The following is a 57,671-nucleotide window of genomic DNA, read 5'->3' as shown; positions in this document are numbered from 1 at the left end:
TGTGGTCTGAACGATTCACGCTTCGGGTGTTTGGCTACCTTCATGACAAGCTGACTGAGCCGGTCATCGGGATCTACTTCTTCGGCCAAGCTTTCGATTAACAGCGAAGACTGCTTCTCCAATTCTTTCATGCAGGAGATCAACTCTGCATACGCGGCAATCTCGTAGTGCTCGACGCGATGACAACCGACATTGCGATTGGCATCCAAGAGTTCGTTGTCGTTCATAGGTCCATAATTCCTTCCGTGGTCGTCATGCAGAAATCCCCTGACATCTTCGGTGTCGGCATCGCACAGTGGTGTGCCATCAAGCAAGAAGGCGGTCTCCTTGAGCCGCGCTAACTGGCTTTCGCTGATTTTGATCTGTTCGAGTAATGCTTGGTGTAGTTCGGTAGATGATGCGGCTTCGATGATGCCCGGCAATGCCTTTAGAATTTGTTGCTCAGCACTTACGAGATCTGCCAGTGCATCCTGGCACATTTTGTCGAGCGAATCAAACAGTCTCATAACATGGCCCCGATTGGCCCAGCGCCAATAGCTTCTCGGTTCATCCCACCCAAATTCTCGACAATGATCTGATAGTACATCCAATTCTCCTTTGTTTGCTCCCCGTGCGTATATAGGCAATCAGGATAGAATTTGCCATCAATCGAAAGAGCGAAAAAGGATTGATAACCCCACGTTTATTGTTAGCACTAACAATAGCCAATAGATATACGGCACTGACGAGATTTGACATAAGTCAACTGGCTGCAAAGTCGCATGCGATTAGGCGAATACACATAGTGTTTAACGGGATAACTGGAGAGTAACTTCTCCGTTTTTGCAAGGCAATGATGGATACAACTTTGCAAGAGCCAATCCCGGGTGATCTTAGTACAAGCTCGGACGTTAGCAGCCCTTTGCCTGACCATATCACTGTCGGACCGAGCCGAAAACTCCCAATCCCCTATTGGAATTTAGTTGATTGGTCCGGCGACGCGGAGAATGCGCCGGTTGCCGCCGACTGCGGCATCGGCCGTGACATAAGCGATCCAATAGGTACCGCCAATCCGGGTCCACGTATGACGGTCATCGAGGTCGGGCAACACCAGATGCTTCGTGCCGGCCATGTACCCGTTCGGACCAGCCGAGTTAGGGTTCCGATTGTAAAGAGCGACGTAATCGTAGTGCCCTTCATCAGCAACCTTCCAGCTTACCACTATTGCGCCGAGCGGTTGGCGTTGGATGGTCAAGGATGTCGGTGTCTTGGCGACATACGGGCTGGTCATCTTGAGCACGCGATTGTAGCCATCGATATAGGCTACCCGCATGCCTTCGCGCTTCGGAATCAGCGTTTGTTGTGAGTTGCCGTCGGCGACCCACTCCCAATTATGTAATAGCAGTTGAGCGTTGGTGAACTCGTCGGGGCAGTCTTCGCATAGGACGACTCTGTCGCATGGACCCTGGACATCGCCGCTCCATTGGTACCTAAGATAGCCGTTATTGACTGCCAAAGAGATATTGGGAAGACCGGGGCTGACGGCAGCCTCAAGTCGTTTTGGATATTCTTTGTGGTCGTGGCCGCTGAAGTCAAAACTTGGTGGAACCGGGTTTGTGGCTGGGCCACAACTTGAAAGCAACTCGCCATTGATGGGTTCCAGCCGCGACTTGGCGACGTTGCCACTTTCATCCAGCTTGGAGTTGATTTCGATTAAGTTCGAAATCTGCGTATAGCTTGCCAGCAAGTATGGAACGGGATCAGTCTTTTCGATAACAGCATAGGCATTGGGAACGCGATCACGGAAATCGGCAAGTATCTTCGGCTTGAGCGAACGTGGCGCGCCGTAAGTGTAGAGGACAACATTGTCGCGATCATAGTCGCGGATGTTCACCAGCCACGAAGACAAGTCGAGTGCGGCGAGCGTTGCAAGAGCGCCGCCAAGACTGTGCCCAGTGAAATAGACGCGCGCTGTGGATGTGGAGTCGAGATCGTTGATTGCGGTAGCCAACTTCGATCTCAACTCGGCACGGATGCTTTGGTAAGCGCAGAGAAAGCCCTTGTGAACGGAGTTCGTGACAACCGTGCCGTCTTCATACACCCAGTCGGCAGGGTTAGCGGCTTGGGCATCGGTAATCCAGTCTGCAAGCGGCCCGGAACCGCGAAACGAGACAACGATGTCACTTGTCCAAGGATCGCGAGCGAGGAAGAGCTGGGTATCCTCTTGTCCTGTAATCACAACATCGCACTCGAAATCGGGATCTGACTCAATGAAGGTAACTGCTTCCCAGCATTCTGCGGTGATATTGCCGCTGCTGAAGTCAGCAGCTGGGAAATACGCCCAATGCGCCAAATCAGCCATCTGCGTCGCCGTTTCCAGATCAAAGGAAGTTGTATAGAGACGTGGACAATATTCGGCATCGCTGTAACAGCAAGGCTCCGCGCCGCCGAGATCGAATATGTATGCGATTAGATAAGTGCAGTCCGAGATGTTGATGATGCCGTCGCAGTTCTGGTCCCCTGCCTGACGCGGGTCTGGTGACGGACCGCCGCTATACAAGAAGTTGATCAAAAATGTCACGTCGGCCAATTCGATTACTCCTGAGCCGTCGGCATCACCGCACTTTAATGTCGGCGACAGTGGTTTTGCCATCCGGTGATCAGCGGTTGTTTCCTGGGCGAATGTCGGACGATGCGCGGCGTTCAAGGAAAGCAAGATGGTTATTGCTGCCAGTGTCGTTAGAATTTTCTGCATGCGTCCTCCACCTCGAATCGGAGCTTCGAGTCGCTAAGAGATCGGGGATTTTTTGCCATTCGGACGCAGACGAAAACGAGGACTCGAAAAAGGAGGATTCGGAACGGTAGAACTGGCGATGGCACTATTTATGGAGGAAATATATAACGTAGACTAAATTTGTCAATTCTAAAACGCAGAAATCCCGACAGCAGACAGGCGGCATGTCAGGTGCAGTTTGAAGGAAACAGCCGCCAAATTCAGTATGGCGCATACGATTACCTTCGCTGGCGATGTGTGCGAACTGAGAAAAGAATGGGATAGAAGTCAACCCCAATGCTCAAAAGGACACGCTTGCGCGTGTCCTTTCAGGCACTAGATCTTCTTTTTATGACGATCGCGTCTTCTTCTCTTCTTACGCTTATGAGTCTTAATCTTTTGGCGTTTGCGCTTTTTGCCGCTCGGCATTCAACCTCCGTAAACCAATCAACGAAACTAACAGACGGGCAATATAGCAATCCCGTCTGTCAGCGCAAGTAAATTTATTGGCCTTCCAGAGGTAGTTTTGTAATAAGATCCTTGAACTCATTCGACGGTTTGAATACCGGAACTTTGCGATCAGGAACCGGAACCTCGTCTCCGGTGCGCGGGTTTCTGGCCTTGCGCGCCTTGCGGAGCTTAATTTTGAAGGTTCCGAAGCCGCGAATCTCAATGTTCTGCATCTCTTCCATCGACTTCTTTATCGTATCGAGAAACGAATCTACGACCACCGCGACATCAGTGCGGGTCAGGCCGGTCCGTTCGGCGACACGTTCCACCAGATCAGCTTTGGTCATGTCGGGTCACTCTCCTCCAGAGGTTTCTACACCTTTTTTCATTATCCATTAACATTTACTTCCACTCCCTGATTTTCCGACTCTCAACCCGATCAGTTGAAAATGTACCTAAGCTGCGGGTAGATCAGTCCTTGATTCTTATCTATCAATCCGCTGATATCTAAATGCAACAGCCCCTCGATCAAATCAAAAATACTGCCGCCGCGACGCGGAACCTCGCGAACCCGATCGGGATCTGCACCCAAACCAGAGAGTTCACCGGCAAGGTCGACAGCGTCCTCGAACGTCCCTAGCGAGTCTACGAGACCGATCTGCTGTGCCTGGCGTCCGGAGAAGATCGAACCGTCGGCGATGCGAAGGACTTCGTCCCGAGGCAAATTTCTATTGGCAACGATGACATCAACAAACTGGTGATAGGTGTCATCCACGACCGCTTGAAACACAACCGAATCTGACTCGGTCGGTTTGCGGAACGGCGAACCAATATCTTTGCGTCCGCCCGACTTGATGGTCTGATATTGAATACCGACCTTATTGAACATCTCTTCGACAATCGGATACTGGAAAATCACACCAATAGAACCGGTAATGGTGCCCGGGTCGGCGACAATCTGGTCGCAGGCTGCTGCGACATAGTATCCACCGGAGGCACAAACTGACTCCATCGAAGCTATGATCGGCTTGTCCGTTTCACGCTTGACCTTGAGAACCTTTTCATAAATCTCCTGAGATGCAGCAACACCGCCGCCGGGCGAATTGATATGAATGACGATAGCTTTCACACTCTCGTCTTCACCCCAACGATCGAGCTGGCGCACAACTTCAGTCGGCGAATCGATGACGCCGTAGAGATTGACAATGGCTACACTGCTTCCCAGTCCACCAAAAGAAAATTCGCTGTTATCGGAAGATCCGCTTCCGAGGAAGAACATCAGTAGTATCATTGCCAGAAACAGCAAAAAGCTTCCTGCAATAATCACTCCGATAACGATGTCCCGCGCCTTTGCCATATCGCTCGTTTCTTTATCCGCGCTTCACTTTGATTTTGTCGCCAATCTTCACTTTGCGCGAGGGAAGTTTATTTAGTGTCACAATGTCTTCGACAGTCGTGCCAAAGTTCTTGGCGATTTCCCAGAGTGTGTCGCCGGCTTTGACTACATAAACAAGAATTCCACCGCCCCTACTTGATTTGGTGGACTTGCTCTCAGTGGATGCTTTGCTTGCAGGCACATTGATCAACTGCCCAATGCGCAAATGATCGATCGTGTGAATTCCGTTAATAGAAGCGATTTCTTGGGTGTTGGTATTGTATTTCTGCGCGATTTTGGCAAGTGTATCGCCCTTTTTGACTTTGTAGGTCATTATCTTGTTGCCGGACGACTTCGATGACTTGCTCGTTGCTTTGGAATTGACTTTGATCTTCTGACCCGGGTGTAAGTCGGCATATGGCCCAATTCCGTTCAAAGACCGCAAATCGTTTACAGTTGTGCCGTGGGCTTCGGCAATCTGAGTGAGATTGTCGCCCTTCTTGACTGTATAGGTGCCATTGGAACTGACCTTGGATTTCGACGAGGAAGTCGAAGACTTGCGGCTGGAACCACCGCTCTTGCTCGCCAACTCGGAGTTCTTTAGGGGTATCATCAGCGATTTGCCAGCCACCAATTTGCTCTTGTTCGAACTGCCGTTTGCTTCAGCCAGGACCTTTGACGAGATACCGTATTTCTTGGCAATACTGGCCCAAGTCTCCCCGCGCTTGATGGTGTGCTTCTCGACACCGGCGACAGTCGGTTCTTCGAATGAATCGTAGGAAGCCCAGAATGCAGTCTCGGTGTTCTTCGGAATTCGCAGACGATATGCCTCGATTCCAGGGGGCGTGATGTTGCGCAGGAGTTCGGGATTCAGATGCTGAAGATATTCGTGCGTAGTGCCAATTGACTTCGCAACATGGCGGAGATCGACGCACTTACCGACAGTGACAGTCTCATACTCAAGGCAATCATCATAGTAGGCTGTGAAGCCGTATTTTTCGGGGTTCTTTGCGATAATCGTCGCAGCGAGGAATAACGGCACATAATCACGGGTCTCGCGAGCAATTGTCTTGAGACGCCAATAGTCTTTGGTGTTTTCCTTTTTGGTAGCGCGATCGATGCGACCTTCACCGGCGTTGTAAGCCGATAGTGCCAAGTACCAATCGTCGTAGCGACCATAGAGGAATCCGAGATAACGAGCGGCCGCACGGGTTGATCTTTCGAAGTCACGTCTCTCATCGTACCACCAATTACGATACAAACCGTAATGTTTGCCGGTACTGCTAATAAACTGCCACGGGCCAGTTGCCTTCGCCCACGAGTAGGCATTAGTCTTGTAACCAGACTCGATTAGTGGGAGATAGATGAGGTCAGTGGGAAGTCCCTCTTCCTCAAGAATTCTTGCCATGATAGGTGTGTATTTGCCTGAACGGGTAAGCGCAGCCTGGAAGAAATCACGAGCGATTGTCTGGAAATAGATAATGCAGTTCTCGACCTTTTCATTCACGACGATCGGAATGTCGTAAGTCTCTGTCTTGTCGACATCTGTGACAACACGCTCTTGGCGGAGTTTCGCAAAGTCGTCGATCTCTTCAAACCGATCAACGAAAGCAGAACTCGAAGTCTCACCCGGAATCGTCGCAAGGTAAAGCAATGTGAGTTTATATTCGGATCTGATTTCCCCAAGCAGTGAAGTATACCGCTGGCCATATTCAGTATTTACATCGGGTTCAATATCGAGAGCAGAGAGAATGGAGATTGATCTTTCGAAGTTGTATTGTGCTTCATTCCAGCGTTCGGCCGCATTTGCTTGTGCACCATACTGATAGTATTCTTCCGCGAGAGCGAGCTCGTCAAGAGCCTGAATGTACATTTCATCTTGCAGGTTGGAAGCAACCGTATCGGAAGGCACGGAGTTATAGCCGGCGCGATCCTCTGCATGCGCTGATACACGATCGTTGGACGATGCAATTGCAGAGCCCTGACGAACCGTGGAGGCGCATCCAGCTACCGCGAGAACGACGGCAACTAGAAAACAACTTATTCGAAGCAACATCCCGTTCCCTCCCATATAAGTAAATAGAACGTAAACCGTTGTAAGATATGACTTAGCATATTTACGTGTCAAGTTTTAATTTGTCAAGTTCGCCAACGAGTTTTTGCAGCCCGGTTTCGCTTTCCAGGTCTATCCGTACAACGCTCGGATCGGGGCGAAACCAGGTAATCTGCCTCTTGGCGTAGTTTCGTGTCTTTTGCTTAATCAGCCCGATGCACTGATCGCGGCTGATTTCGCCTTGCAGATACTGGATAACCTCGCGGTAGCCAACAGTCTGCTTCAAAACGGGCGATTGACCGAACCCGATCTCACGCAAATGCTCGACCTCGTCGATCAATCCATCCCCTATCATTTTATCGACCCTAAAATTTATAAATTGATAAAGTTTTTCCCGCGAACGATTTAGTTCAAATACCTCAAAGTTATACCTTGAGGGTGGATAGTCGCCTTTGGAGGAGAGCTCCGTCTTGGTTTGCCCAGTTATCTTGTGAATCTCCAAAGCCCGAATAACCCGTAATCGGTTGTTTTGAGGAATCACTTTGGCTGCCTGTAAGTCAATTTCCATCAGCATGTTATACAAGGCAGTTGTGTCGAGCGCTTCAAGTTCTTTACGGTAGTATTCGTCGGGGTCAGGGGTTGCGAAGAAGCCCACCATAACAGCTTTCAAGTAAAGACCTGTGCCACCGACGATTAGAGGTACTCTGCCCGAATCCAGGATTCTTTCTATCTCTCGGATAGCGTCTGTCCTGTACAGCGCCGAAGAGTAGGTGCGGCTGGGCTCGACGTAGTCAATGAGCCGGTATGGAGTACCGCCAAGTTCCTCCAGTGTCGGTTTGGCGGTGCCGATGTTCATGTACTTGTAGATCTGGCGCGAGTCGCAGGAGATGATTTCCAGATTGAAACGACGGGCGAGGTTGAGTGCTACCGCTGTCTTCCCGACCGCAGTTGGTCCGACTATGACCGGGATAGTCGGTTTAACCGATGCGTCCGAATTTGACATCAAGTTCATGTTTTGAGAATCGGATCATAGTCGGACGGCCATGCGGGCAAACATAAGGGTTTTCCGAAGTCATGAGGTTTTCGAATAAGGCTCGCATCGCCGGTTCAGAAAGACGGTCGCCGGACATGATAGCTCCCCTGCAGGCAAAGGATGCTGCTTTCTTCTGGAAGCGCTTCTGCTCGTCGCCTTTGACATCTGAGAAGTCATCAAGGAGCTCGCGAAAGACAACCTCAGGATTCTTACGACCTAAGACAGCCGGAACTGCTTCAATTTGAATCTGTCGCGGCCCGAAGCTCTCGACGACAAACCCGAGCGCTGCCAGCGATTCCTTTTCCTTCTCGTAGGTGAAGAGGTCGTCCGGTTCGAGATGCACTTGCATCGGTAACAAGAGACGCTGAGAAGAAATCGTATGATGGCCGAAGGATTTAAGCGCCAATTCGTAGAGAATTCGCTCGTGCGCCGCGTGCTGGTCGATGATCAAGATCGAATCAGCAGTTACTGCAACGATGTAGAGTAATGCGAGTTGCTGGAGTCTTACTTCACCGCGCAGAGCCGTCGACAATTCGTGTCGCGCAGTTGTCGGTTGGACAGATTCTGTTGTTTGAGCGTGTGCTGTTTCCGTAGCGGCCGAAAACGAGTGCTGATGGGTCTCCGGTGTTGTTGCTGCCTGGGCAAATATGGCGGCCATCGATTCTTCGGCTTGCACAGGGTTAAGACTTCTTGGCTCGAAGAACGACTGTACGGCTCGACGGGCATCCACCTCGCGGGCATATCCAGAGAAGTCCTCGCGGCGACCGGGCGAACTACCTGCGTTCAATCCGGGAACGACGCGGCCCTCAAGCAGTGACTCGCGAACAACGTGGTAGATCGTGTGGAAGATTACTCGCTCATCGGCGAAGCGAACTTCGGACTTTGCCGGATGGACGTTGACGTCGACAAGCGATGGGTCAATTGTGATAAATATCGCCCCTTGCGGGTAGAGCCCACCGGCAAGGAATTCTCCGTACGCTGATGTTACCGCTGCAAATAGCGAACGAGATTCGATACGCCGACCGTTGACCAAGAGAAGAATCCGCGAACGATTGCGGCGGCAAGCTTCCGGTTTCGAAACGAAAACTTCGACTCGCAAGGAATCACCGTTTCTCTCGCCTCGGACGAATTTCTCAGAGTTGACTGATCCAAAAAGTTGTTTGGCACGATCAAACTTGTCGGTGGAAGCCGCCAGGTCAACTAAGCGCTGTCCATCCGAGTCGAGAATGAACTCACACTGTGGATTCGAGATCGCAAGTGACTCGACAACCTCGATCAGGCGACGCACTTCAGCCGAAGGTGACTTGAGAAATTTGCGGCGTGCTGGAGTATTGAAGAAAATGTTTCGGACAGAGATGGTGGTTCCAAAATCACAACCGACTTCGCTTTCCGATGTCAGTTCCCCACCGGCAATCTCAAGCTGATAGCCGCTATCTGCGCCCCGAGCCCGCGATTTGATGGTGCTTTGCGACACGGACAGAATTGAGGGCAGAGCTTCGCCGCGAAATCCGAATGAGCTGATTGCAAAAAGATCGTCTGGGCTAGATAGCTTGCTGGTAGCGTGACGGCAGATGGCAAGTTTCAGGTCTTCGGGAGTCATCCCGATTCCGTTGTCGTTAACTTCGATACGGCCAAGTCCGCCATCGGCGATGTCGATTCGTACGGAAGTCGCCTGTGCGTCGAGGGAGTTTTCGACCAGTTCTTTCACGACCGATGCGGGACGCTCGATAACTTCACCGGCGGCGATCTTGTTGATCAGAACATTGGGGAGAAGCTTAATTCTTGACGCCATGTTCCTTCTCCGCCTGCTCTTTTAGTTCTGCAAGCACGTTTAGGGCTTCGATCGGAGTCAATGAATCGATCTCGATCTTCTGTAGGCGCTTGAGACTTTGTGATTCTTTCTGCTCGAACAATCCCAATTGGTTGGGATTGATGTAGTGATACTTGGATCGTGTTTTGAGCGGTTCAAATTTGCCAGTCTCGAGTTCGTCAAGGATTTCCTTGGCGCGTCGCGTAAGCGAACTCGGAATACCTGCGAGCTTGGCAACTTCGATACCGAAGCTGTCATCGCAACCTCCGGGAACGACTTTGCGCAGGAAGATGATACGATCTTTGTGTCTACGCACCTGCACCTGATAATTGCAAATCCTCGGACACAGTGCCGGCAGTTCCGTCAATTCATGGAAATGAGTGGCAAATATAGTCCGCGAGCGCAGACGGTCATCATTGTGCAGCATTTCACAAAGCGCCCACGCAATCGCCAAACCGTCATAGGTAGAGGTACCGCGGCCGACTTCGTCGAGCAGAATCAGGCTTTGCGGCGTGGCGTTGTTTAGTATTCGCGAAGTTTCGTTCATCTCCACGAGAAACGTCGATTCACCCATCGTTAGTCTATCGGATGCTCCCACTCGAGTGAAAACGCGATCGACAACGCCGATAGTCGCTGACTGCGCAGGGACGAAAGATCCGGCTTGCGCCATGATGACAATAAGTCCGACTTGTCGCAAGTAAGTAGATTTTCCAGCCATGTTCGGGCCAGTAAGCAACTGTATTTGTTGGCTGCCGGTATCGAGATGTGTGTCGTTGCCGACAAAGTCACCGCGCGCCAGAAGCTGTTCGATTACTGGATGGCGACCTTCGATGATTTCAAGCGTCGATTCGCTGACAAGCTGAGGTCGCGTATAGTTGAATTTGCGTGCTGCAATTGCAAATGAGAGCAATACATCAATTTCACCCAAGAGCCTACCGGCGTTGCTGATCTCGACGATGTGCTTGGAGAGTTCCTCGCGCAATTCAAGGAACACCGTTTCTTCGACGCGGTTGATTTTGTCCTCGGCAGCAAGGATCAGTTCTTCCTTCTGCTTGAGTTCATCAGTGATGTATCGCTCGGCATTGACCAATGTCTGCTTGCGCACGAAGTAATCAGGTACGCCTGCTTGTTGTGCTTTGGTAACTTCGATGTAGTAGCCGAACACTGAGTTGAATCCAACTTTCAAGGTCGAGATACCCGTTTCAGAGCGCAGCTTTTCCTGCAGTGAACCGACATAGTCGACGGCATCTTTGATCGAACCCTTCAGCGAGTCGAGTTCGCTGTTGAATCCCGGCTTGATCATGCCGCCTGAGTTAATCAGCAATGGCGGCTCGTCGACAAGTGCGCGGTCGATCATAACGGCGACTGATTCCATATCAGGAATTTGGGCAGCGATTTCCGCCAACAGTTGGCAATTGCAGCGACTGAGAGTATTCTTAATCGCAGGGAGCTTCTGGAGGCTGTTGCGAAGCTGGATTAGATCGCGAGGATTGGCTTTGCGATAGCCGAGCTTCCCTGACAAACGCTCCAAGTCGGCGATGTTTGCCAACAACGATTCAATCTCTGAGCGAAGATCAGTGTCCGAAACAAACACTGCGACTGCATCATGACGTTTGCGAATGCGATCGATATTCTTGAGCGGTGCTACCAGCCAGCGCGCGAGACAACGCTTTCCCATACCGGTGCGGCAGAAGTCGAGCAAGCCGATCAGCGAGTGTTCTTTCTTTTCGCTGGAGTTTGAGGAGAGCAACTCGAGATTGCGCACTGAGGATGCATCGAGGTAGACATGATCGACGTCTTCGGCGAATCGCGGATGGCTTAGATGCAGCGGCGCGGCAAATTTCATTTCTTCGACGTACGAGAGCAGACTGCCGAGAGCAGATACCGCCAACGGAAACGCCGCCAATTCAAATGCCTCGAGCGAGTGTACATTGTAGTAGGTGCGAATTCGCTCTGCGGCGTAGTCGTCCTGGTAGCGCCAACTTTCCAGCTTCGTAACTTGTGCGCCGATACGTTCGGCTCTTCGATCAACGCTGTCGTCCGCGGCGTCGGAAACCAAAACTTCCTGCGGGCTAAAGGACTCAAGCTTATCCATTGCTGAATCGCCGTTTCCCTCGAAGACGACGACTCTTCCGGTAGCGATCTCAAGTCCCGCAAGACCGATGCGATCACTTTGTCCGACACAAATCGAGACCAGCATGTTTTCATGCCCTTGCGGCATGGCGCTGTCGACAGTGACTGTGCCGGGCGTGATGATTTCGATGACTTCCCGCTTCACCAACCCCTTTGGCGAGTTTAGGATCCTCAACCTGTTCGCAGATTGCGACTTTGAGTCCGGCTTTGATTATGAGTGCGAGATACTTCTCTGCAGAATGGTATGGCACACCGGCAAGCGGCAGTTTCGTCGATTGGCCGTGCGAACGCGAAGTTAATGCAATACCGAGAATCGGCGCGGCGATTTCGGCATCACGACCAAACATCTCGTAAAAATCGCCCATGCGAAAGAACAAGAGTTTGTCCGGATGCTGCTTCTTAATCGCAAAATACTGCTCTAACAGCGGAGTTTGTTTTACTGTCATCTAACTCGATACGATGGACTAAGTGCCGTTGGTTTGCAGTGAATGAAGTGCTATTCCAGCGGCCGAAACGTTTGCCGGTTTGGCTAGACGGGTCGAGGCCAGTAATGGCAGCGCTATGATGCTATGTAAACAATCAACAAGATCACTGGCGCTGGCGAGCGGCCTCTTGCTGGAAGAATAAGTTTTCGAGTATATCAAAGGCTTCACTGGTTCTTCCCTGCTCGCGGTATATGCGCGCCAATCCGATATGCGCCGGAGCATAGTTCGGGTGGGCATTGATAATCTGTCGGTAGAAGTCGAGCGCCTGCGAACGGTCGCCTTTCTTTTCGTAGAGTTCCGCCAAAGCCATTGCTGCGCTGATATTGTTCGGATCGCGTTCGAGAATATTCTCGAACACGGAGCTGATCATATTGAACTGGCCCATATCGAAGAGCGAACGACGCAGACGGTCGAACACCAAGTGCGCGTTGTCGGGGCTCTTCTCAACCAAGTGCATCCAAGCCTTGACAGCATCTTCGACGCGCTCTTCAGTGATGTATGAATCGCCGACTCTAACCCAGACATCAAACTTGGTCGGGTCAAGATGAATGCCGGTCTTGTAGAGAGTGCGCGCTTTGCGACCTTTGCCGCGCTCGCCCATGACATCGCCAAGCCGGATTTTGACCTCGGCGAGGCGTGTCTTGAATTTTTCGGAATCGCGTCGATAGAGTTTCTCGGCAACATCTTCAGCCTCTTCCCACTTGTCTGCTTTGGTCAAGAGGTCAAGCAATCGGGCTCCGGCATGCAGGTTTGTGTGGTCGCGTTCGAATTCTTTCTTAAGCAAACCAATTGCTTTGTCGTGCTGGCCGTCGGCGATGTAGTCGTCGATTAGGTGACGGTTAACTGCGATCTTCTGTAGCGCCGTCAATTCCCCGCGCATAAGCAAGTCTGAATGAATCTGGATTGCTTGTCGCGCCTTGCCGCGATCGGCAAGAATACGGCCGAGACGCAGGTACGCGTCGATGTTGCGAGTGTCCTGCGCGACTACGTCTTTCAGCTTGTGGAAGGCAGCGACCTGATCGCCTTCAAGAAGTGACTGCAGTGCTGAAATGTAGAGGCTGCCATCTTTTTCGTGGGCGCGACGACGGCGACGGATCTGGTAAGAGAGCAGCGCCATCAATAGGAGGATGATAGCGACTCCACCGACGTAATAGTACATGCTTAATTCGAACATAACCTACACCGAATCAATCTGGTCAATCTGGCGGTTGCGCAATGAAGTGATTTCAGCTTCAAGGCGTTTAATCAATCGCTTATTTGCGGATGACTCTGAAGATATTCTGAAGAAGTACGTTACCGCCAAGAGGAAACTGGCAATCATGCCCGCGCCGAACGAAATCAACAACACCACCATGAGCGGCACATCGAGATATCGTGTATGGAGAATGTTGACATCAACTCGTTCATTCGCATTGTATATGAAGAACGCAATGGCGACTATCAGAAAGATGATAGTCAAGAACATCCTAATTGCCCACATGGCCGCGCTCCTTGGCTACTGACATTGACGATGCTTTACTGCCTAACGACATTATTCAGCGCCTCCCTCGACGGCCTTCACCGTATCGGCTGCGCTTGAGTTCGAACGAAATGTAATTGACGAAGCAATATTCTTGAAATGATCTTCCAACTCATCCCGGAACTGATTTTCACAGGCCATTTCCATGTACAACAACCAGCCGTCGAATGCTACGATGTAGACATAGCCGACGCGATAGTCGCGAATCAATTGCGGCGGAGTTGTGTCGTCTTTCTGAACCTGAACCGAGTATTCACGGCGAATCTGCCAGCGCGTGGCATTTTGTCCGCCGATTTTTTCGGCAGTAGGTACTGCTATTTCCGGTGGATTGGAAAGGCCGCGTTGGAAGAACTCGGACTTGGAAAGAATCTTATCGCGGAATTCATCTTTGGTGGATCCGACATTTAGCGAATCGAAAAATGCCTGGGCGGTCATCGTTGTCGAATCTGCAAATATCCGAACATAGGGCTTGAGCGCTTCGCCGGGGTTGCTCTTAAGTTTGATTGGTACTCGCGGCTTGCGCCACTCAAACATGATGCGTTCAGGACTTGGTTCATTCTTGAGTCCGGCATCTTTCCATTCTGTCGGAATAGACATGGAGAAGCCAAATCGGCTGTCATTGTACCAGCCTTTTTCAATAGTCCCGACTTTCTCCTTCTTGGCAAACGCTGCGCCGCTTATCAAGATTCCTGAGAATATCAGTATCCAGGTTACTCTTGCTGTTTTGTTCATTAACTTGTTGGTCACCTTTCGCTTCCTGCTCGGCTTGTTTCTAATTATACGCCTGGCCGGGTTAGAGTCAAGTATTTAAATCGAAACTACTTGAGAAGCACCAGCTTGCGCGTAATGACTTCACCGGCGGCGCGTACAACGAAGAAATAGACTCCAGAGGCAATCGCCGGCTCTTCGCCAATTAGTTGCGGCAGAGGAAATGTCAAGGTGACCGAGTTTGCGGTCAGTTCTTTTCGGTACAATGTCTGACCAAGGATATTGACGAATGAGATATCGAGTCTCGAAGGCAGATTGACGTTCGGGTTCAATTCAATCGTCATTTGAGTGTTTGCATTGAAGGGATTTGGCGCCACGCTGACATCGCGCAAGGTTGAATTCTGCCTGCCAGTCTGGGACTGATCGACTCTTTTATAAAGTCGAATCCAATCGACTGAGAGACAGTAGAGCTCGTTTTCGCTATAGGCAATCTGGTCTGTTCCTTCGGTGCCGGGAATCAAATAGACCGTTCCGAGGTCGGTGGGATTGGAGAAATCGAGATATCTCACTGGAGTCGGTCCGGTCGCAAAAAGTAGCTCGCGCGAGGTCTGATCGTAGAAAAGATCGAACGCCGTAGAGATCGCCGAAGGAGCTTGATGTTCGGTGAATTCATTGGTAGCTTGATCGAACTCAAATATCTGGATGCCGGTGGCGTGGGAGATAGCGATAAAGCCGTCGCCGGTAATCTCGACATCGCGCGGTCGTGTTACGCATTGCGTCGCTCCTACAAACGTGATTTGGTCAACTTCAAACGAGTATATCGCAACCTTGCCATTTTGGTAAATCGTCGCCATGAGGTTGCCGCTAATGTCAGCACCGCTGATCACACCGTCTGACACGATTGAACTTCTCAGAGAGAACGTATCATCTGGCTCCAGACTGTAGGAGACGATTCCATCTTCTCCCACGGCTATCAAAGTGACTTCATCCGAATTCGCGCCGAATGCGAAGATCTGTTTCAGTGCCAGTCCCGATGCAAGTTCGGAATGTGAGAACCATCTTCCCCGATCCTTCTGGTAGATCCTGATTGTTCCGTCTTGCGGAGCACCGGCAAACAACCAAGGATCTGACTCAGCGAGTATTGGTGTGATAGCTGCGCCCGGTATGATCATTCTCGGGCCTAAGTTGGTGTTGTTTCGTGTCAGCTCCTGAATGCCCGCTGGTGTCGAAAGCAGGAGCGCGCCGCTGGTGGCAGTCATAGCGCTGGGAGTTGCCTCACCTTGATAAGATGCCCGGGATTCCAGATTCTGACCGCTTCTGAAGGCAGTCAAATTTCCAAAACGGTCGAGCGCGACCAGCGAATACAAGGACGAGTTCTCAATTGCTATGAGTTTGGCAATCGGGTGTGGATACGTTGATCGTGCCGCTACAATGCCGACAGAGGAGATGTCCCCGGTTTCGGATGCCATGTATAGGATCTCATCTGATTCGCGATTGACCGCAATTCGGGAGACTTCATAGTCTGTTTCAATCACACGCTCAAGCAGTGCGCCATTTGACTCACTGCAATACCACACTTCCGATCGTTGCGAGCCGAACGCGATTGCCACTCCGTTCTTGAAGGCGCTAATATCTGTCGGTTGAGTCTCGCATAGTATTTCATCGAAGTAACGGAATTGACCACCAGACTTTGAAAACACAGTGACGCCATTGAGCACGTCGAGGACAAACAAGTAGTCACCCGCCATGTCCACATCAAGTGCGTAGTCGGGTTCGGTCAGCGTTTGGCGCAACGCTGGATTAGCGACGTCCGAGAGATCAATGACATTGACACCGCCATACCCCTGCGCGACAAATAGTAGGTCTTCGACGAGAGCCAAATTTGCAATTGAGTCCAGTGAGGAAAAATCACTTCGGTGCACAAATTCATTCTCGATCAACTGGTAGATTCCAATGAGGTTTCTTCTTGAGGCGAGGACCACGATGTCGCCGAATGCTGCGACATGAACCAAGTCCTTGCTGATAGTAATCGATTGAATTCGTTCGAGTGTTGGCGTCTGCGTTGCTGCATCCAGAATAGAAAGCGTTCCGGGGGACAACACGAATATGCGGTCAGTCGAAGTCGCAATATCTATCGCCTTATCAAAGGAGTGCGAAGACTGATAGACAAATTGATCGGCTCCAGTCGCGCAGATTGTGCCTGGCAACAGAAGCAGCAATATAACAACGACAATCACAGATGCATCTTTCACTTCAGTAACACCATTCTTCGGGTTTCGCTGAATCTGTCCATGCGTAGTCGATAGAAGTAAACACCAGAGGCCAAGTCGTTTCCGTTTGAGTCCTTTCCGTTCCACGCCAAACGGTGCGAGCCAGCTTCCAACTCGTGGTTCAAGACTGTCGCGACGGTTTGCCCCAGCGTATTGATAATCTCGACGGTAACTCTGGAGTGAGCGACCAGGTCAAATTCAATGACTGTCGACTGGTTGAACGGATTCGGGTAGTTTTGCGATAGTCGAAACGCTGTCGGCAATGTTGGCGGCGCGGCTGGTCTGCTGATTATCGGCAAGGCTCCGGTATTACGTTTATCGTGCATGAAATTGCCCCATACAACGGATTTGTCTTCGGCTGGTGTCGGCAAATCCCACATATACAGCTGGGCGTCCGACGATCCCATAAACAGTTCGAGCAAACCGTCATTATCAAAGTCACCCGAGACCGGCGTGTGCGTGGCGTACGTAACCAGTGCAGGATCTGCGTAGGTATAGATCGGCCAACCTACTACTGGCGAAGCGTCGAGATTCCAAGCCAAGAGGCGTTCCGGCTTGCCGAGAAACAGCGCGCCGCCGCGAGAGACTATCTCCAGTTCGCCGTCATTATCAACATCGAGAATCAATGGATTGCTCAAAGAACTCGTGGTGCCTGCAAAGAAACCATCCTTGCGACCGAACTCGCTTGCCAAGAATGGTGTTCCGTCGCCATTCCAGGCATAGACCTCGCCGCCATCAAGTGCGCTGAAAACACATACCAATTCGGGCAGCGAGTCGTTGTCGAGATCGGCGGCGGCTTGGTATGGAGTCAAGAACTGAATCTTGTCAGGGAAATAGCGCGGCCATCCGGGCAGGTCAGTGCCATCAGCTTCGACGATGCTAACCGCCATCGCGAGATTGGAAGAGAACCAATGTGCAAAGGCTATCTCCGGTTCGCCATCGCCGTCGAAGTCAGCCAGCACACCCCCGAAGATATCGTCGCGCGAAGTGACTTCGGCACCGATGTGAGGATGCAGCGGATTGCCATCTTTGCCGGAGTACATGTACAAACCGCCTTCGCCCCGCAACTCGGTATAGAGGGTGCCGACATCTTGGTAACCATCATGATTGAAGTCATATGCAAAAATGTACGGCACGTATGAACCGCCAAAAGTGCGCGGCGTACCGGTTTTGCCGGTGCGCGCAAAAATCCTTTGCTGGGTGCGGAAGTAGCTTGATCCATCAGCATGCCAGCAATAAATCTCGCCGCCGAAATTGATAATGAGGATTTCCATAATCAAGTCGCCGTCGATATCAGTTACTAACGGAGTCGGATAGCCGCTGTTTTGATAGCCGGTACTGATCATCTTGGGCCAGCCGGGAACGAAGTCTCCGTGCTCATTGATGATCGCGACTCCCGAATCAGTGACGCAGACGATTTCATCATCACCGTCGCCGTCGAAATCGTGCAGTGCTAATGCCGATTCAATCGAAGTTGCCCTTGGAACGGAGATGACTCTACTCGTGTTGCCGACAAACTCGCTTACGATGATACCATTTCGTGATCCGGTAAGCACCTCTACTCGACCGTCGCCGTCAATGTCGCCGGAAACTGAAGTGTAGTGAGGGCGAATGCCGGGGTCACGAGGATAACCCTCTGCCAAAGCGGACTTGATATACACGCGCCGTTTGACAGTTACTACCGAAGTGTCAGTGTAAACATCGAGTTGAAGCGTGCCAATTCCGGGAAGCACTTGCCCAACCGTCCATTCCGACAGGAGCTTGTGATAAAGAAGATCGGTCGAGCGTTTAATGAGGACTTTTTGTTTCGGTTCGACGTCTGAGTAGTACGCCAACTCGAAGTGAGTGAATCCTGGTATCGATGTTGAACCGGTAATGTTGACAGCTGAAAAGACCGTGTCGTCTTCGAGGGGTGACAGTATGTCGACCTGAACCGAATTGACCAGACGAACTGTTGAAGTAAAGGAAATCTTTTCGCCGACGGTTAAGCGCAGCTCGGTTTCGCCATCAAAGGGAGATGAATCCCAAGATGCGATTGGTCCGCTGGCAATACTTGCATTGCCTGTCGCAATTGTCTGCCACTCCTCTGATGAGCTCGGTCTTGCTTCAAGAAAGTAGTTGGCACTTTGCGATGACATAGCCGATCCGTTGATCTCGACCAAACCAGAGACGATTTGGTGTACGCGCGGCTCTTCTATCTCTGCATAGTCATCCTGAAGTAATCCCACTGCCCTGCCGACATTGATGCGGCCATAACCGCCATGTGGACTAAATCCGGTTGGAACAGCACCGCTCGGATCGGAAACGCGGTCGGCAGTGTTCACCAGAAGTCTTCTTACGCTATCAGCTGAAAGCCCCGGAGCTACCGAGAGAATCAGCGCAGCGCTTCCTGTAACATGCGGTGCAGCCATACTTGTGCCGTCGGCAAGATAATATTCGTCTTCGACGATACGCAGCAGCGGCTCACCGCCTTCGGCATACAGGTCTGTGTCTTGCGCGCGCAATGAAAGAATGTCCTGACCCGGTGCGCAGACATCGAGCCAATTGCCAAATGTCGAAAAACTGGTGACTTCATCAAAGGAGTTGGTAGCACCGACCGTGAATGTTTCATCTAGTCGCGCCGGATAGAATGGTGTCGATGTGCCGGAGTTGCCGGATGCTGCAACGAAGAGCACGCCATTATCGACGGCGAATTTCACTGCATCGGCAAGAATCGCTGAAAAGAAAGGCGAGCCCCATGAGGCATTGATGACTTTGGCGCCGTTCTCCACGGCATAGATGATTGCTTCGGCGCTCGCAGAAGCTAACGCATTGGGGAATATCTTGAGGCACATGATCTCGACGTTTGGCGCTACGCCCTCGATACCGATACCGTTTTCCGTCACCGCTCCGACAATTCCTGCACAATGAGTTCCGTGCCCGATGGTGTCCATTGGGTCGGAGTCAGGCGAAATCGAATAACCGTTGGCGTCGTCACCGGAAAAGTCGTAGCCGTAGCGGTCGTCGACGTAGCCATTGAAATCGTCATCAAATCCGACACGGCCTTCTACCTCATCAAAGTTGTGCCAGATGTTTTCCGACAGATCGGGATGCTCGTAGTCCACGCCCGTGTCAATGATTGCGACCTTGACGCGGCTCCTATCCGTCGGCTCAGCCAGTGCCGCGAGTCGATTGATGTCGGCACCTTCAAGGCCAGTCAACATTTTCAGGCTGTCATTCGCAATTCCGGGTACGCGAATGATTCCGGGGTACTCTTGCCCCACATTGTGCATCCCCCACTGGTAAACGTAGAGCGGGTCGCTGAATGTTACCATATAGATATCGCGCTCGACATAGGCAATCCCCGGCTGACCTGCCAGTTCTGATTCAGCGCGTTCTCGATCAATCGAGTCGGCGAATTCCATGACATAGACTGAGGCGAAAGCTCCCCTGCTTGCTGAAGCAACGTGATTCCCCTTGAGCAGCGGTGTGATTTTGTCGGCGTGAACTGAGCTGCTTAACTTGCTGAGAGAACTCTGAGAAGTTGAGCTATCAAGACGAACAATCAAGCGCGTTGGATGATATTCCGCTGCGGCAACAATTGCGGGCAGTATCGCGACCACGAGTAACGTGACAACGAGACAACATTTTCTGAACATGCCCGGCATCCAATCCATTGAATTCAAGTGCACCGCATTGCTTCGTCTTCAATACGCGCGAAATACAGAAATTATCCAATGAATATAGCACGATCAGGGCGGCTCGCAAGCCCGGCCTTATTACTGCGGGAATTTACTTTTCGGTAGTCGGCAAAACTGCCCAATGGAGTTTGGTGCGCAGGATCTGATAAAACGAGTTGTTCGGAAAGGTTATCAATCGAGTGCTATGAGCGGCCTTGCGAATCGTTATCTGCGTTTGGTTCTTCACTCCCACCGAAGTCTGCCCGTCGACGGTCATCAGGCAAGCGTGGTCGCGAGATGTCACTCGAATTCGGATAATGTCGTCAGCATGAAATAGAAGCGGTCGCGCGGCCAAGGATTGCGGAGCTATCGGCGAAGCGACGATGGCTTCCATATTGGGATTAAGCAGCGGACCGCCTACAGCTGAATTGTAGGCTGTCGATCCGGTCGGCGAACTTATCACTAGTCCATCAGCACGATAGGTGGAGATGAATTCGTCATTAACAAATAAATCAAGCTGAATCAATCTCGCTAAACTGCCGCGATCGACAACAATGTCGTTAAGTGCAAAATGCTGTTTCTTCTCCGGATCGTCGACGATGGATGCTTCGAGCAGCATTCGTTGTTCGATTCGATGCTTACCGTCGACAATCTCCTGAAGTCGCGGTTCGACCTCGTCGGCAGAGACTTGAGTGAGAAATCCCAGCGAGCCGAGATTGATTCCGAGAATTGGTGTACCTGCCGCCCCGATTTCGCGCGAGGTTGCCAATAGTGTGCCATCGCCACCCATTGACACGATAATATTGCACTCGGACGCCATGCGGTGTCGCAGGCTTAATTTGGAATCATCAATGGAGAGTGCTCGAAGGTCATCGGCGAGTCGATAGTCGTGCCCGTTTTTTTCAGTCCAGCGAATTACCCGCTTGATGACATCATCGGCACCCGGACGCTGGCGGTTGGCGATTATGCCGAATAACATCAGGGCTTGCCTTTGGCCGCGATATTGACGGCAGCGATCCTATTCGTAGCCGCAGTGGCTTCAATGCTAACTGTCGGATTTCCGTTGCTGCCTATGGAGGCGATCCGCTCAATTGAATCGGCGATTCCTTCCGGATGCAAATGCAGTAACTTGAGAAGTTCATCCCGGCTGCCGTGCTCGACGAATTCGTCAGGTATGCCGAGCCGAAGCATACGGATCTGTTTGCGTCCATTGTCGGCAAGCCAGTCGTTGATGCCGGAACCAAATCCGCCAATCAACGCGCCTTCTTCGATTGTGGTGATCGAGGTAAATCTATTTGCAATCTCGGTGAGCATTGTCACATCGAACGGTTTGACGAATCGACAATTGTAGATCGCGGCTTCAATACCGCGCGGTGATAACAACTCGGCGGCGCGCATTGCCTGATCTACCATTGTGCCAACTGCAAGTATCGCCGTGTCTTTGCCCTTGCGCACCAACTCCCAAGTTCCCCATTCGAAGTCGGGGCGGTCAAGTTGAAGTTCACCCTCGGGGATATCCGCACGTGGCCAGCGAATTGCGATTGGCGCGGTGAAGTTTTTCATCGCCAAATGAAGGCTTTGCCGCAGTTCCGTTCCGTCTTTCGGTGCTATAATGACCATACCGGGAATCGGTCTAAGATAGGAAATGTCGAAGGCGCCATGATGGGTCGGACCGTCATTGCCCGCCAAACCGGCGCGGTCGAGTCCGAGCAATACCGGGAAATCTTGCAGTGCGATATCGTGAATCACGGCATCATAGGCGCGCTGCAAGAATGTCGAATAGACTGCAAAAATCGGTTTCTTTCCTTCGCGCGAGAGGCCGGCAGCAAATACACCGCCATGCTGTTCGGCGATTCCGACATCGAAAAAGCGTTCAGGAAATTCATGCGCAAAATCCAATAGACCGGTGCCGGTCGGCATTGCGGCAGTAATCGCCACCATGTCGGGATGTTCTTTGCCGAGTTCGAGCATGGTTTTAGAGAAAACTTTGGTATAGGCAATCCCCGCGGCTTTATCGGAGCGACCGGTGATTTTGTCAAACTTGCTGACACCATGGAGCCGGCAGGAATCCTCTTCGGCAGGCTTGTATCCCTTGCCCTTCTGTGTGCGCACGTGCAAGAGAATCGGGCCGTGAAGCGCTTTGATTTGGCTGAGAATCTTGACCAAGCCCTCAACATCGTGACCGTCAATCGGGCCAAAATAGCGGAATCCGAGCTTCTCGAAAATGATACCGGGAACGAGGACGCCCTTGACAGCTTCGTCTATTCGGCCGACGACTTCGCGGATGCGAGAGCCTTTGCGAATTTTGCCGGTCAACTCCCAGATGTGATCTTTAATCTTATTGTAGGTTTGGTCAGTCAGCAATCCGGTCAGGTATTCAGACATAGCGCCGACATTTTTGTCAATCGACATCGAATTGTCGTTAAGGACGACCAGCATATTGCGTCCCGAATGGCCGAGGTTGTTGAGTGCCTCAAAAGCCATTCCGCCTGTCATTGCGCCATCGCCGATAATCGCGATAACGTTATGCTTCTCCTTTGACAGGTCGCGGCTAACAGCCATACCGAAGGCGGCGCTAATCGAAGTCGAGGCATGGCCAGCGCCATAGATATCGTGCTCGGATTCCGTCGTCTTGGCAAAACCGGAAAGTCCGCCGTATTGGCGGATGGTCAACATTTGGTCGCGCCGCCCGGTGAGTATTTTATGTACGTAGCTTTGGTGACCGGTATCCCAGACCATTCTGTCGGTCGGACTGTCATAAGCATAATGCAATGCTATGGACAGCTCAACGACACCGAGATTGCCTCCCAAATGACCGCCAACCTGCGAAAGAATCGACAGCAATTCTTCGCGGATCTCTTCTGCCAAACCGGGCAACGACTCGGGAGCAAGTTTCTTGAGATCCTGGGGGGAAGAAATGCCTTTTAGAAAGTCGGTCATATACGAATGATACTCACAATCGATTGTTTGGTTCGTTATTGTTCGCGGGCGATGATATAATCCGCTAAGCGAAGGAATATCTCTTTTTCGGTGAAGTCTGTCAACACATCCTTCGCCTCTCGAATCAGTTGCGCGGCAATCTGTTTAGACTGCTCAACGCCAACAACCTTGGGATAAGTAGCCTTTTCGAGTCTTGAATCCGCTCCAACAGTCTTTCCTAACGTCTCGAAATCACCTTCAACATCAAGAATGTCGTCAACAATTTGAAAAGCCAACCCTAATCGCTCACCGTACTGCGCGAGTTGGTCGACGACACTGTCTGGAGCCTTGGCCAATAGCGCACCGATCTTGATTGATGCCGTTATCAAAGCTGCGGTCTTGCGGCGATGTATACCTTCAACTTCAGCCAAGGTTACTGGGCGCCCCTCGGCTTGTACGTCCGCGACCTGACCGCCAATCATGCCGCGAGTGCCGATTGCCCTGCTGACTTCCGTGACGATTCGCGGATCGCCGGATTGGGCAAGAATTTCGAATGCAAGCGCGTGAAGCGCATCACCAGCCAACACGGCAATGTACTCGGAAAATTTCTTGTGAAGCGTCGGCAGTCCGCGCCGGAAGTCGTCGTCATCCATACACGGCAAGTCGTCGTGAATCAACGAGTAGGTATGGATCAGTTCGAGAGCGCCGGCTGAGTCATAAATCGAATCGCCGACACCGCCACAGGCAAAATAGGAAGATACCGCCAACACCGGACGCAACCGCTTTCCGCCGGCAAAGACGGAGTAGCGCATGGCTGCGTGGAGTTCTTCGGGAGGAAGTGATTCTGGGGGCAAGAGTCGGTCAAGGTGCAGATCGACCTTTTCGCGAACTGCCTTGAATGGCGAAACGCCCTGCCTGAGCGTCTCAGGCATCGGGATTTTCCAATGTTTCGAGCTTGACGTTGTCATTCTCGACGACAAGCTTTTTGATCTCAGCTTCGACGGAAGCGAGTCGTTCTGCGCAGAGCTTGCTTAGACGCATACCCTCCTGATAGAGCTTGATTGCGTCATCCAGCGGCAGTTCACCCTGTTCCAGCTTGCCGACAACGTCTTCAAGCCGACGTAGATTATCTTCAAATGTAGCGTTTTTCTCAGCCAATTGAACCTCAAATTAGTCGGACGATGGGCGCAGTATAATGGATAAAATACGCAAAGCAATCGTTCTTGTGTGAGATTTCCCCCGTTATTTATTCGATTACGGCATCGTGAGAGCCGTCTGCCCAAGCAATGTCAACCTTATCGCCAGCCACAAGTTCCGACGCGTTCTTGACGACAGAGTGATTGGTCTTCTTCCTAATGACGGCATAACCGCGCTTTAGAACATTGTCAGGCGAAAGTGCCTCAAGTTTGTGGTGTTGAGTTTCGAGCCGCGAGCTATTCTTCATCATGGTTTTCTCAACAGCATTCTGGAGCCGCAAGTTGGCTTCATCAAGCCGCTGCGCGAACGGCTCCACCATTACTGCCGGTCGCAAAAACAAACGTGACTGCCTCAAGCGGTGCAACCGTTCTCGTCGCAGTTCGAGACCCCTCTGAAGCGAACGCTGTAAGCGGTCATTGCTGTCGCGAACAAACTGCAGTAGCGCCACAGCATCGAATGTCGCCAGTTCCGCAGCTGCCGACGGAGTCGCTGCACGCAAGTCGGCAACGAAATCGGCAATCGAAAAATCGATCTCGTGTCCGACCGCCGAGATTACCGGAATTCGCGAGTTGAATATCGCCCGGGCGACGACCTCTTCATTGAACGCCCACAGGTCTTCCAACGAGCCTCCGCCTCGGCCGACGATAATCGTATCGACCTCGCCCCACTTGTTGAATTCAGCTATTGCTGCTGCAATGTCGGCAGCGGCGCCATCGCCCTGCACCTTTGTGGGCCGCAGAACAAGCCGCACCATCGGAGCGCGCCTGCGGCAGATATTGATAATATCGCGGATTGCAGCACCCGTCGGCGAAGTTACAATTCCGATGGCGTTTGGGAACTGCGGGATCGGCTGTTTGTGTTCGACCTCGAAAAGCCCTTCTGCAAGCAGCTTAGCTTTGAGTTTCTGAAACTGCTCTTCAAGCGAGCCAATGCCTTTGGCCAATATTTTGATGACTCTGAGCTGATAGTTGCCGCCCTTCTCATAAAGGGTTATGTCCCCAAATGCACGGACTTTAAGGCCGTCCTTTAGAGCTAAAGTTAAACCCTGTGCTGAGAATTTCCAGATAACGGCCTTGAGCTGTGAGTCAGCGTCTTTGAGAGTGAAATAGCGATGCCCGGAGGTGTGAAGGAGAAAATTTGAAATCTCGCCTTCAACCCAAACTGAGGAGAACTCACCTTCGAGAATTCCCTTCATCTCGCGGGTAAGCTGTGATACCGAATAGACCTTTTCTTGCTCAAGCTCATTGCTCATGTTGCAATAATATCGATTGTTGCGACTTCGACAAATCACTTCTCGCGATTCGCCCAAATTGACTCGGTGCTTTGTTGTAGAGCAACCTGTTATTATGAGCACAACCGCTACAACCTTTGGGCTTTCCGGTGAATACTATCGATCTCAGGTGGATTTCCTCTAAATTGTGTTCCGAAATTCGACGAAATTCGTCTCTGAGTTAAGTGGCTACGATAAAATAGGTTAGTGCTTTTGCATTTGCAGGAGATTTGCACTACTGTCAAGATAACCGACACTATTGGAAGTCCGAAGTCGATGCATCGGAATTTAAGTCACTGTATTACTTGTTGTTACCAAACTGTTTCGTTTTGGCAAGTCGTTTGCTAAGTAATAGGTCATCTTGGCCAGTAGTGTCTTTTACAGACAATCCACTTAGCGGAAGCTTCCCCAGCTTCCGCTAAAATTTTTTGGGGGAGATTTGTTGTGATTTTAGTTTAGGGCAAGAATGTCGTGAACGTAGAAGTCGATCAGAACTTCGCCAAAGAACAGCGCCAAAATTGCTGCAAGTGACAAAAACGGTCCGAACGGAATCATTCGTCCTGCACCTTGCTTGCGAGACAGAACCATCTGGCCGATGGCAAAGATCAGTCCCAGAACGGCCGCTCCGAAGAAAATGAATATGATGTTCTTCCATCCCAAGAAGGCTCCCAACATAGCGGCCAACTTGATGTCGCCTCCGCCCAACGATTCTTTCTTGAAGATGAAATCGCCAAGTATTGCGAGCAGATAGAGCGAAGCTCCTCCTGCAACCAGGCCGATCAGCGCATCGAGCGGCGTGACCAGCGGATTCACGAAGGATAAGCCCAATCCCAGAACCATGCCGGGATAGGTGATGCGGTCAGGTATTATGTAGTACTCAAAATCGATGAATGTTACGACCAGCAACATTGAGAAGAATATCGCCGCTACCATCGTGTGAAAGCTCAGGCCATAAAGCGTGAACGCCAACAGGAAGAACGAAGCCGTAACGAGTTCTACCATCGGATAGCGCCAAGAAATCGGCGCCTTGCAGCGACGGCATTTGGCGCGCAGGATCACGAAACTCAACAACGGGATATTATCGTACCAGCGGATCATTTCTTTGCACTTCGGACAGTGCGAACGCCCGGTAACGAAGTTTTCTTTGCGAGGCAGGCGATGAATCAGCACGTTCAAAAACGAGCCGATAAATGCGCCTAACCCGAAGGCGTAGATGCTAAGGATGATTTCCGGATTCATATCACAAAGAGTATCGACAAACGAAGTAGTTAGCTCAACAAGTTATTGAGCGATCGAATCTACCATGTTTCATCGATTTGTCGCCAATGTCGCCAGCACCACCGGTGCCAATTCAGCTCGAAGTCTTCGTTCGCCAAGTAGAATCGGCTTTGCGCCAGCTCGAATCAGGCTGTCTTCTTCGATGCGGCTGAATCCTTCCTCCGGTCCGGTCAGCAGAAGAATATTCTTCCCGCCGGCAGCCATTTCAGAACGAAACAGGACACCCTTTAGCGATCCTAGGAGGATTAGATCATAACTTTCGAAAAGCGCGGGGACGTCAGAAATCTCGACCGGTTCGGCAATCGCCGGAAGGACGGTTCGCAACGACTGCTTCATCGAACTGATAGCGACCTTGCGCCATCGTTCGATTCGTTCGCGCGATTTTTCTTTGGTTAACTTGCTGGGAGAATTCTTGCTGATAATCGGGAGGAATGCGCTGACACCCAGTTGTGTGCACTGGTCGAAGATTTGATCCGCCTTTGATTGTTGCGGCAGGCCGAATCCGACAGTGACGTTGAATGGCAACTCGTTGATATGACGCGAAACTTTGACGACTCGCGCCTTGACGACTTTGTTCTCATAGGCTGCGATTTGCATGCTGTATAGATTCGCACAACCGTCCGTCGCCAACAGCATGTCTCCAATGTAAAGACGAAACGCTTTGAGTATGTGGTCGGATTCTTCACGCCCGAAAGTGCAAATCTCACCCTCGAGTTGATCCGGTTCGAAATAGAAATGGGTGCTGTTGCTAAGCTTTGATGACACGACAGCAGATCCAGTCATTCTTGCGAGCGATCTGATTTCCCTGCATTCCCTTCATTCGCAGGAAATTGACGAACTCGTCTTCTTGCTCGATCAGAATTCCGGAGCGGATTAGAATGCCGCCGGGCTTGAGGCAGCGCATGAAGTTTTCGAAGAGATTGTAAATCTCATCCTTGATCAAATTGCTGACAACGATGTCATAGAATCCGGCGAGATGGATTTTCTCCATTGACCCGAATTGAATCGTCACCCGATCGGCGACATTGTTGAGCTGGATATTTTCCTGCGCATTTTCGATTGCCGCCAAATCAATGTCGAGACCGAGACAAGCACCGGCGCCGAGCTTGGCCGCCAATATACTGAGGATTCCTGAGCCGCAGCCAAGATCAAGCATCTTGTCGCCCGGTTGGACATCCTTGGCAATTTGCATCATGCACATTTGCGTAGTTTCGTGGTGGCCGGTTCCGAATGCCATCTTGGGTTCGATGATAATCTGCAGCTTGTCGCCATAGTTGATCTGATCCCAAGTTGATTTGATCACGATGTTATCAACGATTACCGATTCGAGCGATTGCTGGTAGGACTTGATCCAGTCGATATCATCAATCGGACGAACCGTGATGATCGACTCCAGGCTCTCGGTGCTGGCCACACCGCAGCGGACGAGATACTTCCCTAACGATTCGACTTTGTCGCGCGATTCATCCTCGACCGGCAGATAGAATTTGACGCGGAAACCGTCGTCTGCAATCTCGGTCACCAGACCCTGAGATAGCGATTCGGTAATGAATGAAGTGACGATGTCTTCAGCAGTGTGATCGCACTTTACACTGATTTCGAGATATCCTGCCAACTTTACACCCCCAGCGATTCTCTAAGCCGTTCAAAAATCGACTTGGTATCTTTCGCTGGTGGAACATCCCCTTCGATATGGCGCAACTTCTCGTAAAGTGCTTTCTGCTCTGATGACAAACTTTGCGGCGTCCAGACAGTCATCTTCGCCAGCAAATCACCGCGACCGGATGAGCGCAATTTGCCCAACCCTTGACCGCGCAATTTCAAAATCTTGCCGGTTTGTGTTCCGGCTGGAATCTTGAGTTTGACCTTGCCGTCAAGCGTCTCAATCTCGATTTCGCCGCCGAGAGCCGCTGTTGAGATTGTCACCGGAACTTCGGTGATGATGTCATTGCCATGACGCACAAAGCGCTCGTGATCTTTTTCTTCGATCAATACGATGAGATCGCCAGACTCGCCGCCGCGCATTCCGGCGTTACCTTCGCCGCGCATCGGAATGTAATTGCCTTCCGAGACGCCGGCTGGAATTTTGACAGTGATAGTAGCTTGCTCTTCCACGCGCCCTGAACCAGTGCAGGCGGGACATGGCGAAGTGATTACTTCCCCGCTGCCGCCGCAATTCGAACAGGTGCTGACATTGACGAATTGACCAAACATCGAACGCGATACCTGGCGCACTTCGCCCATGCCTTTGCAGACGCGGCATTTTTCTTTGGAGGCTCCTGCGGCTGCACCCGAACCCGAGCATGTACCGCAACGTTTGAAGCGCTTATACTTGATAATCTTCTCGGCGCCAAATGCGATCTCTTCGAGCGTCAACCGCAGACGAACTTTGATGTCTTCGCCGTGAAAGTGCTGGCGTCCTCCGCCGCGTCGACCACCGCCACCAAACATATCTTCGAAGGTCGATCCACCCATGCCAAAGTCACGCATGAAGGCACGCAACGCGTCGTTGATGTCGAAGCCTTGACCGTATCCACCGCCGCCACCGGGGAAACCACCCTGCCCTGAAGTTGCGGCATGACCGAACTGGTCATAGCGCGCGCGTGTCTGGGCATCCTTGAGCACTTCGTAAGCCTCAGTGGCTTCCTTGAATTTCTCTTCGGAGGCTTTGTCGCCCGGATTTTTGTCCGGGTGAAACTGAACCGCCAGTTTGCGGTAGGCTTTTTTTATCTCATCCTCGGTCGCGGATTTGGCGACACCGAGTATCTCGTAATAATCTCGTTTGCTCATATCAATAAGCAGTGACCTCCATCACTGCGTCAGGACTACTTCTTCTTGTCCTCGTCAACTACTTCATAGTCGGCATCGACGACATCTTCCTTAGCCGGTCCGCTGCCTTGCGTTTTGGCTTCGCCGGCGGTTTCGCCTTGCGCTGAAGCCCCTGTCGCTTGTTGCTCCTGCGTCTGTTTGTAAATCATCTCGGCGATCTTTTGCGATGCCGTCATCAAGTCATCCATCTTCTGATTGATGATCTCGACCGAATCGGTCTTAAGCGCAGCTTCCAGCTTATCTTTGGCGTCGACAATTGCCTGCCGCTCTTCTTCGGAGACCTTGTCTCCATACTCTTTGAGTGTTTTCTCAGTCGAGTATACGACCTGGTCGGCTTTGTTGCGCACTTCAATCAATTCGCGCTTCTTCTTGTCGACTTCAACGTTGGCTTCCGCATCGCGAACCATTTTCTGAATTTCGGCTTCTGAAAGTCCCGATGATGACTCAATCTTGATTTTCTGTTCTTTGCCGGTGCCAAGGTCTTTTGCCGAAACGTGGACGATACCGTTGGCGTCGATGTCGAATGTCACTTCGATTTGCGGCATGCCACGCGGTGCCGGCGGAATGCCCACCAAATCGAATCGACCGAGTGTTCTGTTGTCGAGCGCCATTTCGCGCTCGCCCTGCAGTACGTTGATGCTTACCGCCGGCTGATTGTCGGAAGCAGTCGAGAACACCTGCGACTTGCGGGTCGGGATCGTCGTGTTGCGTTCAATCAATCGAGTCGCTACGCCGCCCAGAGTTTCAATACCCAATGACAATGGCGTCACATCGAGAAGCAGAACGTCTTTGACTTCACCGCCAAGCACGCCGCCCTGAATTGCTGCGCCGATAGCCACGACTTCATCGGGATTTACACCGCGATGCGGTTCGCGTCCGAACAGGTCTTTGACAACTTGCTGAACCTTGGGCATGCGAGTCATACCGCCGACAAGCACCACTTCGGCGACTTGCGACGGATCGAGCCCGGCATCTTTCAATGCGCGACGACACGGTTCAACAGTGCGCTGAATCAAGTCATCGGTCAATTGCTCAAGCTTGGCGCGTGTAATCGTTAGGTCAAGATGCTTCGGTCCGTTTTGATCGGCTGTGATAAACGGCAAGTTTACCTGAGTCTGCATCGTCGTCGACAGTTCACACTTGGCTTTCTCTGCGGCTTCCTTGAGGCGTTGCAATGCCATCCGGTCTTTGCGCAAGTCGATTGATTCCTGACGCAGAAATTCTTCGGCGATATGATCAATCAGTCGCTGATCGAAATCGTCTCCACCCAGATGCGTGTCACCATTGGTTGAGAGGACTTCGAAAACGCTGTCACCAAGTTCGAGAATCGAGATATCGAATGTTCCGCCGCCCAAATCGTAAACCGCGATTTTCTGATTCTTGTTCTTGTCGAGGCCGTAAGCCAATGCCGCGGCTGTCGGCTCATTGATGATGCGTAGCACCTCAAGACCAGCGACGCGTCCAGCGTCTTTGGTCGCCTGACGTTGACTGTCGTTGAAGTACGCCGGGACCGTGACAACTGCCTGCGTGACGGAATGTCCCAGATACGATTCAGCGGTCGCTTTGAGATTCTGCAGAATCAACGCCGATATTTCAGGTGGCGAGTACATTTTCCCGTTGATATCAACGCGACAGTCGCCGGATTCATTTTCGGTGACTTTATATGGTACGAGTTTCTCTTCGGAACTGACCTCCGAATGTCGGCGTCCCATAAAACGCTTAATCGAAAACACCGTGTTTGTCGGATTCTTGATTGCCTGTCGCTTGGCAATTTGTCCAACCAATTTCTCGCCGTTATCCAAAAACGCCACGACCGAAGGCGTAGTACGTCCGCCCTCTTGATTCGGAATGACGACCGGCTCGCCGCCTTCCATGACTGCGACGCAAGAGTTGGTCGTACCGAGATCTATTCCAATTACTTTAGCCATTATCTATAACCTCCATCACATCGAAACCGCGAATATAGCCCAAAGCTATCAAATTATCGAGAGTCAGCAATGCTTAGTTTTCTTCTTTCTTCTTGGTGACTCCAACCTTGGCGTGGCGGATCACCTTGTCATTAAGTGTATAGCCCGGGGAAAGTTCATTTGCTACCGTATCCGGTTCCTTGTCATCGGCTTCGACTTGTAGAAGCGCTTCATGAAGTCGCGGATCAAAAGGCTCGCCGAGCGATTCGAACCGCTTAAGTCCGGCGTTGCTCAAAATCGAATTGAGTTTGTCGTACACCAATGCGACGCCTTTGCTGTAAGTTTCAAAATCGACATTTTCTTCGCGGCTTTTCATTGCACGGTCGAAGTTGTCGAGCACATCCAACAATTGAATGATCAAAGATTCATTGGCGCTGCGGATAATGTCCGCTGTATCACGACGCGTCCGTTTGCGGAAGTTATCAAACTCCGCAGCTAATCTCAAATAGTCGTTCTTCTGTTCCTCAAGCTGCTGCTTCAATGAAGTTACCTCATCTTGCCCTGATACCGTTGTTGTCGTTTCTGCTTCGGTGACAGCGCCAACTTCAATCTCGACAGCTTCATCTTCAGAATTGTTCTTCAGACCTTCTTTGTCCATATCCTTAAACCATTTCCTACTTTGATAATATCTCTGACAGCACTTTTGCTGTGTAGTCGACAACTGACATCAACTTGGCGTACTCCATGCGTGTCGGTCCGATGATACCGATCGTCCCTCGGTTTTGACCGACTTCGTATGTGTGAATAACTGCCGAACAGCCCTTCATGCCTTCGATATTGGATTCTGCACCGATCGTGACTGAGACGCCATCGCCGGCAGTTTTGTACTTAAGTAATCCGACAAGACTCTTGCGCTCTTCCAAAAGAGTGATGAATTCGCGCAGCTTCTCCGGGTCTTTGAATTCTTTCTGCGAAATGATATTCGTCGTCCCGTCGGTATGCAGTCCTTCGATTGCGGACTCATCGAGAATGTGCTCCTTCTGTTCCATGAACAGCTTGAGCAGCTGCGGCTCACCGCGACTGTCATTGCGCAAGCGCTCGAATACCGTGCGCCGGATTTCACCCAGTGTGAGCCCCACCAGCTTATCATTGAGTAGCTCCGCCGTCTGCCGGATTGCCTGGTGGTCGATTTCGGTGTCAACTTCCAAAAGAAGGGTCCGCACCAATCCCGACTTAACGGCAATGATGACCATCACCTTGTTATCAGTGACTTGAACCAAGTCGATTTTGTTAAGGACAGCTTCTTCGAACTTGGGCATGACTGTCACACCAAGTTGTGCGGAAACTTTCGCCAATACCCGCGCTGTCTGTTCGAGCACGTCTTCAATAGCGCTGTAGTCAGTGACCAGCAATTTCTTGATTTTGTCGCGGTCAGCCTGTGAGAGCTTCTCTGTCTTGAGCAGCGAATCGACATACAACCGATACCCCGACTCGGTCGGAATCCGCCCAGCCGAAGTGTGCGGCTGTTCAATCAGACCACGTTCCTCGAGATCCGAAAGAGTATTACGGATTGTAGCCGGAGAGACACCGAGGTTGAAACGTGTTGCTATGACCCGTGAGCCGACCGGTTCAGCCGTGCGGATGTAGTAGTCGATCAATAACGCCAGGACTACTCGTTCGCGCTCTGTTAAGTTATAAACTGCCATCTCTCCAATTCGCTCTTAGCACTCTCTACTTAAGAGTGCCAACGAAGGTAGCAAAAAAAATCGGTCTGTCAACCGCAAACCTATCAGTTACTTATACGCAATATTGCCGCTTTGTTTGCGCTAATTCACTGCTTCGGGACACAACCTGCTAATCTGACACCGGTAGGCCACCCGTAAGGCTCTTCAACTCATATAGATAGCTGTTGCCACGTACGTTCATGATTTCCGGATAGACAGAAGTATCGAAGCGAGTAATAATGAACGCCTTGCCATCATTCCCTGAATCGGGGGGAAAATCCACGCCTCTCAGAACAATCAACCGGATCATATTGCAAAGCTCTTCTTCCATCAAAAACGAACCACCCCTCTTGGGATATTCAAGAGCCTGCCAGAGCAGGAGGTCGGCAATGCCCTGCGGTGGTTCCGCCAGCCAAACCAAATATTCACGGTTGCCATCGGCTTCAATGATATAGCAATACGAAGGCAGTCCGGCAATCGTGTCAACTTTGCCAAAGTACTCCAACGAGTGATTGGCCAGCGCCCGCGCTGTTGGCAGTGATTGTAGATTCTCGCGATATTGCTTGAGAGAGTCGCTGTGGTAGCCTTCAAGGCCAAACGTAGTCTTGCCAAAAAGCACGCTGTCCGGCGACTCGCCGTATTCTTTTTTCTGGTCCAGACGGTAGGAGTAGATCGACACTTCCAGATTCTTGCCGTCAAAAGTTTGTGTGACAACGTGGTGCTGCATGACTTCAAGAAACGATGCGTAATGAACTGCTTCATAGCGCAACACGTACTCAGTAACCTGAGCGTCTGTTCGCACGACGCAGATGGCGAGAAGCGACAAAACGGTAAGAATGTGCAGCCTTATGTTCATCCAGCAAGAATAGCTTCTACACACCCTTCTGACAACCACTAACTGCCGCTAACCGCATCTTTGTTTTCAGCCGATACTACTTAGGATGAAGCTCTCCAATATCAAGTCGAGCGAGATCGATGCCGGATGGCTGAAACGAATCGGATTCACATACGAAATCCGCATCCGTCTCACGTTGGCGTTTATGTTTCTTCTGATACTTGTGGCGAATCTGAATTCACTCAGGTACTTCAGCCAGACAATTTCGGCGCGCGAACAGCAACTTCTGGATCAATCTTCGCAAAATCTCCGGCTTCTTGCGGTATCGATGGGTTCGAATCCGGTGGATCGCATTAACTCACAAAATGTTCGCGACTTGGCGCTAGCTGCGGGATTCTCGAGGGTTTCGCTAATTGAGACTGATGTCCTGCGCGATGATTCGGCACAGACGTCCAACTTGGTTCCGTTCGACCGACTATCGGAAATCAGGAGAGCGTACGCGCTGCCAAAAACAATTGCTGGTGGAATCCAAGCAGTACTTCCAGCCTCATTATCAGAATCGTATCGACTGCCGTCCGGCAATATGGAGCGAACCGGCTTCTACCACTTCACGCCAGAAAACGGCGAGCCGCTCACCTTGGTCGTCGCAATCAACTCAGGCGAGTTGAGTAACATCGAGCGATTTGCGACTCTCAATACATTGTTCCAGGTACTGAGTGTTCTCGCGGCGCTCACGATGGCAGTTATGCTCTTGAAGATCACGATGAAGCCATATAAGCAAATCAAGAGTCAGGCTCTTGCCGCGGATATCGCCCGGACTGACAATCCGGAGTCAGTCGATTTCGCTGTCGAGACTTTTGAAAAGGTGATTGCCGAGCTGCGCGCAAAGGAGCAGAAGCTTCAACAGCTCTACGCGCAACAACGAGATCGCGCCGCAAGTCTTGAGCGTTATACAGAGGATGTTCTGGGAAGTATGCCTTCCGGAGTCCTTAGTTGCAGCACCGACGGGGTCATCACACACTTTAATGAATCTGCTGCCAAGATTCTCTCGATCAATACTACCGATGCGATTAATCAGCAGTTTGCAGCCACGCTTCGCGATTGGCCGTCCCTGCGTCAGCTACTCGCGGATACGTTGCAGACGCGCACCGGGAAGAGTATTCCAGAAATCGAGATTCTTGCCAAAAGTAACTGCTCGGTGTGGCTTTCAGTAACATGCTCACTCGTAACTGATGTCGATGGAGCGGTTCGCGGCGCGACGCTGCTGATCTCAGACATAACAGAACTAAAACGCCTTGAAGCTGAGATAGTCGTCAAAGAACAAATGGCGGCGTTGGGTGAGATGTCCGCCGGTTTGGCACATCAGCTTCGCAATTCCATGGGCGCCGTGATTGGTTTCTCGCAATTGCTCAAGAAAACATGCGCCGAAGGTCCTACGTCCGATATGGTTTCTGGTATTCTGCGGGAAGCACGCATCACCGGCGAGATGCTCGATAGATTTCTCAAGTTGTCACGAGTTGGCGAGGTCTCTCCAGTTCCGACGAGCTTTGACGAGATTCGCACCGCACTTAGCACACATTTCGAAAACAAACTTGCCGAGCGTAATCTTGAGTTGGTCGTGAATTGTCAGAGTGAAATGCCTATCTTTGTGTGCGATACGTTGCTAATCACCAATACACTAATCAATCTCATCGAAAACGCAATTCAGGCATCCCAAGCCGGGCAGCAGATTATGCTCGATATTCGGTTTGACGAATCGTCAAACATGTTCTGCCTCGAAATCACCGACCGCGGAAAAGGTATGAGCGAGGATCAACTCTCGCGCATATTTACGCCGTTTTATACTTCCGGGAAAGCTGACGGCACCGGTCTTGGATTAGCTCTTGCTCGCAAGTGGGTGATGGCACATGGCGGGACGATTGTCTGTCAGTCAGAATCCGGCCACGGGACGCGGTTCACGATCACACTGCCGGTTATTCCCCATCAATTCGCTACGGGATCGCCGCGGACCGAGAATACAGTTGCCTCATTCACGTTTTAGCTTATATTGTTATCCTAAAAGAGATTATCAGCCGCACGAGCAGCGGCGTTGATTGTACTTCACCACGCGAAGGAGCCATCCAGATGATCATCCATCGGACTATTGCTGCTTGTCTACTTGCAGCGTTGATCTGGGCATCATTCACAAATCAAATTCAAGCCGCCGAGAAATTCCAGCAGGCGCGGGTCACCATTGAAACGCGCGCTGACTATCTTGCGTTGAAGGCGCTCAGCCTTGACGAGGTCTACACCGGCGAAAAATTCATTGACGTTATTGTCAATGCCGACGAACTACAGGCATTGTCAGTATCTGGACTCAAGTATGATGTCTCGATATCGGACATGACAACGTTCTTCCAAAGCCGATTCGAACCGGGTAAGAGCATGGGTGGTTACCGTACGCTGAGCGAAATCGAGTTGGCGATGGATTCGATTGCGACAGCCAATCCCCTCATCGTTCGCCCTAAGTGGTCGATCGGCAATTCCCTTGAAGGCAGGCCGATTTATGTGATGAAAATCTCCGACAACCCGCTGTCCGATGAGAGCGAACCGGAGCTTTACTATTACGCCGCGCATCATGCCCGCGAAGTCATCACTCCCGAGGCACTGATTTACTTCATGCGTTATCTCACGAACAACTATGGCACCAATCCGCAGGTTACTTATCTGGTGAACAACCGTGAGTTCTTTGTTAGTACCTGCATGAACCCCGACGGTTACTACTACAATGAAGTAGACGAACCGGGCGGTGGTGGTTTGTGGCGCAAGAATCGCCGCAACAATGGCAGCAGCTTTGGTGTCGACCTTAATCGTAATTATGGATACCAATGGGGATGTGATGATGAAGGCTCCTCTCCCACAGGATCATCGGAGACTTACCGTGGAACCGGGCCATTTTCTGAGCCAGAGACTCAAGTAGAAAAGGCTTTCATCGAGTCGAGAAATTTCGTCGTTACATTGTCTTTGCATTCTTTCTCGGATCTATTCCTTTATCCATGGGGATATGACCGCATCTACACGCCTGACAACGATCTTTTCGCCGCGATGGCAGATACGGTCGCCGCGTTAGCCGGCTATTCAGTCGGTCCGCCGTGGCAGCTGCTGTATCCGGTCAACGGCTCCAGCGACGACTGGGGATATGGCGAGCAGACGACGAAGAACAAGAACTACGCCGTGACTATCGAAATCGGCAACGATACCGACAATTTCTGGCCGCCGACTAATCGGATCTCCCCGCTGGTGCAGAATGTTCTCGGACCCGAGCTCTTCCTGGCCCGCATGGCGGAAGCGCCAAAGAAGTTGGTTCCGCCGAAGAAGCCGTTGATTTATGCTCAAGCTGACATCGCCGTGAGCGAGTTTGATCTCTACTGGAACCATCTCGACTTTGACAATCCGGCGCAGAGTTATGAAGTATGGCAATTGAGCGGATATACTCGCGGTAGCGACAATATCGAAACCGTTAGCGGCAACTGGCTGGAAGACGGATTTACTGTGTCGACCACGCGTGCGGTGTCCGGCACAAAATCATATTTCTCCGGCACTGCCAGCAATCTCAACAATACGTTGACAGCGGTAAATGCCCTGCAGGTGCTTGCTGGCGACTCTCTGAAGTTCAACGCCTGGTATGATCTTGAAGATGGCTGGGACTACGCCTACGTCGAGGCATCGACGAATGGCGGTGGAACTTGGGCAACGTTACCCGGCAACATTACGACCAATACGAATCCCAATGGCAACAACATCGGCAACGGCATTACCGGCGCCTCAGCCAACTGGGTGCAAGCGAAGTTCAGTCTTGCGTCTTATGTTGGTCAGAACATTCTCGTCCGCTTCAGATATGTCAGCGACGGCTTCGTGAATGATCCGGGCTTGTGGATTGATGACATTTCTCCAACTGAGACCTATTCTGTTCAGTCGATGTTGACTAACACGGAAACTGATACGACTTATCATGTCTCCGGTCTAACCGACGGTGCCTACTACTATCGAGTACGCGCAAAAGACGCCGAGAATCAGCTTTCACAATTCTCGAATCTCGAACTTGTGAACGTGAGCCTGACTCCATCTTGCACATGGCTGGTTGGCGATGCTAACGGCAGCGGTACCTATTCTGTTAGCGACGCTATTTTGGTGATTGCCTATGTGTTCCTTGGCGGTTCTGCACCCGCACCGGACGCAATTGGATCTGGCGATGCCGACTGCAATGGCATGGTCACGATTTCTGACGCACTTTGGATTATAGCGAATGTGTTTGCAGGCGGACCGACGCCTGGCGCAGCCTGTGACTGCGTCGAATACTTGAAGTAGAGACTTCGCGTAACGTAATAAGGCGATGTACCGGACCGGTGCATCGCCTTTTCTTTTGCTGTATGCGTAGTACTATTTCGACTTCTTAGATGGGAGAGGATTTTTTGTGATCGTGCTGGGTTTCTTTGTCTCGGACTTCTTGGTCTCTGGCTTCTTTGTCGTTGTCGAGGCCGGTTTCTTAGAATCGGTACCGGTCTTTTCAAGACGATCATCTATGCCATTCTTGTTCTTGTCCTGAAAGTCATTGAATCTCGCCGGCGTCGGCACCTTTGCAGCAGCGCTGTCTTTCCTTACAGGTGTCGTCGGGACAGCAGATTTTGTCGCTGAGTCCTTTGCCTTGTCGCTTTGCTTGACTGTGTCAGCGACCTTGGACTTGGTATCATTACCAGATTTCGGCTTGCGGGAGACGCCGAGAGCCGATGCAGCCATCACAAGTACACAAAGTACAATTCTCAGTATGATTTGCCGGTTTCTCATAGTCGTTCCCAGATTAACTTCATTCTACTCATTCGTCAACAACAATGCTCACACACAAAATTGGGAAGCGGTCCAATCGCCTTTCAGCGTTCGAACCGCTACCCGCTCTATAGGAAGCACCAAATGGTGAAGTTGTTACTTCTTCTTGCCGCCGGAACCGCCACCCGAGTTACCACCACCCTTGCTGCCGGAGTTTCCGGAGCTTCCGCTGGATTTGCTCGGCGCGCTTCCGCTCGATTTATTTCCGCCGCTGCTAACAGACGGACTCGACTTTTTGCCACCTGAACTTGGAGTGTCTACTTTCGGCGTGGCTTTGCCTGAATTGTCACTGCCCTTGCTGGCAGGCTTCTTGACATCGTCGCCGGAACTGCCCTTGCCGCTGTCACTACCCTTACTCACTGGCTTCTTGACAGTGCCGCCAGACTTACCTGAGTTGGTGCCAGTATTCGTCTTGCCGCTGTTGCTACCGGTCCTTGGCTTGGTATAAACGCCGTCACTGCCGCTTGAACCTTTGGTCGACTTCTTAGGGCTGTTGTAGTCGTCGAAGTCGTTGCGCTTGCCCGAACTTGAAGTTCTACCTTTCGAAGCCGTGTAAGTCTTGGTCGACTTGTCGTAGTTATAGGTCGACTTGTACTTGTCGATTCGAGTTGACTTCTCGGCATAAGTCTTCGACTTCTCATACTTGCCGTGTGTATTCGACACTACGGTGTAACCTCTCCGAGAATCAGGCTTCTTGTAAGAATAGAAGTCTCTGTCCTTGTACTTGTAGCGTGACGGACCGTCGTACCAAGTATCCCAAACATGTCCGCGATACCAGTTGGTGTAGCAGTAGTCGTATACATACCACGGACGCGTGTAAACAAAGTACGGATGCCAGGCATCAATGAGAATCCAATCGTTGTAGACAATGCTCGCACCCCAATACACAGTCACGCGATGGCGGCCCAGGTAGATCGAAGGCACATACAACGGCGCATAGCCGTAGAACACGCCATTGACGAACACTTCACATCCGTCCGGATAATCGATATAGACTTGTCCGCAATCACCGTAGCAATCGTTCTTCTCGGGCTGATAGTAGTAGCGCGGCGCAACATAGAACGCCACCTGGTCGACAGCGCTCTGATCATCCGGGAAGTAGCGGCGATTGACCCGCTGAATAAACTGATCATTGTCGCCATCGTACTTGAATCCCCAATCGTCGTCATACACCGACATCGGTCCGCGCCAATCCGGCACGGCATGATAGTCGGTCGTGGCAACGATCTGAATCGACTCATTTCCGGGGGGACCTTCCAGCGTCAACGCATAATCATCTCCGCGATCCGGAATCATATAGATTTCGTCCCCGCGAATGAAATTTTGATCGCGTGGATCAGCTGGGAACAACAGGTTTACGTTGCCGCGCGTGTCCAGATCGTAGATCGTCACGTAACAGTCGCGTGAGGCCCGGAAGTAAATGGTGATCTCGTCACCTTCGTAGTAATTCGAACCGTCGTCTTTATCGGTCCACACGTCGACATCAAGGTCGTTATAATTGCGACGCATGGTCGACTGGCCGGTGGCGACACTGGCGAACAGAATCGCCATGGTCGCTATCAGCGTCGTGAGTAGAATAATCCGCTTCATATTAGTTACCACTCCTTCTGGTAATTTCGGCATGCTGGGACTCTCCTTTCGTGCCCGCTTTAGTTCCGGGTTTACTTCGATCCGTCTGATATGCCCATTCGAAGTTCACGTTCTGATTCGTTGCCTATGCCTGTTACCCGCACTGCCGCGTAGTTTTCGAGTTGTCTTCCTGTCCAAAGCTCCCATTCCGACGATGTATGCATGCCTTGATATCTCCATCCAGCCGACGTTGACCAACCTTCGCCTTCTCCGGCTCGCCCCAATTGATTTCGGTAATGTCGTCCGCAAATCCAAAGGATTGTATGAACAGATCGTCGGTGATTGCTCCAAATGAAGAACGCATCCAAATCAGAGTCGTACTCAAAGAAGATATCCGAGTCGATCGAATCCCAAACTCGCGTTCTTCTTTCAGAGAAATCCCAGCCGCCACGCATCAGGTCCAGATTAGTGAGATCGATTGCTGCGCTGCCTTGGGGCCGTGGTGTGTCAAATGCGTCTGGATCTGACAAGTCCGACTCGCCGTAGCCGTTGTATGCATTGATCGCATAGTAGTAGGTATTTCCATTTTGTACATTATTGTCCCGGTATCCGTACGTTTCTCTAAACGGAGATGCACTAACCTCTCCAATTAGTACATACTCGTCATTGCCGCCGACTGTACCATTGTAGCGATAAACACCATAGCCCTCGGTGTTATCACCATCGTTGTTCGCCTGCCAAAAGACGTCGACGTAACCGTCACCGGTTACCGAATACACGCCAACTGGTGTTGCTGGTGCATCCGCTGTCGTGATGTAGCGGGTTTTCTCTTCACAGCCGACCGCGGCGAGAATCGTAACGATTGAAAGTGCTATAATCGAAATTCTTGATCTCATACTTTTCTCCTCTCTAAATTGCCATCCGGCGAACTATGTTAAAGCAACCTGTGTGCCAACACCTGGCATCACAGCCTAAGTTACTGCATAACAACACATTGTCGTCCTTCTGTCCCAATACTGCCAATAGTTAGACACTTGTTCTGCACTGTTAATGTGCGCTGTTATTATGTGCCCCGCCCCGCTCACGCTGGGTTGATACCAACGCTGGCAAGCGCACTCAACTACGGCACCAAGGTGCGAACAATCAATTGACTTGCAGAAACAAAAAGTAGGTATTAAGTTGGTATGCTAAAGTCGCATTTGGGACAGATTTTGCGTCCGATCCAGATTCAGATCCTCATTTTTCTGCTTCATCACGGCACTTCGTTCGGGCGCGTCGGTCAATTGGCACGAGAATTCGGTTTAACCGCCGCGACTATCAGTGATGCTGTCTCCGCATTAGTGGATAAGAAATTGCTGGCTCGATTGATATCCAGAGGCGATCGACGTGCGATCAATCTCAAATTGACGCCAGCCGGCAAGCGGTTGGCGCTCAAGCTGGATGATTGGGCGGACGTAATCCGCGACGCTGCAGGCGAGTTGTCGACTCGCGATCAAACTGCTGTCTTGAACTCCCTGATGAAGGTCATTGAGACACTGCGAAACGAGAATGTGATAACCGTCGCACGCATTTGTCTCACCTGTCGCTATCTCGACAAAAATGCTCATTCAAGCTCGACTGCGCCTCATCACTGCAACTTCTTTAAGAGACCAATGGCCGCAACCGACCTGCGGGTCGATTGTGCCGAACACGAATCGGAACATTGAGCTGTTGAGCTACATCGCGGCCCGTGCGGCTTCGAACGTCCATTGGCAAGTGTAGCTTAGTAGTTACTACGCCAGCATCTCTTCAGTAAAGGCGGCTTCAAAACTGCGATAGTCGCAGGTCAGCTCTTCGCCCTTCTTGATATCTCTAGCAGCAACGTCAATATCTTCAGAACCATTGCCCGACGGCATGCTTGTCACGTTCGGTTCTTCACTATGATTAAAAAACCTGCCGTCATCACAACACAGGATGTAATACCCGCCGTTCTTCTTGCTGGTATAGCTGTACTTTAGAAAATCGTTTCGGGCGGCCTCGGGAATCTTCTCAAATTGTTCCCGTGGTATCTCCTGGTCGAATCCCGGTGTGAACTCCCATACCGGAGTTCCTTTCGGAATGTCTTGATCGGCGAATAAGCCGATTCCATGGATAGAGCTTAGACCGAGTTTGGTCCTGACGAGCATCATCTGCTGCCTCTCCTGAAAAGGTAGTAGTGGTTTTATTGTTGAATCTGTTGCCAAAAAGAGCCCAGGCACCGTCTGCCTGGACCCGTAAAGTCAATATTTACAACACAAGTACGCGCAAGGCGGCCGGTTTGTTCCGTTCCGAGCCTGTCAGCCGCTAAAATGGCTGGGGATTGGCGATTTGCCGGGCTATCGTCTGCTTGACCGTCTCGACCGCCGATTCCAGCTTGACTGGAATGACATCGGTCTTTGCGCGTTCCTTGAGTTCGATTTCGCCCTTCTCAAGTGATTTCGAGCCGACATTGACGCGCAGCGGAATCCCAATCAGGTCAGCATCGTTGAATTTGACCCCGGCGCGTTCGTCGCGATCATCCATTATGACTTCCACACCGGCGCGATTGAGTTGGTCGTATAGCTCGAATGATGCTGCACGCAGTTTTTCATCCTGCATCGTCAGCGGTACAAGTTCCACCTGATACGGCGCCATTGTCGCCGGCCAGATGATACCCTTCTCGTCGTTGTACTTCTCGACGGTCGCCTGAATTGTGCGCGTAACGCCGATTCCGTAGGAACCCATCCAGAACAACTGCTCTTTGCCTTCTGCATCGATAAACTTGGCATTGAGCGCCTTGGAATACTTGAGACCTAAATTAAATGTATTGCCGACCTCAATGCCCTTGAGTGCATTGAGCGTGCCTTCCTTGCAGTGCGTACAGATATCACCTATCATCGCGTTGCGGATCGTCGCAACTTCCGTGACATCGAAATCGCGCTTGAGATTGACGTTGATGTAATGCGTTTCATTCTCGTTCGCGCCGACAGCAAAATTGGTAAGAGACATGACTTCTGGATCGGCAACGATGCGGATATCTTTCAGACCAATCGGCCCGGCGAATCCCACCGGCGCCTTGGTTACTTTCTCAACTACTTCTGCAGTCGCCATTGTCAGTTCAAGACAAGCAAAGTGATTTCGCAGTTTCGTTTCATTGATCTGACGGTCGCCGCGAATCAAGGCTGCCACCGGTTTGCCATCGGCAAGATACAGCAGCGTTTTCACCAATCGTTCTGCTGGCACTTTCAAGAATTCCGTCACTTGCTCAATCGTTGCGGCTCCCGGCGTCGGTACTTTCTCGAGTGGTTTGGCACTTTCGGTAGCGATTTTCTTCGGGTCGATTGACTCTGCCTTCTCGACGTTCGCGGCATAATCGCACTTGTTGCAGAAATACACCACTTCTTCCCCGGAGTCAGTATCAACGATCACCATAAACTCATGCGCCATTGATCCGCCCATCGCGCCGGTGTCGGATTCGACCTTGCGAACAGCGAGACCACAACGATTGAAAGTGGCGAAGTATGCATCGACCATCTTGTTGTAGGCGACCTTGTGCGTTTCCAAATCAGTATCGAACGTGTACGCATCCTTCATCAGGAATTCGCGTCCGCGCATCAAGCCAAAGCGCGGCCGAATTTCATCGCGGAACTTGACCTGAATCTGATACAAATTCAACGGCAACTGGCGGTAACTGCGCAGTTCGCCGCGAATGACGTTCGTCACGACTTCTTCATGTGTACCGCCCAGCACCATGTCGCGATCATGCCGGTCCTTCATCCGCATCTGTTCCTTGCCCATGACATGCCAGCGCCCGGACTCCTGCCACAGTTCCGCCGGGTGAAGCACCGGCATCGTGATTTCGATCGCGCCGGAGCGATCCATCTCTTCGCGGACGATGTTGATTGTCTTGTGCAGGACTCGTTGCATCAACGGCAGGTAGTTGTAGACGCCGGCTTGCAATTTTCGGATATAGCCGCCGCGCATCAGCATTTTATGCGAGATCAACTCGGCATCAGCCGGACTTTCGCGCAATGTCGGTATATATGTTTTACTCCAAAGCATTCGTAACCTTTCGAGGCAGTAATGAATAGAATTGTCGGGAAAGTTAGTGCTGGACTTGAGATTGTCAAGGGGTTAGTTCAGTAGCGGTAGTCTGACTCTTTTGCCAATCAGACTGGACACGATGTCTCAATTGAACCAATCGAGAGCTTATTACCAACAATTCCCTGGGGCAGGTCCCCCGCCAAAGATATAGCTCACAATGAAGACCGCGTCCGATATCGACAAGACGCAATCGCCATTCGCGTTTCCGACACAATACGGCGGAGGCGGTCCGCCAGAAAACACGAAAGCAATCAAGTAAATCACATCGGAAATGTTCAAGTTGCCGCTGTTGTTTACGTCGCCGCACATGAAGCACTCATAGAAGTCCAATTGCTCAAAAGTCGCGTCGACAGAACACGAATTTGGATCCAATTCCGAAATGCAGCAGGTCGGCGTTGAACCAGCCGGACCGATACAGAACTCGAAACCCTGTACACAACTGCTCCCAATTGCAAAAGTCGAGTCTTGAACGGCGCCCGCGATGATTCCCGCACATCCCGAGGAATTAATACTGGCAACGATAGCTTGGACTATCTCAGCAGGACCTGAGCCCGCCACCAGGCCAGTCACGTTAGTATCGCACACGCTGTAAGTTGGGCCATTGATGCACCATGCCCAGCCGGAACCGTTGGCGGTCCCTCTCACAGTAATCTCCCAGAACCTCAGTTCCGGACTTATTCCTTGTGGACAAGAATTGGACTCGAGTGCTCCGCCAATCAAGTCGATTGGCAGCAACAACAGTATCACCATTAAGGCAAGTATCGTGAGGACGAATTGTCTCATCATAACGTCCGCTCCGTATATGATTCACTAAGATGGTGTTCGTTCATAATTAAGATACGAGCAGACTGAAATCTTAGCAACCATAAATAGGTGGTGGATAAGGCACGGAGTGCCACTTCCCTATTGCTAAATACATGAACGTGGACTATATTATAGTCGAACCACGTCACGAAATGGAGTTCCTATGCGGAAGTTCCTCAATCTTTGGCTCATCTACGTACTCTCCTTCGCTGTGATTTTCGGCTACGGTTCATATTCCCCTGCTTTGGCCGATGCTCTTGACAGTGATACCGGTACCTGCCTGATAGTCAACAACGATGGCTCGAATCCTGCCTACAAGTCTGACAACGAGGTCGGTGATCGAACAGTCATCTACTTTGACCTTAACGACTGTCTGGGCTATCCTTCAGAGTCAGTCTCAGTCAATTTCTCGTTGGTCGATATACCCGCCAGCGAGTGGCCGGCTACAGTAGATCTCATTGTTTATGACCGCGCCGCCGAGTCGCATCAATGTTACGGTCCGGGCTTGGAAATGTGCCGCCAGATTGTGATTTGCGACGCCGCCACTTTTGCCTACCCGAACTTCGGCACGGTAGTACTCACCAACCCTTGCTGCCTGAAGGGACCGTTCTTTGTCGGTGTCGAGTATATCGCTCCGGTCAAGAGCGTGTATCCGCCGCTTGCACTCGATGAACAGAACAACGGCGAGCGCTGTAAAGCATGGCAGTACTCGGCAATAGATGATGATTGGGTTGAATGGATGTACTACTACGGCGTCGAGACTGCGCCTGGCTTCCCGAAGATTACCGCTGAGGTGCGGCCATTCTCGACACTTTGTACTGCGGAGTGCGGAATTAATGGCGATTTTGACAATAGTGGTTTGCTGTCAATCAGCGACTGCGTGTATTTTATAAGCTGGTTCCAGAGCCCAACAACCCTCCAGTTGGCTTGATGCAACCGGCGATTGCATCGTCAATCAAGCAGACTACGGTATGGCCTGGCAGTTCTGCTTTGGAAGTCCGTGGGATCCTCCTCCACCGGCGGTCGAGCGCTGCTTCTGCTCCAACCCGTGGTATGAACAGTGCGCGGTTACACCGGGCGATGCCGATGGCAATACCGTACTCAACGTCTCTGATGCTGTCTCTATCATCAGCTTCATATTTGCAGGTGGTCCAGCGCCAACGCCGTATGCTGTGGCTTCCGGCGATGTCAATGGCGATTGCACAGTGTCGATTTCAGACGCTGTTGCTCTGATTGCGTTTATCTTCTCAGGCGGCGCTGCGCCAGCAACTTGCACTCTCTGGCCAGCCCACTGCGGGACACTTCGATAAGACTTCTCAATATGCCCGAGGCAGCCGAAAGGGATGGGTTGCCTCGGGTATGGCTTTCCGATTTTTGAATGAATATTGAATATTAGCGAGAAGGGTGGGTTCTACCCCTTGATATTCCCGATTGGAACCAACTTTGCCACCTTTTTGGATATTCCGATATTGTGAACGGCGTCGATGACGTCGTCGATCTCCTTATAGGCAAAACCGACTTCTTCAGCGAGTCCGCTCAAAGATGCTGCTCGCACTTGAATTCCCTGCTCTGCCATTTCCGTGATTAGTTCCGAGCCCTTGACCATTTTCTTAGCTTGCATTCGTGACATCGTCCGCCCCGATCCGTGCAGTGTCGAGCCGTATGTTTCTTCCATCGCCTTGGATGTGCCCACAAGCAGATATGATCCAGTCTGCATCGAGCCGCCCACCAGGACCGGTTGGCCGATATCTCGGTACTTGTCCGGCACGTCGGGCGAGTTTGGTCCGAATGCGCGTGTTGCGCCCTTACGATGGACGATGACTTTCTGCTTCTTGCCGCCGATTTCGTAAGATTCTATCTTGGCGATATTGTGTGCCACGTCGTAGATCGTCTCGAGTCCTATTTCCCCTTCCGACTTTCCCAAGATTTCCGTGAAAGCGCGCCGGATATTGTGAACGATGATCTGTCGATTGGCGAATGCGCTGTTAGCGGCGCAGGTCATGCCTTTGAAATACGCCTGCCCTTCCGGCGAACTAAATGGCGCACAGGCCAGCTCACGATCATTTGTTTCAATGCCATACTTTTGCATCGCTTTGGTGAACACCTGCAGGTGGTCGGTTGCTACTTGATGACCACACCCGCGCGAACCGCAGTGGACGAGGATTACGATTTGATTCGGTCGGTCGATGCCGAACCGTTGGGCGATCTTGGCATCGAACACATTCTCTGGTTTGATGACTTCGATTTCGAGATAGTGATTTCCCGAACCCAGTGTTCCAAGTTGCCCGCGTCCGCGATCAAACGCCTTTTGCGAAACTTGCGATGGGTCGGCATTTGGCAATTTGCCGCCCTGCTCGATACTGAGGCGGTCTGAATCATTGGCATAGCCATTCTTATGGCACCACGCCACGCCATCGACGAGCACACTCTCGAATTCCTTTTTGTTCAAACTCACCGAGCCTTTCACGCCAACTCCGGCCGGGACAAGTTGAAACAGTCGATCCAGAAGCTGCGGCAGTTTCGGCTTGATCTCATCGAGCACCAGATTTGTCTTTATCAATCGCATTCCGCAGTTGATATCGAATCCGATTCCACCGGGAGAGATAACGCCGTCGCTGATCGAGAATGCCGCAACTCCGCCGATTGGGAATCCGTAACCCCAATGGCCGTCAGGCATACACAGTGCATGGCCTACGATTCCCGGAAGAGTGGCGACATTCGTGACTTGCTCGAAGACACCGTCATCTAGCGAAGCTAACAGTTTGTCGCTCGAATACAACCGCGCCGGAACGCGCATTCCCTTCTTGACCGAAGGATCAATCTCCCAAACGCCATCGCGTATTTTCGTAACGGGATATTTCATAGATCCAGAACTACCGTGGCTACTAATCCATTTTCTCGGCGTTCGATCGCCAAACGGTGATAGGTTACTGCCTTGACATCTGTTTGGGTGTACTCACGGACGCTGTCTATCGTATCGCCGTGAATCTCAGCCGCTAACTGAATTACGTCGCGGGTCTCAATTCTCACTTTAAATTGCGAATACAGTTCGCCGTGAACATCCTTGAGATACACTAACTCAGCGAGCCAATTGTGTAGCAGCTCGTCATATGAATCGGCTGCCACTGTGACATCACGCACCGATTCGACGCCGATCTTGTTCAACGGCGCAATGACATTGAACATTGCCAGCGCAGCGTTGGCAAAGAGCTCCTCCATGGTGGCGCCATAGGCTTCAAACGCAGCATCGGCGGTGGCTATATTTTCGAGATACTGATAGCGGCTATTTGGCATTTTTCTTTGGTCGGTCGAGCCAGAAGCCGAGGACGATACCGATTCCGACTCCAATCAGTATCAAGACAGGTAGCGGTAGAGAAAAACTAAAGAATGTGAACTTCAGCCGGACATTGCCGGAGTTCTGAAGAAGCAACGTGATGGTTGCTGCAAGTAGTAAAATTATCCAGGCTTGTTTGCCAGTGAACATATACCCCAAAAAAAATGCCGTCGTTGTCGACGGCACAAGTAATGAACGTCGACTTTGTTACGATTTAATGATGCAGTCAACCGGACAAATCGCTACGCAGCGTGAACCACCGTCCACATTGGCGCACTCGTCGCATTTAACTTGATCAATAACGTAAATGTCCCCTTCGGCGATGGCGTCGTTCGGGCACTCCGGCAGACACAATCCACAGGCAGTGCACTCGTCGGTGATTTTCATTGCCATTATGATATCCTCCTCATCAGCGTGATGTCGATACGAAAATTCGCTCTCGTATCGTCGACAAATATATATGCTTTATCGGGCACTGCAAGCAAAAACTTGCTTAATTTGTCTTGATTTGTTTCCGCGAAACTACATAACGGCTTAGCTTGTTGCGGAACACAAACAACATATAGACGCAACTCGCTGCTATTAATGCTGATATAAATGCGTGCGGTGGCAATGTCAAGTCACCTTTCTGCACAAATACCGAGGTCCAGTTCAACAGCGCTTTAATTCCTATCGGAATGAGATAGTACGGAAACGTTCTGCCCGTTGTAACAAACAATCCGATCAGCCCGCCGCATACGGCGCAGACTCCGATCAGAGCTACTTTCTGCAACATGTCCACTGGCAGCAGAATCGAACCGTCGGCGCCAAACTGCGTGAGATTGGCGGCCTGCATTAGACCGAATCCTGCTCCTGCCGCGATGCCGACTGCAATCGCAATCTTGATCGAGTCGAATCTCTTGATCAAATGGAATGCAACAATCGGCAATGCGATTGCCGCTAACTCGACGATGGCAAAGATTAGCGCAGATCCAAATAGCATTATGTATGTATTTCCTGAACCGGAGCGCGGGTCAATCGCCCAGCCGAAGTACGCGTTTTGAATCGGCATTAAGACCTGAAGCGACAGCCAATACAGTCCTGCCGCAATGATAAGTGTTGCCCATGTCTGCGGTAATTTCACACCGGAGTACCCCAATGCAACAAACCATCCCAACGCCATTGCTGTTAATATCAAGTAACCCGTCAGGCGATTGTAGATCATCGTCCAAATTGACTGACGAACGATCTAGGCGGATTCCCCCGGTGCCTGACGAATAACCGATATTCCCGACACCTTGTCGACTGCCTTCAGAAGTCGGCCCGTATCGTCGAGGTACAAAATCTGATTCGCCGGAGAGACTTGCAGTACGCGGGTACGAACACTTTGACCGGCATATTCAATCGATTCAAAAGGAAGCGCCTTCACCGAAAATACCATTAACTGGTTCATCTGCGGAATCATCGCCTCAACCATCATTGAATCGCCTGGATTTCGCCGTACGGATTGGGCGGCGATTTCCCACTGCAAGGCGAAGTTATTGTCGAACAAAATCGGCCAGCGCTCAAGTGGAAAATTGAACGGCTGAGTCACGCCCAAGCGAGAACCGGTTCCGACATATTCCCTGCCAGTGAAGCGACCCGCGTGAGTCACTTTGGCATTGAGTAGTGTTAGTTCGAATTTGTAGTCGCGGGGCAATCCGTTTGTTCGGTAAGCGACTTCGCAATTGACATCCATATCGAATGAACGTCCGCTGCGGTCTACCACAGTTTTGGTTTCCATGTTGAAAACCAGGAGTGAATCGCCTTCATCAGTGTTCAATCCGGCGCAGGTCGCTTTCTGAGTACCAAATACCTTGCCGCCTCGTTCGATTCTGAACTCGACGACATCCCCTGCGTTGTATAGCTCAGTTGGACGAGCGGCAAACGCCGTCGAAGCAAGAGTAAGTATGGCAAGTATGGCGTATCGTAGTGTTTTCATAGTAGTCAAGTCGGCAATTGCGTGGGAATATACAGCCATTAAGGGCTGGAACAAGCGTTATTTAGCGGCTGTACGCCGGAACGTAAGGAACCCGTAGTTGTACCTTGCTACTGTTATCGAAATCGAGCGGCTACTCTTTTCGCACTCCGGTGAACTGCACGACAAATACGGAAATCTCATAAAGCACATACAACGGCACCGCCAATAGCATCATGCTAAACGCGTCCGGTGTCGGCGTAATCAGCGCCGCTACAATCAAGATTCCGATGACAGCAAATCGCCGTCCACGCCTGAGAGTCTGAGCCGTAATCAGCCCGATTCTTCCGAGGAAGTACGCGATGATCGGCAGTTGAAACACGGCGCCGAACGCTACGCACATCCAGAAGACAAACGAGAAGTAGTCAGACACATCGATCAGCGGCTTCACATTTTCTGTCCCGAACTCCTGCAGGAACTTGATGGCATTCGGAATCACACCGAAGAAGCAGAATCCTGCGCCGCCGAAAAAGAAGATCGTGCCGAGAATTGTGACTGGCACCAGATACTTGACTTCGCGCTTGTACAGCCCCGGTATCACAAACCGCCAGAACTGGAACAGCACCACCGGTATCGCCATCACCAGTCCAGCGAATCCGGCGAGTTTCATGCGCAACATGAATGCGCCAGCCGGCTGTCGGAAGTAGACTGTACCTACCGGCTTGACAACCAATTCGACAAGTTGGTCGGAGAAGAAGTATGCGACAATTGCGAATCCAATAATCGAGAGGATAATCTTGATCAGCCTTTTGCGCAGTTCCTCGATGTGCTCAAGAAACGGCATGTCTCCCCCCGGAGCGTCTTGGCCGATTTCGCGATATTCTACCATGATTTGATTACTTGAGCAGGTCTTTGATCTCGTCGACGAATTCCGTCTTGTCCTGGAACTTGCGATAGACCGAGGCAAACCGCACGTAGGCCACTTCATCCAAGTTGCGCAGTCGTTCCATGACCATTTCGCCGATCAACTGCGAGGCAACTTCCGACTTGTTGATCTTGAATAATTCGGTTTCGACGTCTTCGACCAGTTGCAACAATTGCTTTTCCGACACCGGTCGTTTCGCAGTAGAGATCTGCAGGCCGCGAAGTAGCTTCGAACGATCATAAGGTTCTCTCGTCGCTGATCGGATTTGATAACCGTGAGCGACACGCGCTCGATGTATTCGTACGTCGTATACCGTTCATTGCAGGACAAGCACTCGCGCCGGCGCCGGACCGCGTTGCCGTCCTGAACAGAGCGAGTATCAATTACCTTGTCCGACTCTTCACTGCAATAGGGACACTTCATCGTCTAACCCTCAACCGCAATTGTCATTCCAATAGCCTTGGGAAATTTGCCGGCAGCGCTTCCTTGGTTGAGAAATATCTCAACTGTACCGAATCCGGAGATAATCGCCGACAAGTCTCTTCCCTCGCTGTAACTGTTTACCAGTGCGACGTTCTTGACATCGCCAACCGTGCACCTAAGATTTGACAGTTCAATGTCTCGCGGCAAGTCATTCTTTGTGATGTTGCTGATTAGATTGCCGAACTTGTCGACGTAGACGATTTCGCCGATAACACTGCGGCCGTGCTTGAGCAGATTAGGAATCTTGAGAAATGCATACGTTTCGACCGGCGGACCGACTAGGTCCAGCTGAGTACCCGAAGCAATCCGCGCAGCAACAGGAGCCATAATGTCGCGGCCATGAAATGTCTGCCCGTGGTCTGGAAGAAACATCTCTTCATTCTCGATGGAATAAACACTCTTCTTCGCAAAACCGCTAAGCGTATACGAGAGTATGCCGTTGTCTGGAGCGACAAAGAAGTAATCTCCTGCTTGTGCTGCCAAGAGCCGTCTGGCACTGCCAACTCCCGGATCAACTACGGCGAGGAACAGCGTTCCCGCCGGATAGTATCGAATCGACTTCTCCAGGACAAACGCGGCGGCACGGACATCAAAGTTGTCGATCTTGTGGCTTATGTCGATGATTTCACATTGAGGCGCGAGACTCTTGATGGTGCCCTTGATCATGCCGACGAAGCCATCGCTATCGCCGAAGTCTGTCAGAAGCGCAATCGTGCTCACTGGGCTATTCGGTTGAGGTTTCTACGTTCGGCTGACGCGACTCGACCGTGAGCCAGTCGAGATAGTGCTGCGAGCCGTCGATGATTTCCATCGCAATCAGCTCGGGCAATTCGTACCCGGAGAGTTCTTGAACCACCTGCTTGATCGACTGCACCTGATCGCGTTGTGATTTGATTATCAGGAGTACCTCGTTGTCGGTCCGGATAACTCCCTCCCAACGATATGTCGATTTGATACCGTTGACGATATTGACACAAGCAGCCAATCTCTGCTCAACAAGGAGTGTTGCGATAGCCTGTGCTTTGGCTTCGTCGCTGCAAGTTGAGAGAAGAACTACTGGTTGCGACATCCCTACTCCTGAAAGTCGCGGCCAAGTTTTTGCCGGACAGAATCAATTTTGCGATCCATATTGCTCAAATTGCCTTCGCGGTCGTCGATAGCGATTCTGGTATACACTCGCGGCGAGACCGCGCGTACGGCATCGTGACATTCTTTGATCACGGCCATACACTGTTCCCAGTCACCTTCGATCAGTGTACCCATTGCGTGGGTCCGATACTTCAATCCTGACCGGTCGATGATATCAATCACCTTGGCGACTTCTTTCGAAATCGACTCGCCGAGTCCCATCGGAGCAACAGAGAATTCTACCAGCATCCTTGCCTTTCGCTACTAGTCTACGGAATCACCGGCACGACAATGTCTTTGTCCATCCGATCAGTATACAGCGGAAACTTGTCGCAGAGATGTTCGACATCTTTCTTGACCTGAGCGAGTACCGCTTCGTCGCTGAGATTCTTGATGACTCTATCAATCAATCCGGCGATTTGCTTCATTTCCGGCTCTTTCATACCGCGCGTCGTGATTGCCGGCGCACCGATACGAATTCCCGAAGTCACCAGCGGTGGCTGCGGGTCAAACGGGATTGTGTTCTTATTAGTCGTTATCGATGCCAGATCCAGCGCTTCCTGAACTTGCTTGCCGGTCAGGCCCTTCTCAACAAACGACAACAGCAACAAGTGAGTATCCGTTCCCTTGGAAACAACGTGATAACCCATCTTCATGAATTCGTCCGCCATCGTCTTGGCATTGGCGAGAATCTGCTTCTGGTAGACCTTGAATTCCGGTTGCAGCGCTTCCTTGAATGCGACGGCCTTCGCCGCGATGATATGCATCAATGGCCCGCCCTGAATGCCCGGCATCACCATCCTGTCGAGGTCTTTCTTGAATTCCTTCTTACACAAAATCATTCCGCCGCGCGGACCACGAAGTGTCTTATGCGTTGTCGTGGTGACGAAGTGAGCGTGCGGAACCGGTGACGGATGAAGGCCTGCAGCAATTAGTCCAGCGATGTGCGCCATATCAACCATCAGCAATGCGCCGCAAGCGTCGGCGATTTCGCGGAAGCGTTTGAAATCCAACGTGCGTGGATAAGCAGACGCTCCAGCGACAATAATCTTCGGCTTCGTTTCAAGTGCCTGTTTATGCAGTGCATCGTAGTCGATCGTCTCTGTCTCTTTATTGACTTCGTAGCCGACAACATTGTAGAAAATGCCGGAGAAGTTTAATGGGTGGCCATGCGTTAGATGACCGCCATGCGACAGATTCAATCCAAGTATCGTGTCCCCGGGCTTGAGCACCGTGAAGTATACTGCCATGTTGGCTTGTGAACCCGAGTGCGGCTGGACATTAACATGTTCAGCACCGAACAACTCGGTTGCCCGCTGGCGCGCCAATGTTTCGGCAACATCGACAAACTCGCAACCACCGTAGTAGCGCTTCTTGGGATAACCTTCCGCGTATTTATTGGTCATCACTCCGCCGGCAGCTTCCATGACGGCTTCCGAGACGAAGTTTTCTGATGCGATTAACTCAAGTTTCTTGTTTTGGCGATTGGTTTCACCCTGCATCGCTGCATATATTTCCGGGTCGAATTGCTTAAGAACGGACATTTCGGTCTCCTCACTGGCAGAATCCCTGCCTGAAAAAAATATACCCAAATGTCGAATCAAGAGAAACAAGTTTTTGGCTAAATACGTCTAACACAATCAGTTGAGTTTACGAGAATAAAGGATCAATTCAATATGGCGAAGAATACCAATGTCGACATTCCATCTGATCAGGGTGTCCCCAAAGAAACCCCGCAGCGGAATTGCCTTACAAAGTTGAGCTCTGCGCTTGTTCCGGCACTTGGGGAAGCGGCTGTCCGCAAACTGGTTACTGATATCAAACGTGAAGGCTATTTCGACAAAGGACTGCTCGATCAGTCACGCTTAATAGTTTCCAAAATCGTTACGCTCGGTCAGGGTGACAAATTGAGCAAAGCACTGATTGCGTCAGAAAGCGACAAGATTCGCTCAATTGGTATTCATGTCCACTTCGAGCACTTCAAACACGACCTTGGCAAAGAGCTGAAGTCATTGAAATTCACCGGTGCACTCCCGGGCACCTGGACTCAGGAAACCGCACAATGGGTCTTGAAAAATGTCGTGCATGAGCATACTCTCGAAGTCGTGCTTCCACTCATTAGTCCGTGGATTACTGACAAGGATCCAACTATTCGACGGATGGTCGCCGAAGCGCTTCGTCCACGCGGCGTTTGGTGTAAACATATCGCAGTTCTCAAACGCGATCCGTCGCCGATCAAGGGTCTGCTTGAACAACTCCTCGACGACAACTCCGAATATGTTCGCAAGGCTGTCGCCAATAGCCTCAACGACATTTCCAAAGACAACCCCGATTTGTTGTGCACTTGGATAGAGAAATGGTCAAAGGGCAAGATCAGTCCCGAACGTCAGTGGATTGTTCAACGTTCCTTGCGAACACTTATTAAGTTGGGGCATCCCCACGCCCAAAAGTTGATGGGTCTCGGCGATGCGGAAGGTGTAAAGTTCGTCTGGCTCAAGGGCACACCCGCAGAGATTGCTATTGGCGAAAGTATCCCTTTTGAGTTCAAGGTTGAGAACACTTCAAAGCAGCAACACAAACTGCGCTTGCAACTCTTGATGATTGGACCGGGCAAGAACAACAAGCCACGTCTTGCCAAGTACATTCTTGGCGTCTTGGAGATGGCACCTGATGAAGTTGCGACAATCTCCAAAAAGATCAGATTTGCACATAAGAACTTTGTGCCGAAGCTCGCCGGAACCTACAAACTGCAAGTCTCCTGTAATGGCAAGTACATCGGCGAGCGAGCGACTAAGTATCTCGGAAAGGACTTGTGATTAGGCAGAGCTACTCTTCCCACTTGATCGGTCCAGACTCAAACCGTTTCTTGAAATTGCCAAGAACGTAGCCCCACGCACGGTCGAAATAATCATAGATCGCGTTCCAACCTTCCGCAGCGCCCCAGCCAAGGTGGGAGAATTTTACCTTTATTGAATCCGTGCCGACCTGCTCAAAGTTGATGACTACTCTCGTTCGCACATCGCGCAGCGATCCGAAACTTGGCGGCGCGTTCCATTCGAACGAAAACATCGACTTGGGTAGAAAACTTAGAACTTTGTTTCCTTCCCCGCCGCGGGATCCTATCGGTGATTCGTTGTCGAAGTAGATCTCATACGGACCGCCGGTGCGACATTCGATCTTCGTGAAAGGAGAAAAGAACTCGTTGGCGCCTTCATTTGTAGTCCAAGCGCGCCAGACATCATCGAGCGATGCTTTCACTGTAACTTCCTTGTACATCACTCGATCAGTGATTTCTGAAGGATACCGATCGCGCGAGATATAATCAGAAAGCAAAGCCACTACCATCGGAGAGAAAGTATAGGTGTGAACCTTTTTGACGACCGATGGCTCTTTGTCCATAATCTCTTTCAGTTCAGCTTCTGATTGCACTTTGAGCACCACTAATCCGAACTTCCCCCAGACCGGTCCTGCCATCAGAACCTTGCCTTTGGCAGTCAGTTCTTTGAGATAGACGAAGTGCTCGCCAAGAACGGCTTCTTCCTCTTTGGTCATGTTGTCTGGCCAGCCATCTCGTGTACCGTGTAACTCAACCAAATAGAACTGAGGAGCAGCGGCAGCGTCCTGCGCCCTTGCCTGTGAGCTCGACATCATTACCTCCAATGTTATCAATAAACAGATACCAATGTACTTTGCGAATTCGCCGGACGACAGCGCGTAGTTGAGACGCTCATACACATTCATAATCAAACCTCCGCTCCTACTATTACCGGTTCCGGTCAAATTCTTTAGATTTCACTGCGATTGCTTGCTGCTAAGAAATGGGAGTTCCTGATGGAGTCAAATGCTTTCTTGCGCCAAAACTGGCCGTTGCGTTGGCGAGAGAATCTTACGATACTGACCGCCGTATGAGACGAAAGAACACCAGATGATCCGCAAACCTGCTGCAAAGCGGAACACTCTTGCCTTAGTAGCTGGAGTAGTCTGGTCGCTGACCGGGATTTTCTTGTCCTCTGTGGCAGTGAGTTGGCTCTTGAAGAGCAAATTGCCATATCTGCTCTTTGCCTTAGTTGCCGGTTTAGTAGTTGGATTGTTGATATACCGGTTCAAGTTCGGCAAACTTGCCCGCCAAAATATTGATCGCATCTATCAGCAATCCCCCGGCAGCGACAAAGTCTGCATATTTGCCTTTCAGAATGCCCGAAGTTACTTCCTCGTCATCCTGATGATGTCCATGGGCTATGTGATCCGGCATTCCGGGTTACCGATGCCTTACCTTGCCCCGTTTTACCTGGCAATCGGCAGTTCGATGGCGCTCTCGAGTA

At 51.2% G+C, this 57,671-nt stretch carries 52 protein-coding genes and 1 pseudogene (2 of these 53 running past the window's edge); 7 read left to right on the top strand and 46 right to left on the bottom strand.

Going from position 1 to position 57,671, the window contains the following annotated elements:
* The 27 genes from IPH59_01010 to IPH59_00880 all read right to left on the bottom strand — a co-directional run.
* On the bottom strand, window positions 1-506 hold the 5' portion of the coding sequence (locus tag IPH59_01010; GenBank protein MBK7090294.1) for a DUF892 family protein. It extends 25 nt beyond the left edge of the window; only the first 506 of its 531 coding nucleotides appear in the window; it begins with the start codon at window positions 504-506; its stop codon lies beyond the left edge, outside the window.
* Window positions 507-958: 452 nt separating this feature from the next.
* The gene (locus tag IPH59_01005) at window positions 959-2,734 is read right to left on the bottom strand and encodes a hypothetical protein (protein MBK7090293.1); all 1,776 of its coding nucleotides are present in this window, start codon (window positions 2,732-2,734) and stop codon (window positions 959-961) included.
* Between the two features lie 521 nt (window positions 2,735-3,255).
* Window positions 3,256-3,549 carry an integration host factor subunit beta gene (locus tag IPH59_01000; GenBank protein ID MBK7090292.1) on the bottom strand — a complete coding sequence of 98 codons (294 nt, stop codon included), beginning with the start codon at window positions 3,547-3,549 and terminating at the stop codon, window positions 3,256-3,258.
* Between the two features lie 92 nt (window positions 3,550-3,641).
* Window positions 3,642-4,559 (bottom strand): signal peptide peptidase SppA, encoded by a 918-nt coding sequence (gene sppA, locus IPH59_00995; protein MBK7090291.1) that lies wholly within the window; start codon window positions 4,557-4,559, stop codon window positions 3,642-3,644.
* A 13-nt stretch (window positions 4,560-4,572) separates the two neighbouring features.
* A complete protein-coding gene (locus tag IPH59_00990; protein ID MBK7090290.1) occupies window positions 4,573-6,633 on the bottom strand; it encodes a LysM peptidoglycan-binding domain-containing protein in 2,061 nt (686 codons plus the stop codon).
* Between the two features lie 61 nt (window positions 6,634-6,694).
* A complete protein-coding gene (miaA, locus tag IPH59_00985) occupies window positions 6,695-7,633 on the bottom strand; it encodes a tRNA (adenosine(37)-N6)-dimethylallyltransferase MiaA (GenBank protein MBK7090289.1) in 939 nt (312 codons plus the stop codon).
* A complete protein-coding gene (gene mutL, locus IPH59_00980; protein ID MBK7090288.1) occupies window positions 7,608-9,455 on the bottom strand; it encodes a DNA mismatch repair endonuclease MutL in 1,848 nt (615 codons plus the stop codon). The genes miaA and mutL overlap by 26 nt, the downstream gene beginning before the upstream one ends.
* Window positions 9,439-11,751, bottom strand: coding sequence for a DNA mismatch repair protein MutS (gene mutS, locus IPH59_00975; GenBank protein MBK7090287.1), 2,313 nt, complete (start codon window positions 11,749-11,751; stop codon window positions 9,439-9,441). The genes mutL and mutS overlap by 17 nt, the downstream gene beginning before the upstream one ends.
* The gene (locus IPH59_00970; GenBank protein ID MBK7090286.1) at window positions 11,678-12,052 is read right to left on the bottom strand and encodes a hypothetical protein; all 375 of its coding nucleotides are present in this window, start codon (window positions 12,050-12,052) and stop codon (window positions 11,678-11,680) included. The genes mutS and IPH59_00970 overlap by 74 nt, the downstream gene beginning before the upstream one ends.
* Window positions 12,053-12,194: 142 nt before the next feature.
* A complete protein-coding gene (locus IPH59_00965) occupies window positions 12,195-13,265 on the bottom strand; it encodes a tetratricopeptide repeat protein (protein ID MBK7090285.1) in 1,071 nt (356 codons plus the stop codon).
* Window positions 13,266-13,268: 3 nt separating this feature from the next.
* Window positions 13,269-13,571, bottom strand: a complete 303-nt coding sequence (locus IPH59_00960) for a LapA family protein (protein ID MBK7090284.1) — start codon at window positions 13,569-13,571, stop codon at window positions 13,269-13,271.
* Between the two features lie 51 nt (window positions 13,572-13,622).
* On the bottom strand, window positions 13,623-14,357 hold the full coding sequence (locus IPH59_00955; GenBank protein ID MBK7090283.1) for a hypothetical protein: 735 nt from the start codon (window positions 14,355-14,357) through the stop codon (window positions 13,623-13,625).
* 71 nt (window positions 14,358-14,428) lie between these two features.
* Window positions 14,429-16,570, bottom strand: coding sequence for a T9SS type A sorting domain-containing protein (locus tag IPH59_00950; protein ID MBK7090282.1), 2,142 nt, complete (start codon window positions 16,568-16,570; stop codon window positions 14,429-14,431).
* Window positions 16,567-20,226 carry a S8 family serine peptidase gene (locus tag IPH59_00945; GenBank protein MBK7090281.1) on the bottom strand — a complete coding sequence of 1,220 codons (3,660 nt, stop codon included), beginning with the start codon at window positions 20,224-20,226 and terminating at the stop codon, window positions 16,567-16,569. Before IPH59_00945 ends, IPH59_00950 begins: the two co-directional genes overlap by 4 nt.
* A 133-nt stretch (window positions 20,227-20,359) precedes the next feature.
* A complete protein-coding gene (locus IPH59_00940; protein MBK7090280.1) occupies window positions 20,360-21,226 on the bottom strand; it encodes an NAD(+)/NADH kinase in 867 nt (288 codons plus the stop codon).
* Window positions 21,226-23,187 (bottom strand): 1-deoxy-D-xylulose-5-phosphate synthase, encoded by a 1,962-nt coding sequence (locus IPH59_00935; protein ID MBK7090279.1) that lies wholly within the window; start codon window positions 23,185-23,187, stop codon window positions 21,226-21,228. The genes IPH59_00940 and IPH59_00935 overlap by 1 nt, the downstream gene beginning before the upstream one ends.
* 35 nt (window positions 23,188-23,222) lie before the next feature.
* A complete protein-coding gene (locus IPH59_00930; GenBank protein ID MBK7090278.1) occupies window positions 23,223-24,098 on the bottom strand; it encodes a polyprenyl synthetase family protein in 876 nt (291 codons plus the stop codon).
* A complete protein-coding gene (gene xseB, locus IPH59_00925; GenBank protein MBK7090277.1) occupies window positions 24,091-24,324 on the bottom strand; it encodes an exodeoxyribonuclease VII small subunit in 234 nt (77 codons plus the stop codon). The genes IPH59_00930 and xseB overlap by 8 nt, the downstream gene beginning before the upstream one ends.
* Window positions 24,325-24,412: 88 nt before the next feature.
* Window positions 24,413-25,615 (bottom strand): exodeoxyribonuclease VII large subunit, encoded by a 1,203-nt coding sequence (locus IPH59_00920; GenBank protein ID MBK7090276.1) that lies wholly within the window; start codon window positions 25,613-25,615, stop codon window positions 24,413-24,415.
* 468 nt (window positions 25,616-26,083) lie between these two features.
* Entirely contained in the window at window positions 26,084-26,872 is a 789-nt protein-coding gene (locus IPH59_00915; protein ID MBK7090275.1) for a prepilin peptidase, read from the bottom strand.
* 69 nt (window positions 26,873-26,941) lie between these two features.
* The gene (locus IPH59_00910; GenBank protein MBK7090274.1) at window positions 26,942-27,676 is read right to left on the bottom strand and encodes a 16S rRNA (uracil(1498)-N(3))-methyltransferase; all 735 of its coding nucleotides are present in this window, start codon (window positions 27,674-27,676) and stop codon (window positions 26,942-26,944) included.
* Window positions 27,660-28,526 carry a 50S ribosomal protein L11 methyltransferase gene (locus tag IPH59_00905; protein MBK7090273.1) on the bottom strand — a complete coding sequence of 289 codons (867 nt, stop codon included), beginning with the start codon at window positions 28,524-28,526 and terminating at the stop codon, window positions 27,660-27,662. The genes IPH59_00910 and IPH59_00905 overlap by 17 nt, the downstream gene beginning before the upstream one ends.
* Before the next feature lie 2 nt (window positions 28,527-28,528).
* Window positions 28,529-29,701: a molecular chaperone DnaJ gene (dnaJ, locus tag IPH59_00900; protein MBK7090272.1), complete on the bottom strand. Its 1,173-nt coding sequence runs from the start codon at window positions 29,699-29,701 to the stop codon at window positions 28,529-28,531.
* Between the two features lie 35 nt (window positions 29,702-29,736).
* Complete coding sequence (gene dnaK, locus IPH59_00895) at window positions 29,737-31,668, bottom strand: molecular chaperone DnaK (protein MBK7090271.1); 1,932 nt, start codon at window positions 31,666-31,668, stop codon at window positions 29,737-29,739.
* A gap of 73 nt (window positions 31,669-31,741) precedes the next feature.
* The gene (gene grpE / locus IPH59_00890) at window positions 31,742-32,305 is read right to left on the bottom strand and encodes a nucleotide exchange factor GrpE (GenBank protein ID MBK7090270.1); all 564 of its coding nucleotides are present in this window, start codon (window positions 32,303-32,305) and stop codon (window positions 31,742-31,744) included.
* 16 nt (window positions 32,306-32,321) lie between these two features.
* Window positions 32,322-33,353 (bottom strand): heat-inducible transcription repressor HrcA, encoded by a 1,032-nt coding sequence (gene hrcA / locus IPH59_00885; protein ID MBK7090269.1) that lies wholly within the window; start codon window positions 33,351-33,353, stop codon window positions 32,322-32,324.
* A gap of 148 nt (window positions 33,354-33,501) precedes the next feature.
* A complete protein-coding gene (locus IPH59_00880; GenBank protein ID MBK7090268.1) occupies window positions 33,502-34,227 on the bottom strand; it encodes a hypothetical protein in 726 nt (241 codons plus the stop codon).
* Window positions 34,228-34,312: 85 nt separating this feature from the next.
* Between IPH59_00880 and IPH59_00875 the strand changes: the two genes are divergently transcribed.
* Both IPH59_00875 and IPH59_00870 read left to right on the top strand, forming a co-directional pair.
* A complete protein-coding gene (locus IPH59_00875) occupies window positions 34,313-36,247 on the top strand; it encodes a PAS domain-containing protein (protein ID MBK7090267.1) in 1,935 nt (644 codons plus the stop codon).
* 83 nt (window positions 36,248-36,330) lie between these two features.
* Window positions 36,331-38,553, top strand: coding sequence for an immune inhibitor A (locus IPH59_00870; GenBank protein MBK7090266.1), 2,223 nt, complete (start codon window positions 36,331-36,333; stop codon window positions 38,551-38,553).
* A 72-nt stretch (window positions 38,554-38,625) separates the two neighbouring features.
* On the opposite strand, the gene IPH59_00865 is transcribed toward IPH59_00870, so the two are convergent.
* The 3 genes from IPH59_00865 to IPH59_00855 all read right to left on the bottom strand — a co-directional run bounded on the left by IPH59_00865 (window position 38,626) and on the right by IPH59_00855 (window position 41,534).
* Complete coding sequence (locus IPH59_00865; protein MBK7090265.1) at window positions 38,626-39,030, bottom strand: hypothetical protein; 405 nt, start codon at window positions 39,028-39,030, stop codon at window positions 38,626-38,628.
* A 135-nt stretch (window positions 39,031-39,165) separates the two neighbouring features.
* On the bottom strand, window positions 39,166-40,692 hold the full coding sequence (locus tag IPH59_00860) for a DUF4384 domain-containing protein (GenBank protein ID MBK7090264.1): 1,527 nt from the start codon (window positions 40,690-40,692) through the stop codon (window positions 39,166-39,168).
* A gap of 38 nt (window positions 40,693-40,730) precedes the next feature.
* Window positions 40,731-41,534: a hypothetical protein gene (locus IPH59_00855; protein ID MBK7090263.1), complete on the bottom strand. Its 804-nt coding sequence runs from the start codon at window positions 41,532-41,534 to the stop codon at window positions 40,731-40,733.
* A gap of 288 nt (window positions 41,535-41,822) precedes the next feature.
* On the opposite strand from IPH59_00855, the gene IPH59_00850 reads away from it, so the two are divergent.
* Window positions 41,823-42,344 (top strand): winged helix-turn-helix transcriptional regulator, encoded by a 522-nt coding sequence (locus IPH59_00850; protein MBK7090262.1) that lies wholly within the window; start codon window positions 41,823-41,825, stop codon window positions 42,342-42,344.
* Window positions 42,345-42,410: 66 nt separating this feature from the next.
* Here IPH59_00850 and IPH59_00845 read toward each other — a convergent pair whose 3' ends face one another.
* From IPH59_00845 to IPH59_00835, 3 genes are all read right to left on the bottom strand, one after another.
* Window positions 42,411-42,806: an SET domain-containing protein gene (locus IPH59_00845; GenBank protein ID MBK7090261.1), complete on the bottom strand. Its 396-nt coding sequence runs from the start codon at window positions 42,804-42,806 to the stop codon at window positions 42,411-42,413.
* Window positions 42,807-42,960: 154 nt separating this feature from the next.
* Window positions 42,961-44,697, bottom strand: a complete 1,737-nt coding sequence (locus IPH59_00840; GenBank protein MBK7090260.1) for a proline--tRNA ligase — start codon at window positions 44,695-44,697, stop codon at window positions 42,961-42,963.
* 150 nt (window positions 44,698-44,847) lie between these two features.
* Complete coding sequence (locus IPH59_00835; protein ID MBK7090259.1) at window positions 44,848-45,525, bottom strand: hypothetical protein; 678 nt, start codon at window positions 45,523-45,525, stop codon at window positions 44,848-44,850.
* A gap of 181 nt (window positions 45,526-45,706) precedes the next feature.
* Between IPH59_00835 and IPH59_00830 the strand changes: the two genes are divergently transcribed.
* Window positions 45,707-46,474 (top strand): hypothetical protein, encoded by a 768-nt coding sequence (locus IPH59_00830; protein MBK7090258.1) that lies wholly within the window; start codon window positions 45,707-45,709, stop codon window positions 46,472-46,474.
* Between the two features lie 40 nt (window positions 46,475-46,514).
* Entirely contained in the window at window positions 46,515-46,853 is a 339-nt protein-coding gene (locus tag IPH59_00825; GenBank protein MBK7090257.1) for a dockerin type I repeat-containing protein, read from the top strand.
* Window positions 46,854-46,954: 101 nt separating this feature from the next.
* Here IPH59_00825 and IPH59_00820 read toward each other — a convergent pair whose 3' ends face one another.
* The 12 genes and pseudogenes from IPH59_00820 to IPH59_00765 form a co-directional block, all read right to left on the bottom strand.
* Window positions 46,955-48,406 carry an RtcB family protein gene (locus IPH59_00820; GenBank protein ID MBK7090256.1) on the bottom strand — a complete coding sequence of 484 codons (1,452 nt, stop codon included), beginning with the start codon at window positions 48,404-48,406 and terminating at the stop codon, window positions 46,955-46,957.
* Window positions 48,403-48,837 carry an archease gene (locus IPH59_00815; GenBank protein ID MBK7090255.1) on the bottom strand — a complete coding sequence of 145 codons (435 nt, stop codon included), beginning with the start codon at window positions 48,835-48,837 and terminating at the stop codon, window positions 48,403-48,405. Before IPH59_00815 ends, IPH59_00820 begins: the two co-directional genes overlap by 4 nt.
* On the bottom strand, window positions 48,827-49,027 hold the full coding sequence (locus tag IPH59_00810) for a LapA family protein (protein ID MBK7090254.1): 201 nt from the start codon (window positions 49,025-49,027) through the stop codon (window positions 48,827-48,829). The genes IPH59_00815 and IPH59_00810 overlap by 11 nt, the downstream gene beginning before the upstream one ends.
* Window positions 49,028-49,084: 57 nt before the next feature.
* Entirely contained in the window at window positions 49,085-49,270 is a 186-nt protein-coding gene (locus IPH59_00805) for a 4Fe-4S binding protein (protein MBK7090253.1), read from the bottom strand.
* A 100-nt stretch (window positions 49,271-49,370) separates the two neighbouring features.
* Window positions 49,371-50,081: a hypothetical protein gene (locus IPH59_00800; GenBank protein ID MBK7090252.1), complete on the bottom strand. Its 711-nt coding sequence runs from the start codon at window positions 50,079-50,081 to the stop codon at window positions 49,371-49,373.
* A 24-nt stretch (window positions 50,082-50,105) separates the two neighbouring features.
* Window positions 50,106-50,837, bottom strand: a complete 732-nt coding sequence (locus IPH59_00795; GenBank protein MBK7090251.1) for a hypothetical protein — start codon at window positions 50,835-50,837, stop codon at window positions 50,106-50,108.
* A gap of 130 nt (window positions 50,838-50,967) precedes the next feature.
* Window positions 50,968-51,702, bottom strand: coding sequence for a twin-arginine translocase subunit TatC (gene tatC / locus IPH59_00790; GenBank protein ID MBK7090250.1), 735 nt, complete (start codon window positions 51,700-51,702; stop codon window positions 50,968-50,970).
* Between the two features lie 7 nt (window positions 51,703-51,709).
* Window positions 51,710-52,161 (bottom strand): annotated as a pseudogene (gene nrdR / locus IPH59_00785) (transcriptional repressor NrdR).
* 3 nt (window positions 52,162-52,164) lie between these two features.
* Window positions 52,165-52,941 (bottom strand): SAM-dependent chlorinase/fluorinase, encoded by a 777-nt coding sequence (locus tag IPH59_00780; protein ID MBK7090249.1) that lies wholly within the window; start codon window positions 52,939-52,941, stop codon window positions 52,165-52,167.
* A gap of 4 nt (window positions 52,942-52,945) precedes the next feature.
* Window positions 52,946-53,290, bottom strand: a complete 345-nt coding sequence (locus IPH59_00775; protein MBK7090248.1) for a divalent-cation tolerance protein CutA — start codon at window positions 53,288-53,290, stop codon at window positions 52,946-52,948.
* Between the two features lie 2 nt (window positions 53,291-53,292).
* Window positions 53,293-53,598 carry an MTH1187 family thiamine-binding protein gene (locus IPH59_00770; GenBank protein MBK7090247.1) on the bottom strand — a complete coding sequence of 102 codons (306 nt, stop codon included), beginning with the start codon at window positions 53,596-53,598 and terminating at the stop codon, window positions 53,293-53,295.
* 20 nt (window positions 53,599-53,618) lie between these two features.
* Window positions 53,619-54,893: a serine hydroxymethyltransferase gene (locus IPH59_00765; protein MBK7090246.1), complete on the bottom strand. Its 1,275-nt coding sequence runs from the start codon at window positions 54,891-54,893 to the stop codon at window positions 53,619-53,621.
* 132 nt (window positions 54,894-55,025) lie between these two features.
* Here IPH59_00765 and IPH59_00760 point away from each other — a divergent pair, with 132 nt between their 5' ends.
* Window positions 55,026-56,165: a HEAT repeat domain-containing protein gene (locus IPH59_00760; GenBank protein MBK7090245.1), complete on the top strand. Its 1,140-nt coding sequence runs from the start codon at window positions 55,026-55,028 to the stop codon at window positions 56,163-56,165.
* A gap of 10 nt (window positions 56,166-56,175) precedes the next feature.
* Here the strand turns inward: IPH59_00760 and IPH59_00755 are convergent, their stop codons facing one another.
* Window positions 56,176-57,090 (bottom strand): SRPBCC domain-containing protein, encoded by a 915-nt coding sequence (locus IPH59_00755; protein MBK7090244.1) that lies wholly within the window; start codon window positions 57,088-57,090, stop codon window positions 56,176-56,178.
* A 184-nt stretch (window positions 57,091-57,274) separates the two neighbouring features.
* Between IPH59_00755 and IPH59_00750 the strand changes: the two genes are divergently transcribed.
* On the top strand, window positions 57,275-57,671 hold the 5' portion of the coding sequence (locus IPH59_00750; protein MBK7090243.1) for a hypothetical protein. The gene runs 35 nt beyond the window's last position; only the first 397 of its 432 coding nucleotides appear in the window; it begins with the start codon at window positions 57,275-57,277; the stop codon falls past the right edge of the window.

This window comes from bacterium (assembly GCA_016708315.1).
In the GTDB taxonomy this organism is placed as follows: domain Bacteria; phylum Zixibacteria; class MSB-5A5; order CAIYYT01; family CAIYYT01; genus JADJGC01.
Note: the sequence above shows the minus strand (reverse complement) of the source record. Positions and strands in the feature narration are given on the sequence as shown.

Bases quoted from the DNA above. Each gene is read 5' to 3' on its own strand.
- IPH59_01005 (MBK7090293.1), bottom strand. From the start codon at position 2,734: ATGCAGAAAATTCTAACGACACTGGCAGCAATAACCATCTTGCTTTCC.
- IPH59_01000 (MBK7090292.1), bottom strand. From the start codon at position 3,549: ATGACCAAAGCTGATCTGGTGGAACGTGTCGCCGAACGGACCGGCCTG.
- sppA (MBK7090291.1), bottom strand. From the start codon at position 4,559: ATGGCAAAGGCGCGGGACATCGTTATCGGAGTGATTATTGCAGGAAGC.
- IPH59_00990 (MBK7090290.1), bottom strand. From the start codon at position 6,633: ATGTTGCTTCGAATAAGTTGTTTTCTAGTTGCCGTCGTTCTCGCGGTA.
- miaA (MBK7090289.1), bottom strand. From the start codon at position 7,633: ATGTCAAATTCGGACGCATCGGTTAAACCGACTATCCCGGTCATAGTC.
- mutL (MBK7090288.1), bottom strand. From the start codon at position 9,455: ATGGCGTCAAGAATTAAGCTTCTCCCCAATGTTCTGATCAACAAGATC.
- IPH59_00970 (MBK7090286.1), bottom strand. From the start codon at position 12,052: ATGACAGTAAAACAAACTCCGCTGTTAGAGCAGTATTTTGCGATTAAG.
- IPH59_00965 (MBK7090285.1), bottom strand. From the start codon at position 13,265: ATGTTCGAATTAAGCATGTACTATTACGTCGGTGGAGTCGCTATCATC.
- IPH59_00960 (MBK7090284.1), bottom strand. From the start codon at position 13,571: ATGTGGGCAATTAGGATGTTCTTGACTATCATCTTTCTGATAGTCGCC.
- IPH59_00945 (MBK7090281.1), bottom strand. From the start codon at position 20,226: ATGTTCAGAAAATGTTGTCTCGTTGTCACGTTACTCGTGGTCGCGATA.
- IPH59_00940 (MBK7090280.1), bottom strand. From the start codon at position 21,226: ATGTTATTCGGCATAATCGCCAACCGCCAGCGTCCGGGTGCCGATGAT.
- IPH59_00935 (MBK7090279.1), bottom strand. From the start codon at position 23,187: ATGACCGACTTTCTAAAAGGCATTTCTTCCCCCCAGGATCTCAAGAAA.
- IPH59_00930 (MBK7090278.1), bottom strand. From the start codon at position 24,098: ATGCCTGAGACGCTCAGGCAGGGCGTTTCGCCATTCAAGGCAGTTCGC.
- IPH59_00920 (MBK7090276.1), bottom strand. From the start codon at position 25,615: ATGAGCAATGAGCTTGAGCAAGAAAAGGTCTATTCGGTATCACAGCTT.
- IPH59_00915 (MBK7090275.1), bottom strand. From the start codon at position 26,872: ATGAATCCGGAAATCATCCTTAGCATCTACGCCTTCGGGTTAGGCGCA.
- dnaJ (MBK7090272.1), bottom strand. From the start codon at position 29,701: ATGAGCAAACGAGATTATTACGAGATACTCGGTGTCGCCAAATCCGCG.
- dnaK (MBK7090271.1), bottom strand. From the start codon at position 31,668: ATGGCTAAAGTAATTGGAATAGATCTCGGTACGACCAACTCTTGCGTC.
- grpE (MBK7090270.1), bottom strand. From the start codon at position 32,305: ATGGACAAAGAAGGTCTGAAGAACAATTCTGAAGATGAAGCTGTCGAG.
- hrcA (MBK7090269.1), bottom strand. From the start codon at position 33,353: ATGGCAGTTTATAACTTAACAGAGCGCGAACGAGTAGTCCTGGCGTTA.
- IPH59_00880 (MBK7090268.1), bottom strand. From the start codon at position 34,227: ATGAACATAAGGCTGCACATTCTTACCGTTTTGTCGCTTCTCGCCATC.
- IPH59_00875 (MBK7090267.1), top strand. From the start codon at position 34,313: ATGAAGCTCTCCAATATCAAGTCGAGCGAGATCGATGCCGGATGGCTG.
- IPH59_00870 (MBK7090266.1), top strand. From the start codon at position 36,331: ATGATCATCCATCGGACTATTGCTGCTTGTCTACTTGCAGCGTTGATC.
- IPH59_00865 (MBK7090265.1), bottom strand. From the start codon at position 39,030: ATGAGAAACCGGCAAATCATACTGAGAATTGTACTTTGTGTACTTGTG.
- IPH59_00860 (MBK7090264.1), bottom strand. From the start codon at position 40,692: ATGCCGAAATTACCAGAAGGAGTGGTAACTAATATGAAGCGGATTATT.
- IPH59_00855 (MBK7090263.1), bottom strand. From the start codon at position 41,534: ATGAGATCAAGAATTTCGATTATAGCACTTTCAATCGTTACGATTCTC.
- IPH59_00850 (MBK7090262.1), top strand. From the start codon at position 41,823: ATGCTAAAGTCGCATTTGGGACAGATTTTGCGTCCGATCCAGATTCAG.
- IPH59_00845 (MBK7090261.1), bottom strand. From the start codon at position 42,806: ATGATGCTCGTCAGGACCAAACTCGGTCTAAGCTCTATCCATGGAATC.
- IPH59_00840 (MBK7090260.1), bottom strand. From the start codon at position 44,697: ATGCTTTGGAGTAAAACATATATACCGACATTGCGCGAAAGTCCGGCT.
- IPH59_00835 (MBK7090259.1), bottom strand. From the start codon at position 45,525: ATGATGAGACAATTCGTCCTCACGATACTTGCCTTAATGGTGATACTG.
- IPH59_00830 (MBK7090258.1), top strand. From the start codon at position 45,707: ATGCGGAAGTTCCTCAATCTTTGGCTCATCTACGTACTCTCCTTCGCT.
- IPH59_00825 (MBK7090257.1), top strand. From the start codon at position 46,515: ATGGCCTGGCAGTTCTGCTTTGGAAGTCCGTGGGATCCTCCTCCACCG.
- IPH59_00820 (MBK7090256.1), bottom strand. From the start codon at position 48,406: ATGAAATATCCCGTTACGAAAATACGCGATGGCGTTTGGGAGATTGAT.
- IPH59_00815 (MBK7090255.1), bottom strand. From the start codon at position 48,837: ATGCCAAATAGCCGCTATCAGTATCTCGAAAATATAGCCACCGCCGAT.
- IPH59_00810 (MBK7090254.1), bottom strand. From the start codon at position 49,027: ATGTTCACTGGCAAACAAGCCTGGATAATTTTACTACTTGCAGCAACC.
- IPH59_00805 (MBK7090253.1), bottom strand. From the start codon at position 49,270: ATGGCAATGAAAATCACCGACGAGTGCACTGCCTGTGGATTGTGTCTG.
- IPH59_00800 (MBK7090252.1), bottom strand. From the start codon at position 50,081: ATGATCTACAATCGCCTGACGGGTTACTTGATATTAACAGCAATGGCG.
- IPH59_00795 (MBK7090251.1), bottom strand. From the start codon at position 50,837: ATGAAAACACTACGATACGCCATACTTGCCATACTTACTCTTGCTTCG.
- tatC (MBK7090250.1), bottom strand. From the start codon at position 51,702: ATGGTAGAATATCGCGAAATCGGCCAAGACGCTCCGGGGGGAGACATG.
- IPH59_00775 (MBK7090248.1), bottom strand. From the start codon at position 53,290: ATGTCGCAACCAGTAGTTCTTCTCTCAACTTGCAGCGACGAAGCCAAA.
- IPH59_00770 (MBK7090247.1), bottom strand. From the start codon at position 53,598: ATGCTGGTAGAATTCTCTGTTGCTCCGATGGGACTCGGCGAGTCGATT.
- IPH59_00765 (MBK7090246.1), bottom strand. From the start codon at position 54,893: ATGTCCGTTCTTAAGCAATTCGACCCGGAAATATATGCAGCGATGCAG.
- IPH59_00760 (MBK7090245.1), top strand. From the start codon at position 55,026: ATGGCGAAGAATACCAATGTCGACATTCCATCTGATCAGGGTGTCCCC.
- IPH59_00755 (MBK7090244.1), bottom strand. From the start codon at position 57,090: ATGAATGTGTATGAGCGTCTCAACTACGCGCTGTCGTCCGGCGAATTC.